This is a genomic window from Klebsiella sp. Sb-30, assembly GCF_057652795.1.
Genome location: NZ_CM172749.1, coordinates 4464585 through 4522255, shown reverse-complemented (window position 1 = coordinate 4522255; position 57671 = coordinate 4464585). Strand labels below are relative to the sequence as shown.

At 56.7% G+C, this 57671-nt stretch carries 48 protein-coding genes (2 of these 48 cut by a window edge); 25 read left to right on the top strand and 23 right to left on the bottom strand.

The genetic code is table 11. From position 1 onward, the window contains the following. The 5 genes from apaG to lptD all read right to left on the bottom strand — a co-directional run. Nucleotides 1-216 carry the 5' portion of a Co2+/Mg2+ efflux protein ApaG gene (apaG, locus tag AC236I_RS21125; RefSeq protein WP_004857782.1) on the bottom strand. 162 nt of this gene lie to the left of the window's left edge, so the window shows 216 of its 378 coding nt (coding positions 1-216); its start codon is at nucleotides 214-216; the stop codon falls past the left edge of the window. Nucleotides 217-218: 2 nt separating this feature from the next. Further along, entirely contained in the window at nucleotides 219-1040 is an 822-nt protein-coding gene (gene rsmA, locus AC236I_RS21120; protein WP_004857784.1) for a 16S rRNA (adenine(1518)-N(6)/adenine(1519)-N(6))-dimethyltransferase RsmA, read from the bottom strand. Further along, the gene (gene pdxA, locus AC236I_RS21115) at nucleotides 1037-2026 is read right to left on the bottom strand and encodes a 4-hydroxythreonine-4-phosphate dehydrogenase PdxA (RefSeq protein WP_015585173.1); all 990 of its coding nucleotides are present in this window, start codon (nucleotides 2024-2026) and stop codon (nucleotides 1037-1039) included. The genes rsmA and pdxA overlap by 4 nt, the downstream gene beginning before the upstream one ends. 119 nt (nucleotides 2027-2145) lie before the next feature. Continuing rightward, complete coding sequence (gene surA / locus AC236I_RS21110) at nucleotides 2146-3432, bottom strand: peptidylprolyl isomerase SurA (RefSeq protein WP_004857788.1); 1287 nt, start codon at nucleotides 3430-3432, stop codon at nucleotides 2146-2148. A 54-nt stretch (nucleotides 3433-3486) separates the two neighbouring features. Beyond that, the gene (gene lptD / locus AC236I_RS21105) at nucleotides 3487-5832 is read right to left on the bottom strand and encodes an LPS assembly protein LptD (protein ID WP_015585172.1); all 2346 of its coding nucleotides are present in this window, start codon (nucleotides 5830-5832) and stop codon (nucleotides 3487-3489) included. A 244-nt stretch (nucleotides 5833-6076) separates the two neighbouring features. On the opposite strand from lptD, the gene djlA reads away from it, so the two are divergent. Continuing rightward, the gene (gene djlA / locus AC236I_RS21100; RefSeq protein WP_004857791.1) at nucleotides 6077-6904 is read left to right on the top strand and encodes a co-chaperone DjlA; all 828 of its coding nucleotides are present in this window, start codon (nucleotides 6077-6079) and stop codon (nucleotides 6902-6904) included. Nucleotides 6905-6934: 30 nt separating this feature from the next. On the opposite strand, the gene AC236I_RS21095 is transcribed toward djlA, so the two are convergent. Continuing rightward, complete coding sequence (locus AC236I_RS21095; RefSeq protein WP_004857793.1) at nucleotides 6935-7633, bottom strand: response regulator; 699 nt, start codon at nucleotides 7631-7633, stop codon at nucleotides 6935-6937. After that, nucleotides 7623-9248 (bottom strand): ATP-binding protein, encoded by a 1626-nt coding sequence (locus tag AC236I_RS21090; RefSeq protein ID WP_032716555.1) that lies wholly within the window; start codon nucleotides 9246-9248, stop codon nucleotides 7623-7625. The genes AC236I_RS21095 and AC236I_RS21090 overlap by 11 nt, the downstream gene beginning before the upstream one ends. A gap of 447 nt (nucleotides 9249-9695) precedes the next feature. On the opposite strand from AC236I_RS21090, the gene AC236I_RS21085 reads away from it, so the two are divergent. Both AC236I_RS21085 and citX read left to right on the top strand, forming a co-directional pair. Beyond that, nucleotides 9696-11060, top strand: coding sequence for a 2-hydroxycarboxylate transporter family protein (locus AC236I_RS21085; RefSeq protein WP_004857797.1), 1365 nt, complete (start codon nucleotides 9696-9698; stop codon nucleotides 11058-11060). Nucleotides 11061-11230: 170 nt separating this feature from the next. Then, nucleotides 11231-11761 carry a citrate lyase holo-[acyl-carrier protein] synthase gene (gene citX, locus AC236I_RS21080; RefSeq protein ID WP_048024083.1) on the top strand — a complete coding sequence of 177 codons (531 nt, stop codon included), beginning with the start codon at nucleotides 11231-11233 and terminating at the stop codon, nucleotides 11759-11761. Nucleotides 11762-11879: 118 nt separating this feature from the next. On the opposite strand, the gene rluA is transcribed toward citX, so the two are convergent. The 6 genes from rluA to araB all read right to left on the bottom strand — a co-directional run bounded on the left by rluA (nucleotide 11880) and on the right by araB (nucleotide 22171). Then, complete coding sequence (gene rluA, locus AC236I_RS21075; RefSeq protein ID WP_004857802.1) at nucleotides 11880-12539, bottom strand: bifunctional tRNA pseudouridine(32) synthase/23S rRNA pseudouridine(746) synthase RluA; 660 nt, start codon at nucleotides 12537-12539, stop codon at nucleotides 11880-11882. A 12-nt stretch (nucleotides 12540-12551) separates the two neighbouring features. Next, a complete protein-coding gene (rapA, locus tag AC236I_RS21070; protein ID WP_004857803.1) occupies nucleotides 12552-15458 on the bottom strand; it encodes an RNA polymerase-associated protein RapA in 2907 nt (968 codons plus the stop codon). A 188-nt stretch (nucleotides 15459-15646) separates the two neighbouring features. After that, nucleotides 15647-18004, bottom strand: a complete 2358-nt coding sequence (gene polB / locus AC236I_RS21065) for a DNA polymerase II (RefSeq protein ID WP_032716559.1) — start codon at nucleotides 18002-18004, stop codon at nucleotides 15647-15649. A 149-nt stretch (nucleotides 18005-18153) separates the two neighbouring features. Continuing rightward, nucleotides 18154-18849, bottom strand: coding sequence for an L-ribulose-5-phosphate 4-epimerase (gene araD, locus AC236I_RS21060; protein ID WP_015585171.1), 696 nt, complete (start codon nucleotides 18847-18849; stop codon nucleotides 18154-18156). Between the two features lie 99 nt (nucleotides 18850-18948). Next, nucleotides 18949-20451, bottom strand: coding sequence for an L-arabinose isomerase (gene araA / locus AC236I_RS21055; RefSeq protein WP_004857809.1), 1503 nt, complete (start codon nucleotides 20449-20451; stop codon nucleotides 18949-18951). A 10-nt stretch (nucleotides 20452-20461) separates the two neighbouring features. Continuing rightward, nucleotides 20462-22171 (bottom strand): ribulokinase, encoded by a 1710-nt coding sequence (gene araB / locus AC236I_RS21050; protein WP_032716560.1) that lies wholly within the window; start codon nucleotides 22169-22171, stop codon nucleotides 20462-20464. A 337-nt stretch (nucleotides 22172-22508) separates the two neighbouring features. On the opposite strand from araB, the gene araC reads away from it, so the two are divergent. Both araC and AC236I_RS21040 read left to right on the top strand, forming a co-directional pair. Beyond that, complete coding sequence (araC, locus tag AC236I_RS21045; RefSeq protein ID WP_004857813.1) at nucleotides 22509-23354, top strand: arabinose operon transcriptional regulator AraC; 846 nt, start codon at nucleotides 22509-22511, stop codon at nucleotides 23352-23354. A gap of 253 nt (nucleotides 23355-23607) precedes the next feature. After that, complete coding sequence (locus AC236I_RS21040) at nucleotides 23608-24372, top strand: DedA family protein (protein ID WP_015585169.1); 765 nt, start codon at nucleotides 23608-23610, stop codon at nucleotides 24370-24372. On the opposite strand, the gene thiQ is transcribed toward AC236I_RS21040, so the two are convergent. From thiQ to sgrR, 4 genes are all read right to left on the bottom strand, one after another. After that, the gene (thiQ, locus tag AC236I_RS21035) at nucleotides 24359-25060 is read right to left on the bottom strand and encodes a thiamine ABC transporter ATP-binding protein ThiQ (RefSeq protein WP_032716561.1); all 702 of its coding nucleotides are present in this window, start codon (nucleotides 25058-25060) and stop codon (nucleotides 24359-24361) included. The two genes, AC236I_RS21040 and thiQ, sit on opposite strands and share 14 nt — an antisense overlap. Then, nucleotides 25044-26654, bottom strand: coding sequence for a thiamine/thiamine pyrophosphate ABC transporter permease ThiP (gene thiP / locus AC236I_RS21030; protein WP_487608630.1), 1611 nt, complete (start codon nucleotides 26652-26654; stop codon nucleotides 25044-25046). Before thiP ends, thiQ begins: the two co-directional genes overlap by 17 nt. Then, nucleotides 26630-27613: a thiamine ABC transporter substrate binding subunit gene (gene thiB, locus AC236I_RS21025; RefSeq protein ID WP_394945379.1), complete on the bottom strand. Its 984-nt coding sequence runs from the start codon at nucleotides 27611-27613 to the stop codon at nucleotides 26630-26632. Before thiB ends, thiP begins: the two co-directional genes overlap by 25 nt. Nucleotides 27614-28050: 437 nt before the next feature. Next, nucleotides 28051-29706 carry an HTH-type transcriptional regulator SgrR gene (gene sgrR / locus AC236I_RS21020; RefSeq protein ID WP_015585167.1) on the bottom strand — a complete coding sequence of 552 codons (1656 nt, stop codon included), beginning with the start codon at nucleotides 29704-29706 and terminating at the stop codon, nucleotides 28051-28053. 87 nt (nucleotides 29707-29793) lie between these two features. Here sgrR and sgrT point away from each other — a divergent pair, with 87 nt between their 5' ends. Then, complete coding sequence (sgrT, locus tag AC236I_RS21015; RefSeq protein ID WP_004857824.1) at nucleotides 29794-29946, top strand: glucose uptake inhibitor SgrT; 153 nt, start codon at nucleotides 29794-29796, stop codon at nucleotides 29944-29946. Between the two features lie 188 nt (nucleotides 29947-30134). Then, complete coding sequence (locus AC236I_RS21010; protein ID WP_004857826.1) at nucleotides 30135-31319, top strand: sugar efflux transporter; 1185 nt, start codon at nucleotides 30135-30137, stop codon at nucleotides 31317-31319. Between the two features lie 40 nt (nucleotides 31320-31359). On the opposite strand, the gene aroD is transcribed toward AC236I_RS21010, so the two are convergent. The 6 genes from aroD to leuL form a co-directional block, all read right to left on the bottom strand. Beyond that, complete coding sequence (gene aroD / locus AC236I_RS21005; protein ID WP_004857827.1) at nucleotides 31360-32115, bottom strand: type I 3-dehydroquinate dehydratase; 756 nt, start codon at nucleotides 32113-32115, stop codon at nucleotides 31360-31362. 106 nt (nucleotides 32116-32221) lie between these two features. Further along, nucleotides 32222-32827: a 3-isopropylmalate dehydratase small subunit gene (gene leuD, locus AC236I_RS21000; protein ID WP_004857830.1), complete on the bottom strand. Its 606-nt coding sequence runs from the start codon at nucleotides 32825-32827 to the stop codon at nucleotides 32222-32224. A gap of 10 nt (nucleotides 32828-32837) precedes the next feature. Beyond that, nucleotides 32838-34238, bottom strand: coding sequence for a 3-isopropylmalate dehydratase large subunit (leuC, locus tag AC236I_RS20995; protein WP_004857832.1), 1401 nt, complete (start codon nucleotides 34236-34238; stop codon nucleotides 32838-32840). Between the two features lie 2 nt (nucleotides 34239-34240). Continuing rightward, nucleotides 34241-35332, bottom strand: a complete 1092-nt coding sequence (leuB, locus tag AC236I_RS20990; protein WP_004857834.1) for a 3-isopropylmalate dehydrogenase — start codon at nucleotides 35330-35332, stop codon at nucleotides 34241-34243. Next, nucleotides 35332-36903 carry a 2-isopropylmalate synthase gene (gene leuA, locus AC236I_RS20985; protein ID WP_004857836.1) on the bottom strand — a complete coding sequence of 524 codons (1572 nt, stop codon included), beginning with the start codon at nucleotides 36901-36903 and terminating at the stop codon, nucleotides 35332-35334. Before leuA ends, leuB begins: the two co-directional genes overlap by 1 nt. Nucleotides 36904-36999: 96 nt before the next feature. After that, a complete protein-coding gene (leuL, locus tag AC236I_RS20980) occupies nucleotides 37000-37086 on the bottom strand; it encodes a leu operon leader peptide (protein ID WP_049267590.1) in 87 nt (28 codons plus the stop codon). A 607-nt stretch (nucleotides 37087-37693) separates the two neighbouring features. On the opposite strand from leuL, the gene leuO reads away from it, so the two are divergent. The 18 genes from leuO to ftsA form a co-directional block, all read left to right on the top strand. After that, a complete protein-coding gene (leuO, locus tag AC236I_RS20975; RefSeq protein WP_088884145.1) occupies nucleotides 37694-38662 on the top strand; it encodes a transcriptional regulator LeuO in 969 nt (322 codons plus the stop codon). A 394-nt stretch (nucleotides 38663-39056) separates the two neighbouring features. After that, entirely contained in the window at nucleotides 39057-40781 is a 1725-nt protein-coding gene (gene ilvI / locus AC236I_RS20970; RefSeq protein WP_004857841.1) for an acetolactate synthase 3 large subunit, read from the top strand. 2 nt (nucleotides 40782-40783) lie between these two features. Then, the gene (ilvN, locus tag AC236I_RS20965; protein ID WP_004857843.1) at nucleotides 40784-41275 is read left to right on the top strand and encodes an acetolactate synthase small subunit; all 492 of its coding nucleotides are present in this window, start codon (nucleotides 40784-40786) and stop codon (nucleotides 41273-41275) included. 180 nt (nucleotides 41276-41455) lie between these two features. After that, entirely contained in the window at nucleotides 41456-42460 is a 1005-nt protein-coding gene (gene cra / locus AC236I_RS20960; RefSeq protein ID WP_004857845.1) for a catabolite repressor/activator, read from the top strand. 662 nt (nucleotides 42461-43122) lie between these two features. Continuing rightward, nucleotides 43123-43581, top strand: a complete 459-nt coding sequence (gene mraZ / locus AC236I_RS20955) for a division/cell wall cluster transcriptional repressor MraZ (protein ID WP_004857850.1) — start codon at nucleotides 43123-43125, stop codon at nucleotides 43579-43581. 1 nt (nucleotide 43582) lies between these two features. Next, nucleotides 43583-44524 (top strand): 16S rRNA (cytosine(1402)-N(4))-methyltransferase RsmH, encoded by a 942-nt coding sequence (rsmH, locus tag AC236I_RS20950; RefSeq protein WP_004857852.1) that lies wholly within the window; start codon nucleotides 43583-43585, stop codon nucleotides 44522-44524. Beyond that, entirely contained in the window at nucleotides 44521-44886 is a 366-nt protein-coding gene (ftsL, locus tag AC236I_RS20945) for a cell division protein FtsL (protein ID WP_004857854.1), read from the top strand. Before rsmH ends, ftsL begins: the two co-directional genes overlap by 4 nt. A gap of 15 nt (nucleotides 44887-44901) precedes the next feature. After that, entirely contained in the window at nucleotides 44902-46668 is a 1767-nt protein-coding gene (locus AC236I_RS20940; protein WP_004857856.1) for a peptidoglycan glycosyltransferase FtsI, read from the top strand. After that, the gene (gene murE, locus AC236I_RS20935; protein ID WP_071984178.1) at nucleotides 46655-48142 is read left to right on the top strand and encodes a UDP-N-acetylmuramoyl-L-alanyl-D-glutamate--2,6-diaminopimelate ligase; all 1488 of its coding nucleotides are present in this window, start codon (nucleotides 46655-46657) and stop codon (nucleotides 48140-48142) included. Before AC236I_RS20940 ends, murE begins: the two co-directional genes overlap by 14 nt. Next, nucleotides 48139-49497, top strand: a complete 1359-nt coding sequence (gene murF / locus AC236I_RS20930; protein WP_103073082.1) for a UDP-N-acetylmuramoyl-tripeptide--D-alanyl-D-alanine ligase — start codon at nucleotides 48139-48141, stop codon at nucleotides 49495-49497. Before murE ends, murF begins: the two co-directional genes overlap by 4 nt. After that, nucleotides 49491-50573, top strand: coding sequence for a phospho-N-acetylmuramoyl-pentapeptide-transferase (mraY, locus tag AC236I_RS20925; RefSeq protein WP_004857865.1), 1083 nt, complete (start codon nucleotides 49491-49493; stop codon nucleotides 50571-50573). Before murF ends, mraY begins: the two co-directional genes overlap by 7 nt. A gap of 2 nt (nucleotides 50574-50575) precedes the next feature. Further along, complete coding sequence (murD, locus tag AC236I_RS20920) at nucleotides 50576-51892, top strand: UDP-N-acetylmuramoyl-L-alanine--D-glutamate ligase (RefSeq protein ID WP_004857868.1); 1317 nt, start codon at nucleotides 50576-50578, stop codon at nucleotides 51890-51892. Next, nucleotides 51892-53151 (top strand): cell division protein FtsW, encoded by a 1260-nt coding sequence (gene ftsW, locus AC236I_RS20915; RefSeq protein ID WP_004857870.1) that lies wholly within the window; start codon nucleotides 51892-51894, stop codon nucleotides 53149-53151. The genes murD and ftsW overlap by 1 nt, the downstream gene beginning before the upstream one ends. Beyond that, nucleotides 53148-54218 carry an undecaprenyldiphospho-muramoylpentapeptide beta-N-acetylglucosaminyltransferase gene (murG, locus tag AC236I_RS20910; protein ID WP_015585162.1) on the top strand — a complete coding sequence of 357 codons (1071 nt, stop codon included), beginning with the start codon at nucleotides 53148-53150 and terminating at the stop codon, nucleotides 54216-54218. Before ftsW ends, murG begins: the two co-directional genes overlap by 4 nt. Nucleotides 54219-54265: 47 nt before the next feature. Continuing rightward, nucleotides 54266-55741 (top strand): UDP-N-acetylmuramate--L-alanine ligase, encoded by a 1476-nt coding sequence (murC, locus tag AC236I_RS20905; RefSeq protein ID WP_004857874.1) that lies wholly within the window; start codon nucleotides 54266-54268, stop codon nucleotides 55739-55741. Further along, the gene (locus AC236I_RS20900; RefSeq protein WP_004857876.1) at nucleotides 55734-56654 is read left to right on the top strand and encodes a D-alanine--D-alanine ligase; all 921 of its coding nucleotides are present in this window, start codon (nucleotides 55734-55736) and stop codon (nucleotides 56652-56654) included. The genes murC and AC236I_RS20900 overlap by 8 nt, the downstream gene beginning before the upstream one ends. A 1-nt stretch (nucleotide 56655) precedes the next feature. Continuing rightward, nucleotides 56656-57489, top strand: a complete 834-nt coding sequence (gene ftsQ / locus AC236I_RS20895) for a cell division protein FtsQ (RefSeq protein ID WP_004857878.1) — start codon at nucleotides 56656-56658, stop codon at nucleotides 57487-57489. Continuing rightward, nucleotides 57486-57671, top strand: partial view of a cell division protein FtsA gene (gene ftsA / locus AC236I_RS20890; protein ID WP_004857881.1) — the 5' end (the start) only. 1077 nt of this gene lie beyond the right edge of the window; 186 of the gene's 1263 nt are visible here — the first part of the coding sequence; its start codon is at nucleotides 57486-57488; its stop codon lies off the right edge, out of view. Before ftsQ ends, ftsA begins: the two co-directional genes overlap by 4 nt.

Here is a 57671-nt window from a genome sequence, read left to right as displayed (position 1 = left end):
CGGCTGTTCGCCGACAACCCCTTCACCCTGCACTTCAGTCTCACGACCGTGGCCGTTGGTGATAAGCCAGTAGCGGCCAAGAAGCTGAACCTGAGTCCGCCCCAGATTGCGAATCGTGACGGTATAAGCGAAAACGTAGCGCTCTTCTTCCGGGGAAGACTGCGATTCGATATAGACGCTTTGCACCTGCACGCAAACTCGAGGCGAATTAATCATGGTTAGCTCTCCTTGGTGGGCGAGTTGTCAGATAGCCAGTTAGCCAGCTGACAGTATTGCGCCACGGAAATATTCTCTGCACGTTTTGCCGGGTCGATGCCCAGCTCGGTCAGTACCTCAACGCTGAACAGGTTGCCGAGGCTGTTACGAATCGTTTTACGACGCTGGTTGAAGGCCTCGGTAGTGATTCGGCTCAGCACGCGAACCTCTTTCACCGGATGCGGCAGCGTGCGGTAAGGCACCAGGCGCACAACGGCGGAATCCACTTTAGGCGGCGGCGTAAAGGCACCCGGCGGCACTTCGAGTACCGGGATAATCTGGCAGTAATACTGCGCCATAACGCTCAGTCGACCATACGCCTTGCTGTTCGGTCCGGCAACCAGACGATTGACGACCTCTTTTTGCAGCATAAAGTGCATGTCGGCGATGGCATCAGTATAGCTGAACAGATGGAACATCAGCGGCGTTGAGATGTTGTACGGCAGGTTGCCGAACACGCGCAGCGGCTGGCCCATGGTCTGCGACAGTTCGCCGAAGTTCATGGTCATGGCATCTTGCTGATAAATGGTCAGCTTCGGCCCGAGGAACGGATGCGTCTGCAGACGAGCGGCCAGATCGCGATCCAGCTCGATAACGGTAAGTGCGTCCAGGCGTTCACCGACCGGTTCGGTCAGCGCCGCCAGGCCCGGACCGATCTCGACAATTGCCTGCCCTTTCTGGGGGTTAATGGCCGAGACAATGCTGTCGATCACGAACTGATCGTTGAGGAAGTTTTGCCCGAAGCGTTTACGGGCTAAGTGGCCCTGATGGACTCGATTATTCATTGCGTATTAACAATCATTTTGATGGCGAGATTAAGCGCCGTTATAAAACTGCCGACATCCGCTTTTCCCTGGCCCGCCAGTTCAAGCGCGGTACCGTGGTCAACAGAGGTGCGAATAAAAGGTAAACCGAGCGTAATGTTCACGCCACGGCCAAAGCCCTGGTATTTTAGCACGGGAAGGCCCTGATCGTGGTACATCGCGAGTACCGCATCGGCATTGTCGAGATATTTGGGCTGGAAAAGGGTATCTGCCGGCAGCGGGCCGCTCAGATTCATCCCCCGGGCGCGCATCTCTTCCAGCACGGGAATAATCGTATCAATCTCTTCCGTCCCCATATGCCCACCTTCGCCGGCATGCGGGTTCAGACCGCAGACCAGCACGTGCGGCCGGGCGATGCCAAATTTATGGCGCAGATCGTGGTCCAGAATCGTTATCACTTCACGGAGCAAATCCGGCGTAATCGCGTCGCTGATCGCTTTCAGCGGCAGGTGCGTGGTTGCCAGGGCGACGCGCAGTTCTTCCGTCGCCAGCATCATGACCACTTTGCTGGCGTGGGCGCGCTCTTCAAAGAACTCGGTATGGCCGGTAAAGGCGATACCCGCGTCGTTGATATTGCCCTTATGGACCGGCCCGGTAATCAATGCCGCAAATTCGCCGCTCAGACAGCCGTCACAGGCGCGAGCCAACGTCTCAACCACATAGCTTCCGTTGCGCACGTTCAGCACGCCGGGTTCGACGGGGGCGTTCAGCGCGACCGGGAGGAGCGTCAGAGTGCCAGCGCGCTGGGCCGCTGCGGGAAGAGAAGGATCGTAGGGCAGAAGAGATAAAGGAAGACCGAGCTGTTGAGCTCGGTCAGATAACAGGGCGCCGTCGGCGCAAATCACCAGCTCTACCGGCCAGTCGCGCTGCGCAAGCTGTACAACAAGGTCGGGGCCGATTCCGGCAGGTTCACCGGGAGTGATAACAACTCGATTCATACACTTCATCCTTCAGGACGTCTTTCTGTTGGCAACGCCGTCGGGTCCGCTCACATCGTGAGTTATCCGGGCTCGACGGCTTGCCGCCTCAATACACCCCGAGTGCTGTTGTGTATGAGGCCGTGATATTAGTTGCTCAGAATTTTGACGTAAGCGCTGGCGCGTTGTTCCTGCATCCAGGTTGCCGCTTCTTCAGAGAACTTACGGTTCATCAGCATCCGGTACGCGCGGTCTTTCTGCGCGGCGTCGGTTCTGTCTACCTGACGGCTGTCCATCAGTTCAATCAGGTGCCAGCCGAAGGAGGAGTGCACCGGTGCGCTGGTCTGGCCTTTGTTCAGACGCATCAGCGCATCGCGGAACGCCGGATCGAAGATATCAGGCGTTGCCCAGCCTAAATCGCCGCCCTGGTTTGCGGAACCCGGATCTTCGGAGAACTCTTTTGCTGCTTTGGCGAAAGTGGTTTTTCCGCTCTTAATATCCGCGGCGATCTGCTCCAGCTTAGCCCGCGCCTGATCGTCATTCATGATCGGCGACGGCTTCAGCAGAATGTGACGCGCGTGAACTTCGGTGACGGAGATGTTCTTGCTGCCGCCGCGCATATCGTTCACTTTCAGGATATGGAAGCCGACGCCAGAGCGAATCGGGCCGACAATATCACCTTTCTTCGCGGTGCTCAGCGCCTGGGCGAAGATCCCCGGCAGTTCCTGAATACGACCCCAGCCCATCTGGCCGCCTTTCAGCGCCTGCTGGTCGGCAGAGTAGGTGATAGCCAGTTTGCCGAAGTCAGCGCCGCTGCGCGCCTGCTCAACGATCGCGTTAGCCTGTTCCTGCGCTTTCGCTACGTCGTCAGAGGTCGGGTTTTCTGTCAGCGGAATCAGGATGTGGCTGAGGTTCAGCTCGGTGCTGGCATCGTTCTGATCGCCAATCTGTTTCGCCAGCGATTCGACTTCCTGCGGCAGCACGGTGATGCGACGACGGACTTCGTTGTTACGCACTTCCGCAATCAGCATCTCTTTACGAATCTGATTACGGTAGGTGTTGTAGTTAAGACCGTCATAGGCCAGACGGCTGCGCATCTGATCCATGGTCATGTTGTTCTGTTTCGCGATGTTGGCAATCGCCTGATCGACCTGATCGTCAGTGATTTTCATGCCCATCTTCTGGCCCATCTGCAGAACGATCTGGTCCATGATCAGTCTTTCGAGGATCTGATGACGTAAGGTCGCGTCATCCGGCAGCTGTTGACCGGCCTGGCCAGCATTGAGCTTAACCGATTGCAATAAGCCATCGACGTCGCTTTCAAGAACAACGCCATTATTGACGACAGCCGCTACTTTATCGACAACCTGTGGGGCAGCGAAACTGGTATTCGCGATCATGGCGATACCGAGAAGCAGCGTTTTCCAGTTCTTCATACTTTTTCCATTTCAATTAACCGCAAATGCGGATTACGTTTTAAACCAGCCACATCACAGGGAGTTCTGGTACGGTAAAATGTTCGAACGCAGCATCTGCTGAGTGCCGAGACCGTAGTTGGAGCTCAGGCCACGTAGCTCAATGTTGATGCCAAAGGTATTATCGTATTTGCTCTCGCCGTTGCCGTTACTATCCCAGCCGTTGATCTTACGTTCATAGCCGAGGCGAATCGCGTAGCAGCAGGAGTTATACTGGACCCCTAACATCTGGTCGGCGCTCTTTCTGGTATTGGTATCAAAGTAGTATGCGCCCACCACCGACCAGCGATCGACAACCGGCCAGCTGGCGGTCATGCCCACCTGAGAAATACCATTTTTGTACTGCTCAGCGGTGGAGTACGACGGCAGCGTGGCCTGAATGTATTCCGGGCTGGCATAACGATAGTTAAGCTGTATTAAACGGTTTTCATCGCGACGGTATTCCACGGTGCCGTTACCGGTAGCGACGTTATCCAGACGCGTATCGTACTGAATTCCCCCGCGTAACCCCCAGTTATCAGCGATGCGCCAGTAAGTATCGCCGGCCCATACCAGTGAACCCGTTGTGTCGTTGTTCTCCCAGTTGATGTTGTCATCACCGGTCCGGGACTCGGTGAAATAATAGATTTGACCAACGGAAATATTAAAACGTTCAACGGCGGCGGAATCATATACGCGCGAAGTCACGCCGGTAGTGAGCTGGTTCGCGGAAGCAATACGGTCCAGGCCGCTGTAGGTACGGTCGCGGAACAGGCCGCTGTAGTCTGACTGCAGCAGCGTGGAGTCATAGGAACCGATTTGGCTCTGATCGCGATACGGGATATACAGATACTGCATGCGCGGCTCGAGGGTTTGGGTGAACCCCTCCTGCAGATCGCGCTCGAAGACCATTTTACCGTCGACTTTAAACTGCGGCATGACGCGGTTAACAGACTCTTTTAAGTCCGCATTATTGGTCGAATTGTAATTGTCGAGGTTGCTTTGCTGGTAGTGGGTCGCCAGCAGTTTGGCTTCGGTATTAATACTGCCCCAGCCGTTAGACAGCGGCAGGTTGATCGTCGGCTCGAAGTGAACACGCGTGGCTTCCGGCATGTTGCCGTTGGTGTTAACGAAGTGCACCGCCTGACCATAGAGATGGGTATCGAATGGACCGACATCGTTCTGGTAATAGTTCACGTCCAGCTGCGGTTGAGCGGCGTAGGAGTTGCTCGACTCACGGTTGAAGACCTGGAACTGTTTGGTTGATACGGTGGCGTCGAAGTTCTGGTTAACGTAGCCCGCGCTGAATTTCTGCGTGGCGTAGCCGTCGGTACTGGAGCCGTATTTCGAGCTGAAATCGTTAAAGTAGTCCGGATCGCTGACTTTGGTGTAGTCGGCGTTAAGACGCCATACCTGGTCAATGACACCCGAATGATTCCAGTAGAACAACCAGCGGCGGCTGTTGCTGTCGCTGGAGTGATCGTCCTGGTAGACTTTATCGGACGGCAGGTAGTCAAACTCGAACAGCCCCGCCCCCGCTTTGGTCAGATAGCGGAATTCGTTTTCCCACATCACGCCGCCACGCTTGCTCATGTAGTGCGGCGTCAGGGTGGCGTCGAAGTTCGGCGCGATATTCCAGTAGTACGGCAGCGAAAACTCTACGCCATTTTTGGTGCTGTATTTGGCGTTAGGAATCAGGAAGCCTGAACGACGTTTGTCGCCTACCGGCAGCTGCAGGTAAGGACTATAGAAAACAGGGACCGAACCGAGTTTGAAACGGGCGTTCCAGATTTCGGCGACCTGTTCTTCGCGGTCGTGGATCACTTCGCTACCGACGACGCTCCAGGTGTCAGAACCCGGCAGACAGGAGGTAAAGCTGCCGTTTTCCAGAATGGTATAGCGGTTTTCGCCGCGCTGTTTCATCAGGTCGGCGGTACCGCGGCCCTGGCGACCAACCATCTGGTAATCGCCCTGCCAGATATTGGTATCTTTGGTGTTCAGGTTTGACCAGCCTTTCGGGCCTTTCAGGATAACCTGATTATCGTCATAGTGAACGTTGCCGAGCGCATCAACCGTGCGAACGGGCTGCGGCTGGCCAGCAGCCTGCTGCTGATGAAGCTGGACCTCATCCGCCTGGAGACGGCTATTACCCTGGTTAATGTCAACATTACCGGTAAATACGGCGTTATCAGGATAATTGCCCTTCGCATGATCGGCGTTGATCGTCACCGGCAGCTCGTTAGTTTGACCTTCAACGAGGGGACGATTATAGCTTGGTACGCCAAGCATACATTGCGTGGCGAGATCGGCGGCGAGGCCTTGTTGGCTATACAAGGCGCTGGCGATCATGGTGGCCAGGAGGCTGGGAATACGTTTTTTCATACGTTGTATTTGTTGTTCCGTCATCTTGTGGCAGCGGCTTGCAAACGGTCAGAGCCTAACGTACTCATCTTCATCGCGCTAGTGTTAATCCTGCCGGTTTGGATCCCGAGCGTTAGGCACCGTGTAGAATGACGAGTATGATAAAGCAAAATATAGGCTATGTCCCACAATTGACCTAAGCGTCAGTGCTTTGTAACGTGCGGTCATATATAGCTTAACTGGCGGCGGAAAGATTGGGGAGTCTATGCAGTATTTGGGAAAAATAATTGGGGTTGCGGTCGCGCTGATGATGGGCGCAGGCTTTTGGGGACTGGTGCTGGGCCTGCTGGTCGGCCATATATTTGACCGGGCGCGAAGCCGCCGTATCAATGTGTTTGCCAATCAGCAGGAGCGGCAGGCGCTGTTTTTCTCCACCACCTTTGAGGTCATGGGCCATTTAACCAAATCCAAAGGTCGCGTCACCGAAGCCGATATTCATGTCGCCAGCATCCTGATGGATCGCATGAATTTGCATGGCGAGTCGCGTACGGCGGCACAGCAGGCTTTTCGCGTAGGGAAATCCGATGATTATCCGCTGCGTGAAAAAATGCGCCAGCTGCGCAGCGTCTGTTTCGGGCGCTTCGATTTGATTCGGATGTTTCTGGAAATTCAGCTGCAGACGGCCTTCGCCGATGGCGAATTACATCCTAATGAACGTGAAGTTCTGTTTGTGATTGCCGATGAGCTGGGGATTTCCCGCGCGCAGTTCGAGCAGTTCCTGCGAATGATGCAGGGCGGCGCTCAGTTTGGCGGCGGTTCTCAGCAGAGCTCTTACGGGCAGGGCGGCGGAAATGCCGGCTGGCAGCAGGCGCAGCGTGGACCAACGCTGGAGGATGCGTGCAACGTGCTGGGGGTGAAGCCTACCGATGATGCCGCGACCGTGAAACGCGCCTATCGCAAGCTGATGAGTGAGCACCATCCGGATAAGCTGGTGGCAAAAGGGTTACCGCCGGAAATGATGGAGATGGCGAAGCAGAAAGCACAGGATATTCAGAAAGCCTGGGAGCTGATCAAAGAGCAGCGCGGGTTCTGAGCCGCAGGCCTCTCCCTGGCGGGAGAGGCCTCATGATGCGCCTTGCGCGCGTCGGTACATCCGTCGCGGGTGACCAATCTTTCCGTACAACATTTCGACTTCCAGATAACCGATTTCCACACAGTGTTCCAGGTAACGGCGGGCGGTGGTTTTACTTAACCCGGCATCATTCACCACCTCATCCACGGAAAAACTGTGCTCCTCCCGGCCGTTGAACAGATTCTGCACCAGCGCCAGCGTCTTCTCCTCGATCCCTTTACTGCCGCTATCGGCGCGATAGTTCTTCGCCTGCAGCTGGTACAGCGAATCAACGTTTTGCTGATCGACGATTTTCCATTCTCGCTGCTGATCGTAAAACTGAACAAAACGCTCCAGCGACTGGCTCAGGCGCTTCCAGGAGACGGGCTTAAGAATGTAGTCGAAAGCGCCGTTGCGAATCGCCTGGCTACAGGTTTCCATATCGCTGGCGGCGGTAATAAAAATCACCGAACAGTTGGCCTCTGCCAGAATCGGGTCGGTCATCAATGTGACCCCTTTACCGTCAGGTAAATAGTTATCGAGTAGTATCAGCTGCGGCGGTTGGCTATTGAGCATCTGCCGCGCCTGGGAGAGGGAGGCGGCCATGCCCGTCAGCCGCATACGCGGATGCTTCTGAATCAGCTCGGCATGCAGCCTCGCCAGTTCGCTTTCATCTTCGATGATCAACACATCGACCAGATCATGATGCATAGTTCGCCTCGTGTCGGGAATGAACAGGGCCGTCGGCGGGGATAAACAGAGTAAAGATCGCGCCGCGCGGTGAGTTATCGGCGACTTCAATGGTGCCGCCCGCCTGTGTCACATAATGTTCAATAAGATACAGGCCGATACCATGATCGCCACGGGTTTTGGTGGTAATGCCGCGTTCAAAGATATGATCGCGGATAGCCGGGTCAATACCGATGCCGCGGTCGGCAACTTCAATCATCAGCTCGCGGGCATTCAGCTGAATCAGCACTTCCACCGGTTCGTGCGGCAGTTCGGCGCGCTGCGTGGCTTCAATCGCATTATCCAGCAGGTTGCCGATAATCGAAATTAGCTCCGATTCAATTAATGAAGGCAGCGGCCGGTCGAGCTGACAGGCGGGGTCAAAGCTGAGCGCCACCCCTTTTTCGCGGGCGCGGGCAGCCTTACCCAGCAGCAGGCCGCAGAGCGTTGGCGAGCTGAAGCGGGAAGAGATAAAGTCCAGCAGCTCCTGCGCATGTTCCGACTGAGCCTGAATATAGCGAATCGCTTCGTCATAGTGACCCATATGCAGCAGACCCGAGAGCGTGGTCATTCGGTTCAGCTGTTCATGGCGCATGATGCGCAGGTTATCAACATAGCGTTTAACCTGGCTTAGCTGGGCGCTGAGGGAGTTGATTTCGTCACGATCGCGGAAAGTAATTACCCAGCCCTGCAGCGACTCCTCCAGCATGATACGCACCCGGCTGGCGAGTACGGTTAGCTGGTTGAAGCGACACAGCTCATCGTGAGTGTCGTTTTCCAGCATTTCACCGCTGGCGAAAAAGGGTTGCGGGGCGATGACGCTGTCGATCGATTGGCCGCGTAGCAGCCGCGCGGGCTGGCTCAGTCCCAGCAGGCTGCGCGCTGCGTGGTTGATCACCTCGATACGTCGGTGGCGATCGATAACGATAACCCCTTCATAGATTGATTCCATCATCGCCTTTTGTTGACGCACCAGCAGGCCGATTTCTCGTGGTTCCAGCGAAAAAATCTGTTTTTTAATGCTGCGGGTAAAATACCAGGAAAAAATAAACAGCGCGATCAGCAGCAGTACGGCGGCGATGAAGATATTAATCACCTTTGTCAGCGTGATGCTATCGAGATAACTGGTCAGGTAGCCCACGGAGACGATGCCCACAACCCGGCCGGAGGTGTCGAAGATTGGCGCTTTGCTGCGCAGCGATACCCCGAGCCCTCCTTTACGGATGGTGGTGATACTTTTCCCTTCCAGCACCGCCTGGTTATCCCCGCCCACCAGCCGGGTACCGACCCACTCCGGGTGGACGGAATGAAACAGATGTACGCCCTGCGCATCGCCAATGACAATAAAGCTCGCGTCGCTGCGGGCGGCGATTTTTTGCATAAATGACGTTAGCGACTGCGGATCTTCCTGGATAACCTGCCGGCGTAAATCGGGCATCAGCGCGATCTCTTCAGCCTGTATTTTGGCGCGGGTACTCATTTCCTGATAAAGCTGATGGCTGGCATCGATGTAGTAATAGACGCCCAGCAGCGCGAATAATACGGAGAAAAAGGCGACCAGCGAAATAAACAGCTTAAATTGAAAGGAAACCTTCATAAGTCGTGCGCAGCGTCTCTACGATACCGGCACGGTAATATTTCCTGGTGCCGGCATGGGTTAGGCGGCAACGGGGTGAGCGTTACCGCAGCGATGAGAAACCAGCATCATCTACCGGCGATGATTTATCAAGATGCCACTGCGGGCCGCCCATCCGCCAGATCGCCCGTGGACGAGCGCGCCGGAGGTCACTCAATCCGCCGGAGCCCGCTGTGGTCGGTGATGACGAGGCATCGCCGATCCGCCCTTCGGTCGATTGCGCACTGGCTCGGCGATAAAAACCATAAAAACCACGCTAATAAATCAGAGAGATATCACGCCCCGGAATAGAAACCATAAAAACCATAATGACCATTAAAACTTCATTTCTAATTCGTCACGCCTCACATTAAGTCTGCATCAGGCCCCCTAATCTCAAAAATGAATAATAACGAAAGGGCCAAACCTATGAGCACCACTGACAATGCATTCTCTGCGACCCTCGATCCCATCGACACCCCGAAAGCCACCCTGAAACAACGCTGGTGGCACGTGATGGATAATATGAAAGTCGGGATTATCCCGCTGCCTTTGTTCCTGCTGGCCGGCGGCTTAATCGCCCTCGACTGTCTGGGCGGAAAGTTGCCGAGCGATATCGTGGTCATGGTCGCGACGCTGGCCTTTTTTGGTTTTGCCTGCGGTGAGTTTGGCAAGCGTCTGCCGATCCTCGGTAAACTGGGGGCGGCCGCGATCTGCGCCACCTTTATCCCTTCCGCGCTGGTGCACTACGGCCTGCTGCCGGAGGTGGTGGTGGAATCCACGACCAAATTCTATAAATCGACCAATATTCTTTATCTCTATATCTGCTGCATTATCGTCGGCAGCATTATGAGCATGAACCGCACGACTCTGATTCAGGGCTTTCTGCGCATCTTCTTCCCGATGTTGTGCGGTGAAATCGTTGGCATGCTGGTGGGCATCGGCGTCGGTACCGCCCTGGGGATGGAGCCGTTTCAGGTGTTCTTCTTTATCGTGCTGCCGATTATGGCCGGTGGCGTAGGAGAGGGGGCGATTCCACTGTCAATCGGCTATGCCGCCCTGATGCATATGGATCAGGGCGTGGCATTAGGCCGCGTGTTGCCGATGGTGATGCTGGGCAGCCTGACGGCGATAGTGATTGCTGGTTGCCTGAACCAACTGGGCAAGCGTTTCCCGCATCTGACCGGTGAAGGCCAGCTGATGCCGAACCGCAGCAACGAAACGCATCGTGCAGACGAAGTTGAGACTTCCACCGGCAAAACCGACGTAACGACGCTGGCATCCGGCGCTCTGCTGGCCGTGCTGCTGTATATGCTGGGGATGCTGGGACAGAAAATGACCGGTTTACCGGCGCCGGTAGGCATGCTGTTTCTGGCGGTACTGCTCAAGCTGGTTAACGGCGTCTCGCCGCGCCTGCAGGAAGGGTCGCAGATGGTCTACAAATTCTTCCGCACCGCGGTGACCTATCCGATTCTGTTTGCCGTAGGCGTCGCCATTACGCCGTGGCAGGAGCTGGTGAACGCTTTTACGATAACGAATCTGCTGGTGATCGTCAGCACCGTCTCGGCGTTGGTGGCGACCGGGTTCCTGGTCGGTAAAAAGATAGGGATGCACCCGATTGATGTGGCAATTGTCTCCTGCTGCCAGAGTGGTCAGGGAGGCACCGGCGATGTGGCGATTCTGACGTCCGGCAACCGCATGAGCCTGATGCCGTTCGCCCAAATCGCGACCCGCATTGGCGGCGCGATTAATGTTTCATTGGGTCTGCTATTCCTCAGTCATTTCCTTGCATGATTTAGCTCTGTGCTAACAGGAAAATCTGCAATTTTCCTCCACAGGACGAAGAAAATTTCTTTGTCCTGTGTCCTAAATTCTGTTCGTTTAGCGATACAATCAGCAGCGTAATCCGCTATCGCGGCGGCGGCTTTGCCGTCGTCATTTTATCAAGTGAAGGAGAGGAATTAATGTCTGTGGATACTCCCGCCCGTGCGGGCGCCAGCGTAGAAACCGAGCTGGCGACGAAAGCGCAGCGTGCAGCCCGCCAGGCCGAGTGGCTTGGCCATTATCAACAACCGGTCATTGCGCTGACGCTGGTGACACCGGGCGCGGTAAAAGACAGCATCCGCTATCGCAATATGATGGGCGTGGCGCTGCAGGCCTGCGACCAGCTGCTGTGGAAACGCCGCTGGAAAACGCTGGACCGTCAGGTGCTGTGGTTGCCAACCGGGCCGGAGGCGCTGTGGTGCGTTGAGCATTCTGCCAGCGAAATCAATGCGCTATGCACGGAGCTGCTACAGACTCATCCGCTTGGCCGCTTATGGAATATCGAGGTGATTTGTCCGCAGCAAGGACGGCAGGCGCAGGATGACCGCACCCGTCGTTGCCTGCTGTGCGATGATGCCGCGCAGACCTGCGAGAGCCTGCATCGCCATGATGGCGAAGAGGTTGTCGCCCGCGTTGAGCAGATGATCGATGCGTGGTTTGCCCGCGATTAACGGATGATATCGTGAATATGTCGCCCGGATAGGCCGCTAAGGCATCATCCGGGGCCATATCCCGGTCGCACGTGGCTTCCGGGGCTTACGGGTTATGCTGTGCCGGGAATACCGGCATTCAGAAATCGACGGGCGCGCGAAAGGTCATCGCGTTGCCGAAGGCCGGATGGGTAATGGTCAGCGTTTCGGCGTGCAGCAGCAGCCGCGGCGCCATCGCCAGCGCCTCTGGCGTCGCATAAAAGCGATCGCCAAGAATCGGATGACCCAGCGCCAGCATATGCACGCGCAGCTGATGTGAACGTCCGGTAATCGGCTTCAGGCGCACGCGGGCGCTGTTATCATCCGCGTACTCCAGCACTTCATACTCAGTTTGCGCCGCTTTGCCCGTTTCGTAACACACCTTCTGCTTTGGCCGGTTCGGCCAGTCGCAGATCAGCGGTAAATCTACCAGCCCTTCCGCTTTTTCCGGATGTCCCCACACGCGGGCGACGTACTGCTTCTTCGGCTCACGCTCGCGAAACTGACGCTTCAGCTCGCGTTCCGCCGCTTTGGTCAGCGCCACCACAATCACGCCGCTGGTAGCCATGTCGAGGCGGTGCACCGACTCAGCCTGCGGGAAGTCGCGCTGTACGCGCGTCATCACGCTGTCTTTATGCTCCTCCAGTCTCCCCGGGACGGACAACAAGCCGCTCGGCTTGTTGACCACCATGATGTGCTCATCCTGATAGAGGATAACCAGCCAGGGATCCTGTGGCGGATTGTAGTTTTCCATCGCCATATTCGCGTTCCGTTACTGGTGGGTGACCACGATTAAGCGCAGCGCGTCGAGACGCCAGCCTGCCTGCGCCAGCGCGTCCATCACCTGCTGACGGTTGCTCTCGATAGCGGAAAGCTCGTCGTCACGGATGTTCGGGTTAACCGCTTTTAATGCTTCCAGACGAGAGAGTTCCGCCGACAGCTTGTCGTTGGCTTCATCGCGGGCCGCGTCGATCAGCGCCTGAGCGGCTTTGGCAACCTGCGCCTCACCGAGCTGGAGGATCGCATGCACGTCCTGCTGCACCGCGTTGACCAGTTTGCTGCCGGTATGGCGGTTGACGGCGCTCAGCTGGCGGTTGAAGCTTTCAAACTCCACCTGACCGGCGAGGTTATTGCCGTTTTTATCCAGCAGCATGCGCACCGGTGTCGCCGGCAGGAAGCGGTTAAGCTGCAGCTGCTTCGGCGCCTGCGCTTCCACCACGTAAATCAGCTCCAGCAGCAGCGTACCGACTGGCAGCGCTTTGTTCTTCAGCAGGGAGAGGGTGCTGCTGCCGGTATCGCCGGAGAGGATAAGATCCAGACCGTTGATAATCAGCGGATGCTCCCAGGTGACGAACTGAGCGTCTTCGCGGGACAGCGCGACATCACGTTCAAAGGTGATGGTGCAGCCGTCTTCCGGCAGGCCCGGGAAGTCCGGAACCAGCATATGATCGGACGGCGTGAGCACGATCAGGTTTTCACCGCGATCGTCCTGATTGATGCCGACAATATCGAACAGGTTCATGGCAAAGGCGATCAGGTTGGTATCGTCATCCTGCTCTTCAATGCTTTCGGCCAGCTTCTGCGCCTGTTCGCCGCCGTTGGAGTGAATCTCCAGCAGGCGATCGCGACCCTGTTCCAGCTGCGCTTTCAGCGCATCGTGCTGCTGACGGCAGGCTTTGATCAGCTCATCGAAGCCTTCGGTGGTTTCCGGGGCGGCAAGATAATTAATCAGTTCGTTATGCACGCTGTCATACACGGTGCGACCGGTCGGGCAGGTATGTTCAAACGCATCAAGCCCTTCGTGGTACCAGCGAACCAGCACGGACTGCGCGGTTCTTTCCAGATACGGAACGTGGATCTGGATATCGTGCGCCTGACCGATACGGTCGAGACGGCCAATACGCTGCTCCAGCAGATCCGGGTTGAACGGCAGATCGAACATTACCAGGTTGCTGGCAAACTGGAAGTTACGGCCTTCGGAGCCAATTTCAGAACACAGCAGCACCTGGGCGCCGGTGTCTTCTTCGGCGAACCATGCGGCGGCACGGTCGCGCTCAATGATGGACATACCTTCATGGAAGACCGCGGCGCGGATCCCTTCGCGCTCGCGCAGAACCTGCTCCAGCTGAAGGGCGGTGGCCGCTTTTGCACAGATCACCAGCACTTTCTGCGAACGGTGGCTGGTGAGATAGCCCATCAGCCACTCGACGCGCGGGTCGAAGTTCCACCATGTACCGGTATCGCCTTCAAATTCCTGATAAATCTGTTCCGGGTAGAGCATATCGCGCGCGCGCTCTTCTGCGGTTTTACGCGCACCCATAATGCCGGAGACTTTAATCGCCGTCTGATATTGGGTGGGCAGCGGCAGACGAATGGTGTGCAGCTCGCGTTTCGGGAAGCCTTTAACGCCGTTACGGGTATTACGGAACAGCACGCGGCTGGTGCCGTGGCGATCCATCAGCATTGAGACCAGCTCCTGGCGGGCGGCCTGGGCGTCGTCGCGATCGCTGTTAGCGGCCTGCAGCAGCGGTTCGATATCCTGTTCGCCGATCAGATCGCCGAGGGTGTTCAGCTCGGTATCGCTCAGCTTGTTGCCGGCCAGCAGCAGCGCGACAGCATCGGCCACCGGACGATAATTCTGTTGTTCTTCAACGAACTGCTCGAAGTCGTGGAAGCGGTTGGGATCCAGCAGGCGCAGACGGGCGAAGTGGCTTTCCATGCCCAGCTGTTCCGGCGTAGCGGTCAGCAGCAGCACGCCCGGCACACGTTCTGCCAGCTGCTCGATTGCCTGATATTCGCGGCTCGGCGCCTCTTCGCTCCACACCAGGTGGTGCGCTTCATCGACGATCATCAGATCCCATTCGGCGTCGCACAGATGTTCCAGACGCTGTTTGCTGCGGCGCACGAAATCCAGCGAGCAGATCACCAGCTGTTCGGTCTCGAACGGGTTGTAGGCATCGTGCTGGGCTTCGGCATAACGCTCATCGTCAAACAGCGAGAAGCGCAGGTTGAAGCGGCGCAGCATCTCGACCAGCCACTGATGCTGCAGGGTTTCCGGAACGACGATCAGCACGCGTTCGGCGGCGCCAGCAAGCAGCTGCTGATGCAGAATCATCCCGGCTTCGATGGTTTTACCCAGACCGACTTCATCGGCCAGCAGAACGCGCGGCGCGTGGCGGCGGCCGACGTCATGGGCGATATGCAGCTGGTGGGGAATCAGGCTGGTGCGCTGTCCGCGCAGGCCGCTCCACGGCATCCGGTACTGCTCGCTCTGGTATTTGCGGGCGCGGTAGCGCAGCGCAAAACGGTCCATTCTGTCGATCTGGCCGGCGAACAGGCGGTCCTGCGGTTTGCTGAACACCAGTTTGCTGTCGAGCAGCACTTCGCGCAGCGTGACGTTGGCTTCTTCGGTATCAAGACGGGTACCGGTGTAAGCCAGCAGGCCGTTTTCTTCATTAACTTCGTCAACCTGGAGCTGCCAGCCTTCGTGGCTGGTGATGGTATCACCCGGGTTAAACATCACGCGGGTGATCGGGGAATCATTGCGTGCGTACAGACGGTTTTCGCCGATGGCGGGGAAAAGCAGGGTCACCATGCGCGCATCCAGCGCAACTACCGTCCCTAATCCCAGTTCGCTCTCTGTGTCGCTAATCCAGCGTTGACCAAGTGTAAAAGGCATATATGTTCAGCTCTTGTGTTCTTAAATTGCAGGCAATAGTTAATCTTCTCCAGGCAAGCCAGAGAGAGATCAAGATTGGGTCCAGGAATGGAAAGGGCGCTATATTACTGGATGGCAGCTCGTTCGTCACGTCCTCCTCGTCCTTCAATTTGCAGATATGTTGGCTGGAAATTGCAATGGCGAGGAAATCAAAATAGCCCCAGTTGCCCTGTTACTATTGTAGCAAAATCATCGTCGACAAAGGGAAGTATTCCTTCCGCGACCGGCTGAAGTTGCTTTGACAAATAGTGCTCATAATCGAGCGGCGACAGTTGATAATCCACCGGTTCCGGGCCGCTGGTGGTCCAGACATACTGGATGCTGCCGCGCTGCTGGTACTGCTGCGGCCTGCCCAGCCTGACGTTTTGCTCATCGGCCAGCCGTGCGGCGCGCACGTGCGGCGGCACGTTGCGCTGGTATTCGGCCAGCGGGCGGCGCAGGCGCTTACGGTAGATCAAGCGATCGTCGAGCTCACCGCTCATCAGCTTAGCAATGGTTTCCAGAATATAGTCGCGATAGGGCTGGTGGCGGAAAATGCGCAGATACAGCTCCTGCTGGAACTGCTGGGCCAGCGGCGTCCAGTCGGTGCGCACCGTCTCCAGTCCTTTGAAGACCATCCGCTGCGCCTCTCCCTCCTGAATCATCCCGGCGTAGCGTTTTTTGCTGCCGGTGTCGGCTCCGCGAATGGTCGGCATTAAAAAGCGGCTGAAGTGGGTTTCAAACTCCAGCTCGAGGGTGCTGGTGAGCTGGTCTTTACTCAGCTCAGCGGCCCACCAGTCGTTGACGAAAGCGACCAGCGAGCGCCCGATTTGCGTCGCCTCTTCTTCGCAATGAGGTCGCTTAAGCCAGACGAAGGTAGAGTCGGTATCGCCGTAGATAACGTCATAGCCCTGCGACTCAATCAGCGCTTTGGTCTGGCGCATAATCGCATGCCCGCGCATGGTGATAGAAGAGGCCAGACGGGGATCGAAAAAACGACAGGCGCTGGTGCCGAGCACGCCATAGAAGGCGTTCATGATAATCTTCAGCGCCTGAGACAGGGGTTTGTTCTTGTGCCGTTTGGCATCATCGCGGCCGTGCCAGATTTGGCCGACAATCCCCGGCAAACAGTGGTTCTGACGCGAGAAACGGGCGCCGAGAAAACCCTCGGTGCTGTGCGCATTGTCCGGCTGCGCCATCCCTTCGATAAGCCCGACCGGGTCGATCAAAAAAGTGCGGATAATCGAAGGGTAAAGGCTTTTATAATCCAGAACCAGCACCGAATCATAGAGACCGGGGCGCGAGTCCATGACGTAACCGCCGGGACTGGCCTGCGGCGGCACTTCGCCCAGGTTAGGGGCGACGTAACCCAGCCGGTGCATGCGTGGAAAATAGAGATGGCTGAAGGCGGCGACGGAACCACCGTGGCGGTCGGCGGGCAGACCGTTGACCGTGGCTCGTTCGAGCAGAAACGGCATGATCTCCGTTTTATGGAAGATACGCGTGACCAGCTCGCAGTCCTGCAGATTATAGGTCGCCAGCGCCGGTTTATCTTCGTTGAAACGGCGGTCGATTTCGTCCATCCGATCCCAGGGATTATCAATCGCTTTCCCCTCGCCGAGCAGCTCACGCGCCACCGCTTCAAGGGAAAAAGAGGAGAAGTTCCAGAAGGCGGATTTCAGCGCCTCGATACCGTCAATAATCAGCCGGCCGTTGGCCTGGGCAAAGAAGACGCCCTGCTTAAACCCGTGCTCGCGCCACTCCAGTTCCGTATTCCCACGGCCGAGCATCAGCGGAATGCGATAGCGTTCGGCATGCTTTTGCAGGACCCGCAGGTCGAACTGGATAACGTTCCAGCCGATCAGGACATCCGGATCGTGCAAGGCAAACCAGGCATTGAGTTTTTCCAGTAGCTGCGGACGGCTGGAGACGTACTCCAGCTGGAAATCGACGGCGGGAGAGGTCGCCGGTTGCGGCCCAAGCATGTAGACCACCCGCTGCCCGCAGCCTTCCAGCCCGATGCAGTACAGCTCACCGTGGCGGCTGGTTTCAATATCCAGCGACACCCACTTCAGCGGCGGCCGGTAGTGCGGGTTGGGCTTCATGCGGGCGTTGATCAGCCGCCCGCCGCGCGCGTCACCTTCGACCCAAACCGGAGCGGTAATGAAGCGCTCCATCAGATAGCGCTCCGGTGGGCGGATATCGGCTTCGTAAACGGTGATGCCGTTTTCACGCAGCTTCTTTTCCAGGCGCATCAGTTGGCGATGAGCGCGACAATAGAGGCCAAAGACCGGCTGGCGATGAAAGTCTTTTAAGGTGAGCGGAGCGAGACGCAGGCCGTTTTCGCCCTGCAACAGACGTTCGACCTGGGCGCGCTGTGCTTCAGGAATGAAGGCGACCGACTCCTGCGGCGGCAGGGTGATCTCAAGCGGGCCGTCGTCGGTGGCAAGCCAGAAGGACAGCTCGGTGCCTTGCGGGGTATCCCGCCAGTGACGGGTCAGGAGGAAACCTTCTCGTGGCTGGGTCACGCCGTGCTCTCATCAAATAAAACCAGGCCTGATTATAGCCTGGTTCAATCAATGATGCTGGGGTTTTATACAGGTATGGGCTTGTCGTGCCGACGCCGCTATCCGGGCTGGCGGTTCGCTAACGGCTGTCGACGGGGAAAGCCGCGGCGCTACTGCCCGTAGTAGGCTTTTGCCCCGTGTTTGCGCAGGTAGTGCTTGTCCAGCAGCGTTTGCTGCATCGCGGGCAGCTGCGGCGCTAGCTGGCGGCAGAAAATCCCCATATAGGCGATCTCTTCCAGCACGATTGCATTATGTACCGCATCTTCGGCGTTTTTCCCCCAGGCGAACGGGCCGTGCGAATGCACCAGCACGCCGGGCATTTGCGCCGGATCGATACCCTGTTCGCGGAACGTTTCGACGATAACGCGCCCGGTTTCCCACTCATATTCGCCGTTGATTTCCTCATCGGTCATCAGGCGGGTGCAGGGCACCGGGCCATAGAAATAATCGGCATGGGTGGTACCGGTCGCCGGAATAGCTTGCCCGGCCTGCGCCCAGATGGTGGCGTGGCGCGAATGGGTATGGACAATCCCGCCCAATGACGGGAAGGCCTGGTAGAGCAGGCGATGGGTTGCTGTATCCGAAGAGGGTTTCTTTTTCCCTTCGACCACTTCGCCGCTTTCAAGACTCACCACCACCATATCGTCGGCGCCCATTGCGCTGTAGTCGACGCCCGACGGCTTAATCACCAGCACACCGCGTTCGCGATCGACGGCGCTGACGTTGCCCCAGGTGAGGGTGACGAGATTGTTTTTCGGCAGGGCCAGGTTAGCTTCTAGCACCTGCTGTTTTAATGCTTCGAGCATTGGGTTCTCCTTGCCGGCGGCGCTTCGTTGACCTGGCCTACAAAACCGCAGTGTGTAGGCCGGGCAAACCACGTGTCGCCGGGCAATTGGCTGCCGTGGTTAACGTTTTGAAGCGTAATAGACTTCGTTCCAGCGCAGCGCGTCTTTAAAGGACGGCAGACGGGTTTCGTTATCGATTACCGCCAGTTCGATATCCTGTAGCTCGGCAAATTGACGCATATCATCGAGCGTCAGCGCGTGGCTGAAGACGGTGTGGTGTGCGCCGCCGGCGATGATCCAGGCTTCAGACGCGGTGCACAGATCCGGCTGGGCTTTCCACAATGCATTGGCAACCGGCAGCTTCGGCAGATCGTGCGGCGTCGGGACTGTTTCCACGGTGTTAACCAGCAGGCGGAAACGATCGCCAAGATCGATCAGGCTGGCGACGAGGGCCGGACCGGTCTGCGTATTGAAGATCAGGCGGGCCGGATCGGCTTTACCGCCGATGCCCAACGGCTGAACGTCGAGGATCGGTTTGTCTGCCGTGGCGATAGTCGGGCAGACTTCCAGCATATGCGAGCCCAGAACCAGATCGTCTCCGTTATCGAAGTGGTAGGTGTAGTCCTCCATAAAGGAGGTGCCGCCCTGCAGACCGGTTGACATCACCTTCATGATGCGAAGCAGGGCGGCGGTTTTCCAGTCGCCTTCGCCGGCAAAGCCATAGCCCTGCTGCATCAGACGCTGTACGGCGAGGCCCGGGAGCTGCTTCAGGCCGTGCAAATCTTCAAAGGTAGTGGTGAAAGCATGGAAGCCGCCCTGCTCAAGGAAACGTTTCATCCCCAGCTCAATGCGCGCGGCGTCGAGCACATTCTGCCGCTTATCACCGTGGATCTGCGCCGCCGGGGTCAGACGATAGCTGCTTTCATACTCATCAACCAGCGCGCTGATATCCCCCTCGCTGATGCTGTTGACCACCTGAACCAGATCGCCCACCGCCCAGGTATTGACCGAAAAGCCGAATTTGATCTGGGCGGCAACTTTATCGCCATCGGTGACCGCGACTTCACGCATGTTGTCGCCGAAACGGCAGACTTTCAGATGACGGGTATCCTGCTTAGAAACCGCCTGGCGCATCCAGGAGCCGATGCGCTGATGGGCGCTCTGATCCTGCCAGTGGCCGGTAACCACGCTGTGCTGCTGGCGCATGCGCGCGCCGATAAAGCCGAACTCGCGGCCGCCGTGCGCGGTCTGATTCAGGTTCATAAAGTCCATATCGATACTGTCCCACGGCAGCGACGCGTTGTATTGCGTGTGGAACTGCAGCAGCGGCTTATTGAGGATAGTCAGGCCGTTAATCCACATTTTGGCCGGAGAGAAGGTGTGCAGCCACACCATCATGCCGGCACATTTATCATCATAGTTAGCGTCGCGGCAGATATGGGTAATCTCATCCGGCGTGGTGCCCAGCGGCTTTAACACCAGCTTGCACGGCAGCTTTGCTTCCGCATTCAGGCTGTTCACCACATGTTCGGCATGCTTCGTGACCTGACGCAGCGCTTCTGGGCCATACAGATGCTGGCTGCCAATCACGAACCATACTTCGTAGTTATCAAAAATCGTCATTTTCGTGTCCTTAATGGGTGAGAGCTGCCTGAGAAAGCGGGGCTTTTTCCGCCTTCGCAGCCGAAGGGAGATACTGTTGTTCTGCGCTGACCGACCACTGCTGGTAGCGCTGATAAAGTTGTTCAAAGCGTTGAGCCTGGGCAGGACGCGGCTGCAGGGTGCTTTCGACCTCACTTGCCATGCTGCGCTGGGCGGTGGGGATATCCTGATGCACGCCTGCGGCGACGGCGGCGAAGATCGCCGCGCCGAGCGCGCAGCACTGATCGGAGGCGACGATTTGCAGCGGCCGGTTCAGCACGTCACAGCAGGCCTGCATAATGACCGGGTTTTTACGGGCAATACCGCCCAGGGCCATCACGTTGTTGACCGGGATTCCTTGGTCGGTGAAGCACTCCATAATGGCGCGCGCGCCGAAGGCGGTGGCCGCCACCAGGCCGCCAAAGAGCGCCGGCGCATCGGTGGCGAGATTCAGATCGGTAATGACCCCCTTCAGTCGCTGGTTGGCATTGGGGGTGCGACGGCCGTTAAACCAGTCCAGAACCACCGGCAGATGTTCCAGCGACGGATTTTTGGCCCAGGCTTCGGTCAACGATGGCAGCAGCTGTTTTTGCTGGGCAGCAATCTGCGTTTTCAGCTCCGGATGCTGCTGCGCCAGCTGTTCCAGCGGCCAGCCGAGAATACGGCCAAACCAGGCGTAAATATCGCCGAAGGCAGATTGTCCGGCCTCCATACCAATAAAGTCAGGGACCACGCTGCCATCGACCTGGCCGCAGATCCCCTTGACCGTGCGATTGCCCACGCTCTGTTTATCGGCGATCAGAATGTCGCAGGTGGAGGTGCCAATGACTTTGACCAGGGCGTTAGGCTGCGCGCCGGCGCCGACTGCACCCATATGGCAGTCGAAGGCGCCGCCGGACAGAATGACGGTTTCCGGCAGGCCCAGGCGCTGCGCCCATTCGGCACAGAGCGTGCCGACAGGGACATCGGCGGTCCAGGTGTCGCTAAACAGCGGCCAGCTCAGGTGCCGGTTGATAATCGGATCGAGCTCATCGAAGAAGCTGGCCGGCGGCAGTCCGCCCCAGCTTTCGTGCCACAATGATTTATGCCCGGCGCTGCAGCGTCCGCGACGAATATCCTGCGGGCGGGTGGTGCCGGAAAGCAGGGCGGGCACCCAGTCGCACAGCTCAATCCACGAAGCGGCTGCCTCGGCGACGGCGCGGTCCTGACGGGTGACGTGGAGTATTTTGGCCCAGAACCACTCGCTGGAGTAGATGCCGCCAATGTAGCGGGAGTAGTCCTCTTTGCCCGGCTGATGGCACAGGCGAGTAATGGCTTCCGCCTCTTCGACCGCCGTGTGGTCCTTCCACAGCACGAACATGGCATTGGGGTTATCGGCAAACTCTTCGCGCAGCGCCAGCACGTTGCCGTCGGCATCGATCGGCGCCGGCGTTGAGCCGGTGCTATCGACGCCGATGCCCGCCACCCCGGCGCGCTGTTCGGGGCTTAACAATGCCAACACACTTTTCAGTGCGGCTTCCATCGATTCAATGTAGTCGCGCGGATGGTGGCGAAACCGGTTATTCGGGCCATCGCAAAACAGCCCCTCCTGCCAGCGCGGATACCACTCTACGCTGGTGGCCAGCTCCTCGCCGGTGGCGCATTCCACTGCCAGTGCGCGTACGGAATCACTACCAAAATCGAGGCCAATCGCAATTGCCATGCTGTTACTCCATGCAGAAAACCATTCATGGTGAAACAGTAGATATTCACGCCAAAAACCGTCAGGCCGTATTCGCTAATCTTATGGACTATGTTGCTATTGCATCGCAAAGTGTGACGCCGTGCAAATATTCAATGTGGACATTTCTACCGTATTTATAGACACTTCTGTTATGCGGAAAAAGTGCTTTAATTGTGCGCTGTCATCGATTTTTGCTGTGACGAGGCGGGTTTTGATCGAAATTTCAACCGGCGTCCCAGTACGGCGAGCTGCGTTAGCAGTACAATGTTGAATATGGACAATTGGTTTCCATAATATATCCAGGAGAGCTGAGCCTATGGCTGAAACACAAAACGATCCGCTGCTGCCGGGCTACTCGTTTAATGCCCATCTGGTGACGGGGCTGACGCCGATTGATGCCGATGGCTATCTGGATTTCTTTATTGATCGTCCGCTCGGTATGAAGGGATATATTCTGAACCTGACGGTGCGCGGTGAAGGGGTGATTAACAATCACGATGAGCAGTTTATCTGCCGGCCGGGAGATATTTTGCTTTTTCCGCCGGGAGAAATTCATCACTATGGCCGCCATCCCGATGCCCGTGAATGGTATCACCAGTGGGTCTACTTCCGGCCGCGTGCCTACTGGCATGAATGGCTGAACTGGCCGACGATCTTCGCCCAGACCGGCTTTTTCCGTCCTGATGAGCAGTGGCAGGCGCGTTTTTGCGAGCTGTTTGGGCAGATCGTTGAGGCTGGTCAGGGGGCCGGACGCTATTCGGAGCTGCTGGCGATCAATTTGCTCGAGCAGCTGCTGTTACGGCGCATGGAGGCGATTAATGAGTCTCTGCATCCGCCGCTGGACAATCGCGTGCGCGATGCCTGCCAGTACATCAGCGATCACCTCGCGGATAGCCATTTCGATATCGCCAGCGTCGCCCAGCATGTCTGTCTGTCTCCTTCGCGCCTGTCCCATCTGTTCCGCCAGCAGCTGGGTATCAGCGTGCTGGGGTGGCGGGAAGACCAGCGCATCAGCCAGGCGAAGCTGCTGCTCAGTACCACGCGTATGCCCATCGCCACGGTAGGGCGCAACGTCGGGTTCGAAGACCAGCTCTACTTTTCGCGGGTATTTAAGAAATGCACCGGCGCCAGCCCCAGTGAATTCCGTGCGGGGTGTGAATAAAACGTAAAGAAAATGAAATGTTGCGCCGGATAATTGTCACAACCAGTAAACTAAACCCTAAATAATTCGAGTTGCAGGAAGGCGGCAACGCAGGGAATCCCCAGGAGCTTACTCAAGTAAGTGACTGGGGTGAGCGAGGAAAGCCAACGCTCATGCAACTTGAAGTATGACGGGTTTATTCTGACAATTGATGACTTGACGAAGGCGCGACGGCTCCGGAGAATCCGTGCTTCGTTTTGATACCGGGCACATTATGCAAGCATTGCTGGAACATTTTATCACCCAGTCTACGGTCTATTCCCTGATAGCCGTGATGCTGGTCGCCTTCCTTGAATCATTGGCGCTGGTGGGGCTGATATTACCGGGAACGGTGATGATGGCCGGGCTGGGGGCGCTGATTGGCAGCGGAGACGTGAATTTCTGGCAGGCGTGGCTGGCGGGGATTATCGGGTGTTTACTCGGCGACTGGATCTCTTTCTGGCTCGGCTGGCGGTTTAAAAAACCGCTCCATCGCTGGTCTTTTATGAAGAAAAACAAGGCGCTGTTGGATAAAACCGAGCATGCGCTGCATCAGCACAGCATGATCACGATTCTTATCGGCCGCTTTGTTGGTCCGACGCGGCCGCTGGTGCCGATGGTCGCCGGCATGCTCGATCTCCCGGTGGCGAAGTTTATTCTGCCCAATATTATTGGTTGCCTGCTGTGGCCGCCGCTGTACTTCTTGCCAGGTATTCTGGCCGGCGCGGCGATTGATATCCCCACCAATGAGCACAGCGCCAGCTTCAAGTGGCTGCTGCTGGCTGCCGCGCTGCTGGTTTGGCTGGCGGGCTGGCTGTGCTGGCGCTTGTGGCGCAGCGCAAAAATGCGCGATCGCCTGACGCGACTCTTACCCCGCGCGCGTCTGCTGTGGCTGACGCCGGTGACGGTGGTGCTGGCCGGCGCAGCGCTAACCCTGGTGATTCGCCATCCTCTGATGCCCGTCTATCTCGATATTCTGCACAAGGTTATCGCGCGCTAATGCCTAACAGGTGAGAGGCGCTGCTGTTGCCGCTGAGCAACGTTTCGGTCGCGCCGTCCCAGGCGATCCGCCCGTCGGCCACCACCAGCGAGCGCGGCGCGATACGGGCGGCATCTTCCACGCTATGCGACACCATCAGCAGCGTCAGATGTTGACGCTGGCAGACATCGCTTACCAGCGTCAGCATCTCCTGGCGCAGTGCGGGGTCGAGTGCGGAAAAAGGTTCGTCCAGCAGCAGGACCGGCTGTTCCCGGACCAGACAGCGCGCCAGCGCCACGCGTTGGCGCTGGCCGCCTGAGAGCTCGCCCGGCAATCTGTCCAGCAGTGAATCGATGCTCATTTGCCCGGCTATCGTCTGCAGGCTGGCGGTCTGCGTCGGGTTAAGCTTCAGCCCCGGATGCATCCCGAGCGCGATATTCTGGCGGACGGTAAGATGATGAAAGAGATTGTTTTCCTGAAACAGCATTGATACCGGGCGCCGGGCCGGCGGCGTCGTGGTATGCGGCTGGCCGTTAATCAAAATCGTGCCGCTCACCGGCGGCAGAAAGCCGGCGATCAGATTGAGCAGCGTGCTTTTGCCCGCGCCGCTCGGGCCGAGCACGGCGAGGCGTTCACCCTGCTCGACGGAGAGCGTGAAGCGCATCGGCAGATGCTGGTAAAGCCAGGTCACATCATTCAGTTTTAACATCACGTCCCGGAAGTTTCTCAATCACGGTAAAGAGTAAAAAGCACAGCAGCAGTAGCAGCAGGGCAGTGACGGCACCGTCCTGGCTACGATAAGAGCCTATTTGCTGGTACAGATAGAACGGCAGCGTACGGAATTGTTCATTACCGAACAGCGTGACGGCGCCGAAATCGCCGATGGACAGGACGCAGGCAAACGCCAGCGCCTGGGCCAGCGGACGCTTTAATGCGCGCAGCTCCACGACCCTCAGGCGGGTAAAACCGCTCATGCCCAAAGAGTGGCAGAGCATACCGTAGCGTACGGCAATATCGCGCATCGGGTTTTCCAGCACCTTCAGGGCATAGGGGATAGCCATCAGCGCGTTGGTGAAGATCACAATACCGTCGGCGGAAGCCGGCAGTCCAATACTGTTATTGAGCAGTAAAAAGAAGCCGGTCGCCAGCACGATTCCCGGCATCGCCAGAATCAGCATACCGCTGAGTTCCAGCGTCTGGCCCGCCAGCAGTCGGTTGCGAAGGCGCAGTTCACGGCTGCTCCACAGCAGCATCATCGTTAACATCACGCTGAGCAGACCGGCGGAAAGCGCGATGCGTAACGAAGTGCAGAATGCCTGCCACAGCGCGGGCTGCGCCAGGACGCTGAGCAGATTGTTATTCAGACCGTCGACCACCACCGCCAGCAGCGGAGGCAGCAGTAACAGTAGCGTGAAAACGATCAGCGCGGTATCGCTCAGGCGGCTGTGCAGGCGATCGTCCGGATCGCGCCAGCCGTGAACTTGCGTGGTGCCGATAGCAACGGCCTTGCTCAGACGCTGGGCGAGGAGCACCAGCCCGAGGCAGCAGACCATCTGGATCAGCGCCAGCATCGCCGCACGGGCCGGGTCATAATCAAAGTTCAGCGCCTGGTAGATCGCCAGCTCAATCGTTGTGGCCCGTGGGCCGCCGCCCAGCGACAGCACGGTGGCAAAGCTGGCGAAGCAGAGCATAAAGATCAGCGCCGCAACCGGGGGAATTTGCCGCCGTAGCCAGGGCCACTCCACCAGACGGAAAAAAGGGTAGCCGCGCATGCCCAGCTGGGCAGCGATCTGCCGCTGCTCTCCGGGGATATTCTCCAGCGCCTGCAGCAGCAGCCGGGTTGCCATCGGCATATTGAAAAAAACGTGCGCCAACAGAATGCCTTGCAGCCCATACGGCGAGAAATCCCACTGCCAGCCGATGGCGTTAAACAGTGTCGCCAGCCAGCCCTGACGGCCATAGACGCTGAGAATGCCAAAGACGGCCACTAATACCGGCAGAATCAGCGTCATGGCGCACAGGCGCAGCAGCAGCGTACGCCCCGGGAAGCGGCGACGATACAGCGCGCGGGCGAGAAAAATCGCCGGTACAACGGAGAAGAGCGCGGAGAGAAACGCTTGCCAGAAAGAGAAACGGATAACGTGCCACAGATAGCTGTCGCTGAAAACCGAGCGCCACGCCGCCTCCGGCGCACTGCTCCAGAGCGCCAGGAATGCGGCCAGTGCGACGGCGACCAGCAGCGCGGCGGCCGTCAGACCCGGCGCCAGCCAGCCGATATTTAGCGGCTGACGGCGCGTTGCCATGCATTAATCCAGTTTTGACGTTCTGCGGCGACCTGCTGCGGAGTATATTCCAGCGTGGTTTGAGGTTTCGGCAACGTCTCAAAGCCCGCGGGAAGCGCAACCTGGGTGACCGGATACATCCAGTTGCCGGTCGGGATGGCATTCTGGAAGGCGGGAGACACCATAAACTTGAGGAATTTCTCCGCCAGCTCCGGTTGTTTGCTGGCGGCGGTACGCGCGGCGACTTCAACCTGCAAATAGTGGCCTTCGGCGAAACTGGCGGCCGCGTACTGGTCTTTTTTCTCTTCAATGATGTGGTAGGCCGGCGATGTGGTGTAGCTGAGAACCAGATCGCTTTCCCCTTTCAGGAACAGACCGTAAGCCTCGCTCCAGCCTTTGGTGACGGTGACGGTTTTCGCCGCCAGTTTTTGCCAGGCTTCCGGCGACTTCTCGCCATACACTTTTTGCATCCACAGCAGCAGCCCCAGGCCCGGGGTACTGGTGCGGGGATCTTCGTAGATCACGCGCCATTTTTGATCGCTTTCCACCAGTTCTTTCAGGCTTTTCGGCGGGTTTTTCAGCTTGTTTTTATCGTAGACAAAGGCGAAATAGCCGTAATCAAACGGCACAAACGTGTCGTTATCCCAGCCGCCCGGTACCGTGACTACGCTGGCCGGTACCTGGCTTTTGGCGAACAATTTGCTCTGCGTAGCCGCTTCCAGCAGGTTGTTGTCCAGCCCGAGCACCACATCGGCTTTGCTATTCTTGCCTTCCATCCGCAGACGATTAAGCAGCGAAACGCCATCTTCCAGCGCCACGAACTTCAGTTCACAGTTGCAGTCGGCTTCAAAGGCTTTTTTCACGACCGGTCCAGGACCCCAGTCTGCCGAAAAGGAGTCATAGGTGTAGACGGTGAGTACAGGTTTAGCAAACGCGGGAACGGCGACCAGCGCCAGCAGCGGGAGTAATTTTTTCAACACTTTGCACCTCATAAACAAGGGGGGGCAAAGGATTTTGAGTAGGCCTCAAATCCCTTCGCCGGCGTTATCCGGATCAGGTTCGACGGGTATTTTCTCAGCCAATACACTTCATCCTTCGCGCTGCCTCTGCGTTAGCATCGCGTGTTCACCCCGGTCACATAGTTATCTATGCTCCCGGGGATTCACCCGCTTGCCGCCTTGATGCAACCCGAATGATTTTGTGTATACACGCTTCATCCTTCGCGCTGCCTCTGCGTTAGCATCGCGTGTTCACCCCGGTCACATAGTTATCTATGCTCCTGGGGATTCACCCGCTTGCCGCCTTGATGCAACCCGAATGATTTTGTGTACGTATATCAGCACCCCGTTGAGAACGGCGATAGTGTAATGATTTTGTGAACTGACGGAAAGCGCTTCAGCGCCTGCCGGGAGTGCTATCAGGGATCCGGCGGCGCGAACCATGCGGATTTGAAATCAAACCAGCCGAGCGTATTCATTCTTACGCCACGCATACTGCGCTGCCCCTGGATCATCAGCCAGTGGTGGATCAGCGGCACGATGGTTTGATTGGCCAGCAGCTGCTGGCTCCAGGTGGCCGGGTTTAGCTCGCCTGCGTGCCAGCGACGGGCATCCTGCTCCCAGTCGACAGGAATACAATGCCGTATCAGCGGGACCTCATACAGCAAGGCAAACAGAGAAAAATCAATCGGCAGGGTAAAGTTGGCGCTGTTCAACCAGACATCGCTGACCACCTCGCCGCGGTGCCACTCTTCGTAGTCCAGCTCCTGAATCTCCAGCTTGACCTGATGCTCCGCCAGCAGTGTTGCCATGATCCCGCCCATCACGCGGTGTTCGACGTGATCCCGGTAGTAGGTGAGGGTGACAGACTCCAGTCCCGGCGGTTTTTCACAGGCATGACTGCGGGCATGGTGCCAGCGGGGCAGCAGACCGTAGGCCGGGAACCAGTTGCCCTGATACTGTTCACCGGCGTGATAAAGCAGATTGGCGGGCTGTAACAGATAGCTGAGCCACTGACGAACCGCGAGGTTGCTGCCGAGGGGGCTGCGGGCATCAAACAGCAGATAGTAGCACCCTTCTTCCAGCCGGCTCTCAACCGCTTTCTCACTTTGCGTAGTCCCCTGTAGCGTCAGGCCGCCGTTGGGCTCTTCGCTAATCTCTGGCAGGACCCAGACGTTAACTTCATCAATTAACGCCCGGTAGCCGAAATAATCGTCAAAAGCATGGATCTTCAGCTGGTTTTGATTGTTGCGAACCACCGCATAAGGCCCGGTACCTACCGGCATTGCAGAGAAATTCTCCATCGACTGCCATTCACGCGGCAATACGACAGCCGACACCTGGCCGAGCAGCCACGGTAGCCAGCGATCGGGTTGCGTCAGATGTACATCCAGCGTCCAGGCGGTGGGGGAGGCAATACGTTCAATATGTGAGTAGAGCGGCAGACTGTTGCTGCGCTGCAACGAAGCAATGACATCCTCCATCTCCAGCTCTCTCCCGTGGTGAAAATGAATGCCGGGGCGGAGAAAAAATCGCCAGTGGGTGGGCGAAAGCTGCTGCCAGTGGTGCGCAATGTCGGCTTCCAGTTCCCCGTTTTCCTCATTTACCCGCGTTAATGCGCTGAAGATCTGCCTGGCGATATGATTTTCCGAGCGGCGCAGCGCGCTGCCGGGGAGCAGGTTTTTCATCGGTCGGTAGTAGAGTACGCGCAGAATATGCCGCCCCTGACGGAAGCTGCGGCCCAGATGCGAGACCAGCATCTGACGCACCGCGGCCTTGTCGCCCACCAGCTGGACCAGTTGATCGATACGATCCTGTTCCAGCAGATCCTCGGCCCGCTGCTGCTGCAGCGCCAGGCCGGTATAGAGGAAAGCCAGCTTTGAACGCTTGCCGCGCCCGGCCTCCGCTTCCCAGGTTAACCAGCCGCGTTCTTCCATCATATTCAGCAACGTACGCATATGGCGGCGCGAGCAGCAGAGCATTTCCGCCAGTTCGTTAAGGGTTGTCTCCTGCGATTTACCTTCGCAGCACTGCCATAAGCGGATGAACTGTTGTTGCAGACGAGCAGAAGACATAAAAGGGGAACTCCTGATGAAAACTCAGCAATTTATTAATCCCTATATTAGGCCAATAATGCATTCCGATGAAGCGAGGAGGTGAATATGATGAGGTCTACCGCGAAACAGTTCTACCAACGCTACTTTTCTGCGACGCAGGACGCGTCATGGCTGGCCCGCCTGATGGCAGGGAGACAGCAGAAGATTCTTGGCGAGCTGATGCAGTGGGGAGTTACGTCACAGACCTCTGATCATTGACTTGCCCACATCATGTGTGACTGAGTATTGGTGTGTACTTATCCTCTTTCAGACCCAGGCCAGTTGACTGAACCATAACGTTTCGGTCGCCGGCCTGTCACTTGAAACAGATAGAGTATAAAATCACCCGCCAGCAGATGACTTCTGCTGGCTTTTTTCGTTTTCTTCGCGTGCTTTAAGGACATGACATGCTCTGGTTGATGACGATGGGACGGCGGCTTAACGGTGTATACGCGGCGTTTATGCTGGTCGCTTTTATGATGGGTATTGCGGGCGCGCTGCAGGCGCCAACCCTCAGCTTGTTCCTCAGCCGCGAAGTGGGCGCACAGCCTTTCTGGGTCGGCCTGTTTTATACCGTTAACGCGATCGCCGGTATTCTGGTGAGCCTGGCGCTGGCGAAACGTTCCGATAGCCAGGGGGATCGCCGCCGGCTGATCATGTTCTGCTGTCTGATGGCGGTGGGCAACGCGCTACTGTTTGCTTTTAACCGTCACTACTTAACATTGATCACCTGCGGTGTGATGCTGGCGTCGATTGCCAATGCCGCGATGCCCCAGCTGTTCGCCCTGGCGCGGGAATATGCCGATAGTTCGGCGCGGGAAGTGGTGATGTTCAGCTCGGTGATGCGTGCGCAGCTGTCGCTGGCGTGGGTGATCGGACCGCCGCTGGCTTTCATGCTGGCGCTGAACTATGGCTTTACCACCATGTTCTCGATTGCGGCCGGTATTTTCGTCATTAGCCTGGCGTTAATTGCCGTTAAGCTGCCGTCGGTTGCCCGAGTGGAGCAGCCTGCGGAAGCGGCGGGCGTCGTAGTGCAGGCCGGCGGCTGGCAAGATAAAAACGTACGTATGTTGTTTATCGCGTCGACGCTGATGTGGACCTGCAACACCATGTATATCATCGATATGCCGCTGTGGATCAGTAGCGATCTTGGCTTGCCGGATAGCCTGGCCGGGATCCTGATGGGGACGGCGGCCGGGCTGGAAATCCCGGCGATGATCCTGGCGGGGTATTACGTCAAGCGCTGGGGCAAACGTAAAATGATGGTCGCCGCGGTGGCTGCCGGCGTGCTGTTCTATCTTGGCCTGATTGTGTTCCACGAACGTACCGCGCTGCTGGCGCTGCAGCTGTTCAACGCCATTTTTATCGGTATTGTCGCCGGGATTGGCATGCTGTGGTTCCAGGACCTGATGCCTGGACGGGCCGGGGCCGCCACCACGCTGTTTACCAACAGTATTTCCACCGGAGTGATTCTCGCCGGCGTGCTGCAGGGAGCGCTGTCGCAAAACTATGGCCACGCCAGCGTGTACTGGGTCATTGCCGCCATCTCGCTGCTGACGCTGTTTCTGACCAGCAAAGTCAAAGATATTTAGCCAGGCGCCGCACCGCAGATTGCTGCGATGCGGCGTGCTTTCAGGACAGAATATTCATCATTTCCCGCAGCTGACGCACGGCAATTTGTCCGGGTGCCGATGCCTGGCCCACGCTGCCAAACGTCATCGCTGAGCCGAACAGGCGTCCGGTGACCCGGCTGACGCCGCCCAGTTTGCCCATCGACATCGTGATTAACGGGCGGGTGGCGTACCGTTCTTTCATGACCAGAGTGGCAGACAGTAATGTCAGCACGTCTTGCGGCGACTGAGGCATGACCGCGATTTTCGGCAGATCGGCGCCCAGCTCCTGCATGCGGCGTAGCCGGGCGATAATCTCTTCCTGCGCCGGTGTTGTTTGGAAATCATGATTGCTCATAATCACTTTTACCCCGGCGGCATGAGCTTCATCGATCAGCGCCCGGATCGGCATTTCGTCATTGAAGAGCTCAATATCAATGATGTCCACCAGCCCGCTGGCAACGGCCAGACGGTTGAGTGCGAAGTACGCGTCATCGCCGATCTCCGTTTCACCTCCCTCTTTATGGCTGCGGAAGGTGAACAGCAGCGGTATATCGGCGAGCAGCCGGCGAATCTCCGTCAGCGCCAGCAGGACCTGATCCCGATCGCCGACAGCGGTAAAATGGTCGACACGCCATTCGATAAGATCGGCTCCGGCCTCCGCCAGCGTGCGGGCATGGGCTTTCAGCTCGTCGAGCGTCTGGCCGATTAGCGGCACGCAAATTAACGTTGTGCCTTCCTGGAAGGTGATATTTTTAATGGTAACAGCGGTCGTCATGTGCGGGTCCATCGGTCAGGGCGGGCTCTTTTCTTGCCGTAAGCCGCGCGAAAAACCTAAAAAAATGCCCGGTCACAAGGACCGGGCTCGGGGATCAACGGCGTGGTTAGTTCATAAAGGCCGGCAGTTTGTTTTCATAGGCTGAAATCGCCTCTTCGTGCTGCAGCGTCAGACCGATGCTATCAAGTCCGTTGAGCATACAGTGGCGACGGAAGGCATCAATTTTAAAGCTGTAGGTTTTGTCGCCCGCTTTCACCACTTCGGATTCCAGATCCACTTCGAACGTCATACCGGGGTTCGCCTGAACCAGCTTGAACATCTCGTCGACCTGTTCATCGCTCAGCGTCACCGGCAGCAGCTGGTTGTTAAAGCTGTTACCGTAAAAGATATCGGCGAAGCTGGGGGCGATAACCACTTTAAAACCGTAATCGGTCAATGCCCACGGCGCGTGCTCACGGGAGGAGCCGCAGCCGAAGTTTTCCCGCGCCAGCAGGATCGATGCGCCTTTATACTCCGGGAAGTTAAGGACGAATTCCGGGTTTGGCTGTTGTCCACGATCGTCAAGAAAACGCCAGTCGTTGAACAGATGCGCGCCAAAACCGGTGCGCGTCACTTTCTGCAGGAACTGCTTAGGAATGATCGCATCGGTATCGACGTTTGCGGCATCCAGCGGAACCACCAGGCCCGTATGTTGGGTAAATTTCTCTGCCATGATGGTCTCCTTATTTGATGTCGCGAATATCGGCGAAATGGCCGGTCACGGCTGCCGCTGCGGCCATCGCCGGGCTGACTAAGTGGGTACGTCCGCCGCGGCCCTGACGGCCTTCAAAGTTACGGTTGCTGGTTGATGCGCAGCGCTCGCCAGGATTCAGGCGATCGTTGTTCATGGCGAGGCACATGGAGCAGCCCGGCAGACGCCATTCAAAACCGGCTTCGATAAAGATCTTATCCAGACCTTCGGCTTCCGCCTGAGCTTTCACCGGGCCAGAACCCGGGACCACCAATGCCTGCACGCCCGGCGCGACTTTGCGGCCTTTAGCGACTTCGGCCGCGGCGCGCAAATCTTCAATACGCGAGTTGGTACAGGAGCCGATGAACACTTTATCGATAGCCACGTCGGTTAACGGGATACCTGGTTTCAGGCCCATATAGGCCAGCGCTTTTTCCGCGCTCGCCCGCTCGACCGGATCGGCGAAAGAGGCCGGGTCGGGAATCATCTCGTTAACGGAAATGACCTGACCTGGGTTTGTACCCCAGGTAACCTGCGGGGCAATCTCTTCTGCCTGCAGGGTCACGACGGTGTCAAAGGTGGCGTCAGCGTCTGTTTTCAGGGTTTTCCAGTATTCAACAGCCGCGTCGAAGTCCTGGCCTTTTGGCGCGTGCAAACGACCCTTCACATAGTTAAAGGTGGTTTCATCCGGCGCGACCAGACCTGCTTTCGCACCCATTTCGATGGCCATATTGCACAGCGTCATACGACCTTCCATGCTCAGATCGCGAATGGCTTCACCGCAGAACTCCACCACGTGGCCGGTGCCGCCGGCGCTACCGGTTTTGCCAATGATGGCCAGCACGATATCTTTAGCGGTGATGCCCGGCGCTGCTTTGCCATTCACTTCAATCTTCATGGTCCTGGCACGGCCCTGCTTCAGGGTCTGAGTCGCCAGGACGTGCTCAACTTCGGAGGTGCCGATACCAAAAGCCAGCGCGCCAAATGCGCCGTGAGTGGCGGTGTGGGAATCGCCGCAGACGATGGTCATCCCCGGCAGGGTCACGCCCTGTTCCGGCCCCATCACGTGGACGATACCCTGATACGGGTGGTTCAGATCGTACAGCTCAACGCCGAACTCCTGGCAGTTTTTGATCAGCTCCTGCATCTGAATGCGCGCCATTTCGCCGGACGCGTTGATATCTTTCGTCTGGGTAGAAACGTTATGGTCCATGGTGGCGAAGGTTTTACCCGGCTGACGAACCTGACGGTTGTGCGCGCGCAGGCCGTCAAAGGCCTGTGGTGAGGTCACTTCATGCACCAGATGACGGTCGATATACAGCAGCGGGGTTTCGTTCTGCGCTTCATAAACGACATGCGCATCAAACAACTTTTCGTATAAGGTCTTCGCCATGATTACACCCCTTCAGCGACATAGCGGGCAATGATATCGCCCATTTCATCGGTACTGACCGCCGCCGTGCCGCGCGCTAAATCGCCGGTACGCACGCCTTCTTCTAATGCACGGTTGATCGCACTCTCAATCGCTGTTGCCGCGTTATCGGCATCCAGGCTGTAGCGCAGCAAAAGCGCCAGAGAGAGGATCTGCGCGATAGGGTTGGCGATATTTTTGCCAGCGATATCCGGAGCTGAGCCGCCTGCTGGTTCATACAGACCAAAACCTTGTTCATTGAGGCTGGCCGACGGCAGCATGCCCATTGAGCCGGTGATCATGGCGCATTCGTCAGACAGGATGTCGCCGAACAGGTTGGAACACAGCAGAACGTCAAACTGGGACGGGTCTTTAATCAGCTGCATGGTGGCGTTGTCGATGTACATATGCGCCAGCTCAACGTCCGGGTATTCTTTGGCGATCTCGCTGACCACTTCGCGCCACAGAATAGATGACTGCAGAACGTTCGCTTTATCGATAGAAGTCACTTTATTACGCCGTTTGCGTGCGGACTGAAACGCGATATGCGCGATGCGCTCGATTTCAAAGCGATGATAGACCTCGGTATCAAATGCTTTTTCGTGTTGACCGCTGCCCTCGCGGCCTTTCGGCTGGCCGAAGTAGATCCCGCCGGTTAATTCGCGGACGCACAGAATGTCGAAGCCGTTTGCCGCGATATCCGCACGCAGCGGGCAAAACTCTTCCAGCCCCTGGTACAGCTTCGCCGGACGCAGGTTGCTGAACAGTTTGAAATGTTTACGCAGCGGCAGCAGCGCGCCGCGCTCCGGCTGACCGGCCGGCGGCAGATGTTCCCATTTCGGGCCGCCTACGGAGCCGAACAGAATCGCATCGGCCTGCTCACAGCCTTCTACCGTCGCCTGCGGCAGCGGGGTGCCCTGACGGTCGATAGCGATGCCGCCGACGTCATACTGACTGGTGGTAATGCGCATATCAAAACGGTGACGAACGGCTTCCAGTACTTTCATCGCCTGGTTCATGACTTCCGGGCCAATGCCATCACCTGGCAAAACAGCAATATGGTAATTCTTCGACATTACACGGTTTCCTTCTTGTTCTCGTTATTTTGAGCTTTGCGTTGCAACTCTTTTTCGACTTCTGCTGCGCGCCAGATATTGTTCAGCACGTGGACCATGGCTTTCGCGGAGGATTCAACGATATCCGTCGCCAGACCGACGCCGTGGAAGCGGCGACCGTTGTAGGTTACGACGATATCTACCTGACCCAGCGCGTCTTTGCCCTGACCTTTGGCGTTCAGGTCATATTTGACCAGCTCCACGTCATAGCCGGTGATACGGTTGATAGCCTGATAAATAGCGTCGACCGGGCCGTTGCCGTTAGCGGCTTCTGCTTTGGTCTCTTCACCGCAGACCAGTTTTACGGAGGCCGTGGCGATATCGCTGGAGCCTGACTGCACGCTGAAGTAATCCAGGCGGAAATGCTCCGGCTCTTCCTGCTGTTTGTTGATGAACGCCAGCGCTTCCAGATCGTAATCAAAGACCTGGCCTTTTTTGTCTGCCAGCTTCAGGAAGGCGTCGTAGAGGTGATCCATGTTGTAGTCGGTATCTTTGTAGCCCATCTCTTCCATACGGTGTTTCACTGCCGCACGGCCGGAGCGGGAAGTCAGGTTCAGCTGCACCTGATTCAGACCGATCGATTCCGGGGTCATGATTTCGTAGTTTTCGCGGTTCTTCAGCACGCCGTCCTGGTGGATGCCGGAGGAGTGGGCGAAGGCGCCGGTACCGACGATGGCTTTGTTGGCCGGAATGGGCATATTGCAAATCTGGCTGACGGTCTGGCTGGTACGCCAGATTTCGTTGTGATTAATGCCGGTGCGGACATCCATAATGTCTTTGCGCACCTTGATGGCCATAATCACTTCTTCCAGCGAACAGTTGCCCGCGCGCTCGCCGATACCGTTCATGGCGCCTTCAACCTGGCGAGCACCGGCGTGGACCGCGGCAATCGCGTTACCGACGGCCAGGCCTAAATCGTCATGGGTGTGCACGGAGATGATGGCTTTGTCGATATTCGGGACGCGATCGTACAGGCCGGTAATGATACTGGAGAACTCAAACGGCATGGTATAGCCGACGGTGTCCGGGATATTAATCGTGGTGGCGCCGGCGTTGATGGCGGCTTCGACCACGCGCGCCAGATCGGCGATCGGCGTACGGCCCGCATCTTCACAGGAGAATTCGACGTCGTCGGTATAGTTGCGTGCGCGTTTGATCATATAGATTGCGCGCTCAATGACCTCATCCAGGGTGCTACGCAGCTTGGTGGCGATGTGCATCGGCGAGGTGGCGATAAAGGTATGAATTCGGAACGCTTCGGCGACTTTTAAGGATTCTGCCGCCACATCAATGTCTTTCTCGACGCAACGAGCCAGGGCGCAGACGCGGCTGTTTTTGATGGTGCGTGCGATGGTTTGTACGGACTCGAAGTCGCCAGGAGATGAGACCGGGAAGCCGACTTCCATCACATCAACGCCCATCCGCTCCAGGGCCATCGCAATCTGCAGCTTCTCTTTCACGCTCAGGCTGGCCTGTAACGCTTGCTCCCCGTCACGTAAGGTCGTATCGAAAATAATGACTTGCTGGCTCATGGTTTAGATCCTTAATCGGTGTCCTGGGCGCCTTGCTTACGAGCATAAAAAAACCCGCGCAACGGCGCGGGTTTTATAGTCTTGCTGGAAGATGACTTAACGCTGAACGTCGCCCAACAGCCTACCGCGCATAGTGGATGCGTTTAGTAGTAGTAGGCCGGTGAAACGAGTGGTGCGAATCATTGCGTCATGCTCCAGATGAAATCGATATGCTTTTAGAGTTACTGGATACGCGTTTTGATGTCAACCCCTGGGCAACAAAAACCGCTTTTTACCTCACAATGGAATTAGTGTATTGTTCTGAGAAATGGCCTTATTTGCCGATAATTATTTTTCAATTCACTCTGGCAGACTCTCAGTTAACGCTGCCGCTGCGATTGACTTTTCCCTTCTTGCCGCGTCACCGCCCGACATGGGTTGGAATTATCTTAATTACAGCCATTGGTTTATCGGTCTTATGAATATATTGATTTAAGTATTGTGAGAACGTCAATGATAATAAGCAGATAGTGCAGGTTGACGCTGAGTCAATGCATTGAAAAACGCTTAAATTAACGTTGGCGATGGGGAGTGTAGTGTTTTTTCTGCCAGTTATGTATTCATTTAACGCTATCCACTCATCAATGGGCTTTCAGGCCTTTAGGATTTTTTCTGATAATTTAACGGAGGTCCGTGCAACTAATGGTTTTGATATATTCCTAAAATGCATTCTTGCTCTTTTGTATGTGACATATGTATGGTAAATGATATTTCCTTTGCCCATTGCCGCATTTTAATAAAGGGAATTTATCTGATGGTGGAGTTAGATATGATAATTGAAACCTCTGAACCTGAACCCGCCCTCGAAAGAGGAATGATTAAACCTCAGCTTAGAACGGTCGATCTTAATCTGCTTACCGTTTTTGATGCGGTCATGCAGGAACAAAATATTACGCGGGCGGCGCATTCGCTGGGGATGTCTCAGCCTGCGGTGAGTAATGCCGTAGCGCGACTAAAAGTAATGTTTAACGATGAGCTGTTTGTACGGTATGGGCGGGGTATTCAGCCGACGGCTCGTGCATTTCAGCTATTTGGCTCAATACGCCAGGCGCTGCAGCTGGTGCAAAATGAGTTGCCGGGTTCCGATTTTGAGCCGATAAGCAGTGAGCGCGTATTTAATCTCTGCATTTGCAGCCCGTTAGATAACTATCTTACTTCGATTATATTTAACAAAGTTAACGAAGTTGCACCAAATATTCATTTGATTTTTAAAGCATCACTTAATCAAAACACCGAGCATCAATTACGCTATCAGGAAATAGAGTTTGTGGTTGGCTATGAGGAGTTTCGCCGCCCCGAGTTTGCCTGTGTGCCCTTGTTTAAAGATGAAATGATATTAGTAGCCAGCTGTAAACACCCGCGTATTTCCGGACCGGTGACGGAAGCGGATATTTATCGCGAAGAACATGCGGTTGTGGCTTTGGATCGCTATGCTTCGTTTAGCCTTCCCTGGTATAGCTCTGTCAATAAACAGACGCAAATTGCATATCAAGGGAATGCTATGGTCAGCGTGCTTAATGTGGTATCACAAACCCACATGGTGGCCATTGCCCCGAGCTGGCTGGCGAGGGAGTATGCAGAAAAGCTGAACCTGCAATTATTGCCGTTACCGCTAAAAGTGAATAGCCGCACCTGTTTTCTTTCCTGGCATGAGGCCGCCGGTAGAGATAAAGGTCATCAGTGGATGCAGGATCTGCTGGTGCGAATTTGCCAGCGCTAAATATAGCTGTGCCTGAGCGGGAGCGCTCGCTCTCGCTTTATGTGATCAAAACCACAAAATATAGAATTTTATCCTGTTTGCCGCTCTTTGCCAGGGCGTGCAGCAAGTGAAAAATGGATGAATTTCTGTCATCAGACAATTTGTCCGAGTAATTTCAGCGCTCGTTTCTTATTTATGAAGCTTTCAACCACATTTCATATCAAATTCTTATCTTTTATTCTTTTGGCGGCTGACATGCGCCTGAGGTCGCTAATTGCCTGCCCGTTGGCGAGCAGTTATGGTAAGAGCACGCAGTCCATTCACCTCAATGGCCAGGAGCCGATTCCTGGCATTGTGCGAACGCGCGGAAATTGAATTCTGCTGTCGTTAGAAACAATAAGCCTGGAGGCAAACCATGGAGATGTTGTCAGGAGCCGAGATGGTCGTCCAATCGCTTGTCGATCAGGGCGTCAAGCAAGTATTCGGCTACCCCGGAGGCGCGGTCCTCGATATCTATGATGCATTACATACCCTGGGGGGTATTGACCATATTCTGGTACGCCACGAGCAGGCGGCAGTGCATATGGCGGATGGCCTTGCCCGAGCGACCGGTGAAGTAGGGGTTGTGCTGGTGACTTCGGGCCCGGGCGCGACGAATGCCATTACCGGTATTGCCACGGCATACATGGATTCTGTTCCGCTGGTGATTCTCTCCGGGCAGGTCGCGACTTCCTTGATTGGTTATGATGCCTTCCAGGAGTGCGATATGGTCGGCATCTCCCGACCGGTGGTGAAACACAGCTTTCTGGTCAAGCAGACGGAAGATATTCCCGGCGTGCTGAAAAAAGCGTTCTGGCTGGCTGCCAGCGGGCGTCCTGGTCCGGTGGTCGTTGATTTACCAAAAGATATCCTCAATCCGGCGAACAAGCTACCGTACGCGTGGCCGGATAGCGTCAGCATGCGTTCTTACAACCCGACGACCAGCGGTCATAAAGGGCAAATTAAACGCGCTCTGCAGACGCTGGTGGCGGCAAAACATCCGGTTGTCTATGTCGGCGGCGGGGCGATTAACGCCGGATGTGAAGAACAGCTGCGTACCCTGGTAGAAAAACTGAATCTGCCGGTTGCTTCATCGCTGATGGGACTCGGTGCCTTTCCGGCCAGCCATTCCCAGGCGTTAGGTATGCTGGGGATGCATGGAACGTATGAAGCCAACATGACGATGCATCACTCCGATGTCATCTTTGCCGTCGGCGTGCGTTTTGACGATCGCACGACCAACAATCTGGCGAAGTACTGCCCGAATGCGACGGTGCTGCATATTGATATCGATCCGACGTCCATTTCGAAGACGGTTCCGGCAGATGTGCCGATCGTTGGCGATGCGCGTCAGGTCCTGGAGCAGATGCTTGAGCTACTTGAGCAGGAAGAAGCGCAGCAGCCGCTGGATGAGATCCGCGACTGGTGGCAGCAGATAGCGCAGTGGCGCGCGCGCCATTGTCTGCAATACGACACCCAAAGCGGCAAGATCAAACCGCAGGCCGTCATCGAGACCATCTGGCGCCTGACCAACGGCGATGCCTACGTGACCTCCGATGTTGGTCAGCACCAGATGTTTGCCGCCCTTTACTATCCTTTCGACAAGCCAAGACGTTGGATTAACTCAGGTGGTCTCGGCACGATGGGCTTCGGTTTGCCCGCTGCACTCGGCGTGAAGATGGCCTTACCGGAAGAAACGGTCGTTTGCGTGACCGGCGATGGCAGTATTCAGATGAATATTCAGGAGCTTTCCACCGCGCTGCAGTATGAGCTGCCGGTGCTGGTGTTGAATCTGAACAACCGCTACCTCGGAATGGTGAAGCAGTGGCAGGATATGATCTATTCCGGTCGCCATTCACAATCTTATATGGAGTCGCTCCCGGATTTCGTCCGGCTTGCGGAAGCCTACGGGCACGTAGGGATTCGCATCAGCGAGCCGCAGGAGCTGGAGTCTAAGCTGGCCGAAGCGCTGGAACAGGTGCGTAATCATCGTCTGGTGTTCGTTGATGTGACGGTGGACGGCAGCGAGCATGTGTATCCCATGCAGATCCGCGGCGGCGGCATGGATGAGATGTGGTTGAGCAAAACGGAGAGAACCTGATTATGCGCCGGATATTATCTGTCTTACTGGAAAACGAATCAGGCGCCTTATCACGCGTCATCGGCCTTTTCGCACAGCGCGGGTATAACATTGAAAGCCTGACGGTGGCCCCCACCGACGATCCGACGCTTTCGAGAATGACTATCCAGACCGTTGGCGATGAGAAAGCGATCGAGCAAATTGAAAAACAGCTGCATAAGCTGGTGGATGTACTGCGTGTCAGCGAGCTGGGGCAGAATTCGCACGTTGAGCGTGAAATTATGCTGGTGAAAGTCCAGGCGAGCGGTTTTGGCCGTGAAGAGGTGAAGCGCAACACGGAGATTTTCCGCGGGCAAATCATCGATGTCACGCCGTCACTGTATACCGTCCAGCTGGTAGGGACCAGCGATAAACTGGATGCCTTTATTGCTTCGTTACGCGACGTTGCGCGGATTGTTGAAGTGGCACGCTCCGGTGTGGTAGGACTCTCGCGCGGCGACAAAATCATGCGCTGAGTCCCTGAAACTGACGTAAAAATAGCCCGACACAATCTGTCGGGTTATTTTTTTGCGAAATCGGTGGGAACTGTAGACAAAACCGGTTGCTGCGCTAACTATTCTGCGTTTAGATGTTATGAAAATGAATCCATAGCTGAAGAAAGGTTATGTTCTGTACTCATTACCCAAGGGGCAATTGTGAAACTGGATGAAATCGCCCGGCTGGCCGGTGTCTCGCGTACCACCGCTAGCTATGTGATTAACGGTAAAGCGAAACAGTACCGCGTCAGCGACAAAACGGTCGAAAAGGTGATGGCCGTCGTTCGTGAGCACAACTACCATCCGAATGCGGTCGCTGCTGGCTTGCGTGCAGGACGCACGCGTTCTATTGGTCTGGTGATTCCCGATCTGGAAAATACCAGCTATACCCGTATTGCTAACTATCTTGAACGTCAGGCGCGCCAGCGCGGCTATCAGCTGCTGATCGCCTGTTCGGAAGATCAGCCTGACAACGAGATGCGCTGCATTGAGCATCTGCTACAGCGCCAGGTGGATGCCATTATCGTCTCGACGTCATTACCGCCTGAGCACCCGTTCTATCAACGCTGGGCCAACGATCCTTTCCCGATTGTCGCCCTGGATCGCGCGCTCGATCGCGAGCATTTCACCAGCGTTGTTGGCGCCGATCAGGATGACGCCGAAATGCTGGCCGCTGAACTGCGCAAATTCCCGGGGGAAAACGTCCTGTATCTTGGTGCGCTACCGGAGCTGTCGGTCAGTTTCCTGCGTGAACAGGGCTTCCGTACCGCGTGGAATGACGATCCGCGTGAAGTGCAGTATCTGTACGCCAACAGCTTTGAACGCGAAGCGGCAGGGCAGTTGTTTGAGAAATGGCTGGAAACGCATCCCATGCCGCAGGCGCTGTTCACCACCTCATTTCCGCTGTTGCAGGGGGTGATGGATGTGACGCTGCGTCGGGAAGGGAAGCTGCCGTCCGAACTGGCTATTGCGACCTTCGGCGACAATGAGCTGCTCGACTTCCTGCAGTGTCCGGTACTGGCCGTGGCCCAGCGCCACCGCGATGTGGCGGAACGCGTGCTGGAAATTGTCCTCGCCAGCCTTGATGAGCCGCGTAAGCCAAAACCAGGATTAAGCCGTATCCGTCGTAATTTGTATCGCCGGGGAAGTTTGAACCGTCGCTGATGCGCCAGGCTTTCGATCGCCGGCCTCTGCGTGTGTCAAAAAACCGGAAAAGAGTGGCGTGACTCGCCAGACGAAAGTCGTCTGGCGATAATCCGTACAAATTACCATAAAAAAGTAAATTTGAATCGCTTTCAGACAAATCCCTAAACTTCTTTACGCATTATTTTGTTTTATTCTGGAGTTACCGCTTTCCGGCCCCCGTTAGCGATAAAAAAAAGTTAAATCAGTCTTTATTTGTATTATTTTGTTACATTCATTAAGTTAATCGCTGAATTAACACTCATTTTACGGCTCATCACCCGCTCATCTCCCCGCAACCCGCGACAAGAGTGCTTCTCTGACGGTAACAGGCACTGTTAACGGACATCATAATCGCCTAAAATGCCGCTCGCGTCGCAAACTGACACTTTATATTTTCCCACCGAAGATATTTTGTTGCTTTTAACTGTTACGAATTTGTTGGTTGTTTTCTTACACGTATTCATAGCGTTAATTTGCCTCGTTTGTTGATGATTATTTCATCAGGCCTAATATCGGCTGCAAATAATGGGTTTTTGAGCTTCGTTGGTATTCGTGCTGGCTTGACAAGCTTTTCCTCCGCTCCGTAAACTCCTTCTGGTGGGAATTTGTGGGTTAAAGTGGCGAAAAGGGGTGAGGCTGGCATGTTCCGTGGGGCAACGTTAGTCAATCTCGACAGCAAAGGCCGTCTGGCCGTACCGACGCGTTACCGCGACGGGCTGATCGAAGACGCTTCCGGTCAACTGGTTTGTACCATTGACATTCATCACCCGTGCCTGCTGCTTTACCCCTTGCCTGAATGGGAAATCATCGAGCAAAAATTGTCGCGTTTATCGAGCATGAATCCCGTTGAGCGGCGCGTCCAGCGCCTGCTTTTGGGTCATGCCAGCGAATGTCAGATGGATAATGCCGGGCGTCTCCTGATTGCGCCGGTGTTACGGCAGCATGCCGGGCTGACAAAAGAAGTGATGCTGGTCGGACAGTTCAATAAGTTTGAACTGTGGGATGAAACGACCTGGTATCAACGGGTCAAGGAAGATATCGACGCTGAGCAGTCGTCGACCGACGCGTTGTCGGAGCGTCTGCAGGATTTGTCTCTATAACATGATGGAAAATTTTAAACACACTACGGTACTTCTGGATGAAGCGGTTAACGGCCTGAATATTCGTCCGGATGGTATCTACATTGATGGGACCTTTGGTCGCGGTGGACACTCGCGCCTGATCCTTTCCCAACTGGGAGCGGAAGGACGCTTGCTGGCTATCGATCGCGATCCGCAGGCTATCGCCGTGGCGAAGACCATCGATGACCCTCGCTTTTCCATCGTACATGGACCTTTCTCTGCGCTGGCTGATTATGTGAGTGAGCGCGGACTAACTGGCAAGATCGACGGTATTCTTCTCGATCTTGGTGTCTCTTCACCTCAGCTTGATGATGCCGAGCGTGGCTTCTCGTTTATGCGCGATGGTCCGCTGGATATGCGTATGGACCCCACTCGCGGCCAGTCTGCCGCCGAGTGGTTGCAGACGGCGGACGAAGCGGATATCGCCTGGGTGATTAAAACCTTTGGCGAAGAGCGCTTCGGTAAGCGCATCGCGCGCGCCATCGTTGAGCGTAACCGTATCGAGCCCATGACCCGTACGAAAGAGCTGGCGGAAGTGGTGACGGCGGCGACGCCGGTGAAGGACAAATTCAAACATCCCGCGACCCGTACCTTCCAGGCGGTGCGCATCTGGGTGAACAGTGAACTGGAGGAGATAGAGCAGGCGCTAAAAAGCTCGCTCAGCGTGCTGGCCCCGGGCGGGCGGCTTTCGATCATCAGTTTCCACTCGCTGGAAGACCGTATTGTGAAGCGCTTCATGCGTGAGCAAAGCCGCGGTCCGCAGGTTCCGGCCGGGTTACCAATGACCGAAGAGCAGCTCAAAAAACTGGGTGGCCGTGAGTTGCGAGCACTAGGCAAGTTGATGCCGGGCGAAGAAGAGGTGGCAGAGAATCCACGGGCCCGTAGTTCAGTTCTGCGCATTGCAGAGAGGACGAACGCATGATCGGCAGAGTGACAGAAGCCTTAAGCAAAGTTAAAGGATCGTTAGGAAGCAACGAGCGCCATGCCTTGCCTGGCGTTATCGGGGACGATCTTCTGCGGTTTGGGAAGCTGCCACTCTGCCTGTTCATTTGCATCATCATTACGGCGATTACCGTGGTGACGACGGCTCACCATACCCGTCTGCTAACCGCGCAGCGTGAACAACTGGTTCTGGAACGTGACGCGCTGGATATTGAATGGCGAAACCTGATCCTCGAAGAGAACGCGCTCGGCGATCATAGTCGGGTTGAGCGGATCGCGACCGAGAAGTTGCAGATGCAACACGTTGATCCATCACAAGAAAATATCGTTGTACAAAAATAAGGATTATTGCGACGCATGAAAGCAGCGCCGAAAACGCTAAAACCAAAACGTCAGGAAGAACAGGCCAGCTTTATTAGCTGGCGTTTTGCGTTGCTGTGCGGGTGTATTTTAATCGCGCTGGGTTTCCTGCTGGGTCGCGTGGCCTGGCTACAGGTGATCAGCCCGGACATGCTGGTTCGTCAGGGTGATATGCGTTCTTTACGCGTGCAGGAAGTCTCCACCGCCCGCGGAATGATTACCGACCGCTCCGGCCGCCCGCTGGCGGTGAGCGTGCCGGTGAAGGCTATCTGGGCGGATCCGAAAGAGCTGCACGATGCCGGCGGTGTCACTCTCGATAACCGCTGGAAGGCGTTGGCCGATGCGTTAAACATGCCGCTGGATCAGCTGGCATCGCGCATCAACACCAATCCGAGAATGCGTTTTATCTATCTGGCGCGTCAGGTTAATCCTGATATGGCGGATTACATCAAGAAGCTGAAGCTGCCAGGGATTCACATGCGCGAAGAGTCGCGCCGTTACTACCCGTCAGGTGAAGTTACCGCTCACCTCATTGGCTTCACCAACGTGGATAGCCAGGGGATTGAAGGCGTCGAGAAGAGCTTTGATAAATGGCTGACCGGTCAACCCGGGGAACGCATCGTGCGTAAAGACCGCTACGGCCGCGTTATTGAAGATATCTCCTCTACCGACAGCCAGGCCGCGCACAATCTGGCGTTGAGTATCGATGAGCGTCTGCAGGCGTTAGTTTATCGTGAACTGAATAATGCCGTGGCGTTTAACAAAGCCGAATCGGGGAGTGCGGTTCTGGTCGATGTCAGCACTGGCGAAGTGCTGGCGATGGCGAACAGCCCCTCTTATAACCCGAATAATTTCTCCGGTACGGCGAAGGACATCATGCGTAACCGCGCCATCACCGACGTGTTTGAACCGGGTTCGACGGTCAAGCCAATGGTGGTGATGACGGCGCTACAGCGCGGCATTGTGAACGAAAATACCGTGCTGAATACCATTCCTTACCGGATTAACGGCCACGAGATCAAAGACGTGGCGCGCTATAGCGAATTGACCCTGACCGGGGTATTACAGAAGTCGAGTAACGTCGGTGTCTCCAAACTGGCGTTAGCGATGCCGTCCTCAGCGTTAGTAGATACTTACTCACGTTTTGGACTCGGAAAAGCGACCAATTTGGGGTTGGTCGGAGAACGCAGTGGCTTATATCCTCAAAAACAACGGTGGTCTGACATAGAGAGGGCCACCTTTTCTTTCGGCTACGGGCTAATGGTAACGCCGTTACAGTTAGCGCGAGTCTATGCAACGATCGGCAGCTATGGCATCTATCGCCCGCTGTCGATTACCAAAGTTGATCCACCGGTTCCCGGTGAGCGCGTGTTCCCGGAACCTCTCGTTCGTACCGTCGTGCATATGATGGAAAGCGTGGCGCTGCCCGGTGGCGGCGGCGTGAAGGCGGCAATTAAAGGCTACCGCATTGCGATCAAAACCGGTACGGCGAAGAAAGTGGGGCCAGATGGCCGCTACATCAACAAATATATTGCTTACACCGCAGGCGTTGCGCCCGCCAGCCACCCGCGTTTTGCGCTGGTGGTGGTGATCAACGACCCGCAGGCGGGTAAATACTACGGCGGCGCCGTTTCCGCGCCGGTCTTCGGTGCCATCATGGGCGGCGTACTGCGCACCATGAACATCGAGCCGGATGCGTTGGCAACGGGCGAAAAAAGTGAATTTGTGATTAATCAAGGCGAGGGAACAGGTGGCAGATCGTAATTTGCGCGACCTTCTCGCTCCGTGGGTGCCAAATGCGCCGGAGCGAATTCTGCGAGAGATGACGCTGGACAGCCGGGTGGCTGCTTCCGGCGATCTCTTTGTCGCGGTATTAGGTCATCAGGCGGACGGGCGTCGTTATATCCCGCAGGCGATAGCGCAAGGTGTTGCTGCCATTATTGCAGAGGCCAAAGATGAGGCTGCTGACGGCGAAATCCGTGAAATGCACGGCGTGCCGGTCATTTATCTCAGCCAGCTCAACGAGCGCTTATCCGCGCTGGCAGGGCGTTTTTACCATCAGCCTTCAGAGCAACTGCGCCTGATTGGCGTCACCGGTACCAACGGTAAAACCACCACCACGCAGCTGCTGGCGCAGTGGGCCAGCTTGCTTGGCGAAACCAGTGCGGTGATGGGAACAGTTGGCAACGGTCTGCTGGACAAGGTCATTCCGACGGAAAATACCACCGGTTCAGCAGTCGATGTTCAGCACGTGCTTTCAGGTCTGGCAGGGCAGGGCGCGACCCTGGCGGCCATGGAAGTCTCTTCCCACGGTCTGGTTCAGCACCGCGTGGCGGCGCTGCAGTTTGCCGCATCGGTCTTTACAAACCTGAGCCGCGATCACCTGGATTATCACGGTGATATGGAACATTACGAAGCGGCAAAATGGCTGCTTTATTCCACCCATCATTGCGGACAGGCGATCGTCAACGCCGATGATGAAGTGGGCCGCCGCTGGCTGGCTAAGCTGCCGGACGCGGTTGCCGTATCGATGGAAGATCGTATTAACCCGGACTGTCACGGCCGCTGGCTGAAGGCTACGGCGGTGAACTATCACGATAGCGGGGCCACCATCCAGTTTGATTCCAGCTGGGGCAAGGGCGAAGTTGAAAGCCGCCTGATGGGCGCCTTTAACGTCAGCAACCTACTGCTGGCGCTGGCCACGCTGCTGGCCCTGGGCTATCCGCTGGCTGAGCTGCTGAAAACCGCGGCTCGTCTGCAGCCGGTCTGTGGCCGTATGGAAGTGTTCAGCGCGCCGGGTAAACCGACCGTGGTGGTGGATTATGCCCATACCCCGGATGCGCTGGAAAAAGCGCTCCAGGCGGCGCGTCTGCATTGTAACGGCAAGCTGTGGTGCGTCTTCGGCTGCGGCGGCGATCGCGATAAGGGCAAACGTCCGCTGATGGGCGCCATCGCCGAAGAGTTTGCCGATATTGTTGTGGTGACCGATGACAACCCGCGCACCGAAGAGCCTCGCGCCATCATCAACGATATCCTCGCTGGTATGGTTGACGCCGGACACGCGAAGGTGAAAGAAGGCCGGGCTGAAGCGGTGACAAACGCCGTGATGCAGGCTGCCGAGGGGGATGTCGTACTGGTCGCTGGCAAAGGTCATGAGGATTACCAGATTGTTGGCAACCGTCGTCTTGACTACTCCGATCGCGTCACCGTAGCCCGTCTGCTGGGAGCGGTAGCATGATTCGCTTGATGTTAAGCCAGCTCGCCGACGTGACGCGCGGTGAACTGCATGGTTGCGATCTGGCCGTCGATGAGGTCACGTCGGATACCCGTAAGATTACGGCAGGCTGCCTGTTCGTTGCCTTAAAGGGCGAGCGTTTTGATGCTCACGATTTCGCGGAGCAGGCGAAACAAGCCGGCGCTGGCGCGCTGTTGGTCAGCCGTCAGCTGGAGTGTGATTTACCTCAGGTGGTGGTGAAAGATACCCGCCTGGCCTTTGGCGAGCTGGCGGCGTGGGTTCGTCAGCAGGTGCCGGCCCGCGTTGTGGCGCTGACCGGCTCTTCCGGGAAAACGTCGGTGAAAGAGATGACGGCGGCGATTCTCGGTCAGTGCGGCAATACGCTCTATACCGCCGGCAACCTGAATAATGACATTGGCGTCCCGATGACGCTGCTGCGCCTGACTCCAGAGCATCGCTATGCGGTAATCGAATTAGGCGCTAACCATCAGGGCGAAATTGCCTGGACCGTCAGTCTGACGCGCCCGGAAGCTGCCCTGGTCAACAATCTGGCCGCCGCTCACCTTGAAGGCTTCGGCTCCCTGGCGGGCGTGGCGAAAGCGAAGGGCGAAATATTTACCGGTCTGCCGGAAAATGGCATTGCCATCCTGAATGCTGACAATAACGACTGGCTGAACTGGCAAAGCGTGATTGGCGCACGCAAGGTATGGCGTTTCTCGCCGAATGCGGCCAACAGCGATTTTGCGGCTAGCCAGATTCATATTACCAGCCACGGGACAGAATTTACGCTGCAAACCCCGATGGGAAGCGTGGATGTTCTGCTGCCGCTGCCGGGTCGCCACAATATCGCCAACGCGCTGGCTGCTGCCTCGCTGGCGATGGCGGTGGGCGCCGACTTAAATGCGGTGAAAGCCGGTCTGGCGCAGCTGAAAGCGGTGCCGGGACGGCTGTTTCCCATTACGCTCGCCGAAAACCAGCTGCTGCTTGATGATTCCTACAATGCCAACGTCGGTTCAATGACTGCCGCAGTGCAGGTGCTGTCTGAGATGCCGGGCTACCGGGTGCTGGTCGTGGGTGATATGGCCGAGCTGGGTACGGAAAGCGAGGCATGCCATCGTCAGGTTGGCGAAGCGGCAAAAGCGGCAGGGCTTGATCGGGTACTCAGCACCGGCGTGCTGAGCGCAGAAATTAGCCGCGCCAGCGGCGTGGGCGAGCATCTCAGCGATAAAGCATCGCTGGTGGCCCGACTACGCGAGCTGACGGCAGAACACAAGAACATCACCATTTTAGTGAAGGGTTCACGTAGTGCCGCCATGGAAGAGGTAGTACGCGCATTACAGGAGAATGGAACATGTTAGTATGGCTGGCCGAACATCTGGTCAAATATTATTCCGGCTTTAACGTCTTTTCCTATCTGACGTTTCGCGCCATCGTCAGCCTGCTGACCGCGCTGTTCATCTCTTTGTGGATGGGCCCGCGCATGATCGCCCGTCTGCAAAAACTCTCCTTCGGTCAGGTCGTACGTAGCGACGGCCCGGAATCGCATTTCAGCAAGAAAGGCACCCCAACCATGGGCGGGATTATGATCCTGACCGCCATTGTGGTCTCTGTCCTGCTGTGGGCCTATCCGTCCAACCCGTACGTATGGTGTGTGCTGACCGTGCTGATAGGCTACGGCATCATCGGTTTCGTCGATGACTACCGTAAGGTCGTGCGTAAAGACACCAAAGGGTTGATCGCCCGCTGGAAGTACTTCTGGATGTCGGTGATTGCGCTGGGCGTTGCGTTTGCGCTGTATATGGCCGGTAAAGATACGCCAGCGACTCAGCTGGTTGTACCGTTCTTTAAAGACATCATGCCTCAGCTGGGGCTCTTGTACATTCTGCTGGCCTACTTCGTGATTGTCGGTACCGGCAATGCGGTCAACCTGACCGATGGTCTTGATGGCCTGGCGATTATGCCGACCGTATTTGTGGCGGCGGGCTTCGCGCTGGTGGCATGGGCAACGGGCAACATGAACTTTGCCAACTATCTGCATATCCCTTATCTGCGCCACGCCGGGGAACTGGTCATCGTCTGTACGGCGATCGTGGGCGCGGGTCTCGGTTTTCTGTGGTTCAACACCTATCCGGCGCAGGTCTTTATGGGCGATGTCGGTTCCCTGGCTCTCGGCGGCGCGCTGGGCATCATTGCTGTGCTGCTGCGTCAGGAGTTCCTGCTGGTGATTATGGGTGGCGTATTCGTGGTGGAGACTCTGTCGGTTATTTTGCAGGTCGGTTCCTTCAAGCTGCGCGGTCAGCGCATCTTCCGTATGGCGCCGATTCACCACCACTATGAACTGAAGGGCTGGCCGGAGCCGCGCGTTATCGTGCGCTTCTGGATTATTTCGCTGATGCTGGTGCTGATTGGCCTGGCGACGCTGAAGGTACGTTAATCATGGCAGATTATCAGGGTAAAAAAGTCGTCATTATTGGCCTGGGAATGACCGGGCTGTCTTGCGTGGACTTTTTCATGGCGCGCGGCGTGACGCCGCGCGTGATGGATACCCGCGTCGCGCCTTCCGGGCTGGAGAAGCTGCCGGAAGAAGTGGAACGCTACGTGGGGGGCCTGAATGAAGACTGGCTGCTGGCAGCGGATCTGATTGTGGCAAGCCCTGGTATCGCGCTGGCACACCCTGCGCTGAGCGCGGCAGCGGATGCCGGCGTGGAAATCGTCGGTGACATTGAGCTGTTCTGCCGCGAAGCGCAGGCGCCGGTTATCGCTATTACCGGTTCTAACGGGAAAAGCACCGTGACGACGCTGGTAGGCGAGATGGCAAAAGCGGCCGGCATGAATGTTGGCGTCGGCGGCAATATCGGCCTGCCGGCCCTGATGTTACTCGATGCGGACCGCGAACTGTACGTTCTGGAGCTCTCCAGCTTCCAGCTGGAAACTACCTCCAGTCTGCGGGCGGTGGCCGCGACGATCCTCAATGTGACCGAGGATCATATGGACCGCTATCCGCTGGGCCTGCAGCAGTATCGTGCGGCCAAACTGCGGGTGTATGAAAATGCGAAAACCTGCATCGTGAATGCCGATGATGGGCTGACGATGCCGGTACGCGGCGCCGATGAGCGCTGCATCAGCTTCGGCGTTGATGTCGGCGACTATCACCTTAACCGCCAGCAGGGAGAAACCTGGCTGCGGGTGAAAGGTGAGAAGATCCTGAACGTCAAAGAGATGCACATCACCGGGCAGCACAACTACAGCAACGCTCTGGCGGCATTGGCGCTGGCTGATGCCGCCGGTCTGCCGCGGGCCAGCAGTCTCAAGGCGCTGACCACCTTTACCGGCCTGGCACATCGTTTTCAGCTGGTGCTGGATCATAACGGCGTGCGTTGGATCAACGATTCCAAAGCCACCAACGTCGGCAGTACCGAAGCGGCGCTGAACGGGCTGCATCTGGACGGTACTCTGTATCTGCTGCTGGGTGGCGATGGGAAATCCGCTGATTTCACGCCGCTGAAGCGTTATCTGGCGGGCGACAATATCCGCCTGTACTGCTTCGGTCGCGATGGCGAGCAGCTGGCGGCACTGCGTCCGGAAGTGGCGACGCAAACCGGGACGATGGAAGAGGCGATGCGCCAGATTGCCCCGCTGCTGAAGTCGGGCGATATGGTGCTGTTATCGCCAGCTTGTGCCAGCCTCGATCAGTTTAAGAGTTTCGAACAACGGGGCGATGTCTTTGCCCGCCTGGCGAAGGAGTTAGGTTGATGCGTTTATCCCTCCCGCGCCTGAAAATGCCTCAGTGGAGACTGCCGCGCCTGCCGGGGATGTTTATCTTCGCCTGGCTGTTTGCGGCGCTGAAAGGCTGGGTGATGGGCTCGCGGCAGAAAGATAACGATAGCCTGGTGATGTATGACCGGATGCTGTTGTGGTTGACGCTTGGCCTGGCCGCCGTGGGTTTCATTATGGTGACCTCGGCTTCTATGCCGGTAGGGCAGCGCCTGGCTAACGATCCTTTCTTGTTCGCCAAGCGCGACGGGTTATACATTCTTCTGGCGCTGGGCCTGGCTCTCGTGACGCTGCGTCTGCCGATGGAGTTCTGGCAGCGGCACAGTACGGCGATGTTGATTGCTTCGATCGTTATGTTGCTGATCGTCCTGGTCGTCGGTAGCTCGGTAAACGGGGCATCGCGCTGGATTGCATTGGGTCCGCTGCGTATTCAGCCTGCGGAGTTTACCAAGCTGTCGCTGTTCTGCTACATCGCCAACTACCTGGTGCGTAAAGGCGATGAGGTGCGGAATAACCTGCGCGGCTTCTTAAAGCCGATGGGCGTCATTTTCGTGCTGGCGATTCTGCTGCTGGCGCAGCCGGACCTCGGTACGGTAGTGGTGTTGTTCGTCACCACCCTGGCGATGCTGTTTCTCGGCGGCGCCAAGCTGTGGCAGTTCATCGCCATTATCGGCATGGGGATTTCGGCGGTGGTGCTGCTGATCCTTGCCGAACCGTATCGTATTCGCCGCGTAACCTCTTTCTGGAACCCGTGGGAAGACCCGTTTGGCAGTGGTTACCAGCTGACTCAGTCGCTGATGGCTTTCGGCCGCGGTGAAATGTGGGGGCAGGGCTTAGGCAACTCGGTACAGAAACTGGAGTATTTACCGGAAGCGCATACCGATTTCATCTTCGCCATTATCGGCGAAGAACTCGGTTATATCGGTGTGGTACTGGCCCTATTAATGGTATTCTTCGTCGCCTTTCGCGCCATGTCGATTGGGCGTAAGGCGCTGGAGATTGATCATCGCTTTTCCGGCTTCCTGGCCTGCGCCATTGGAATCTGGTTTAGCTTCCAGGCGCTGGTTAACGTCGGGGCGGCGGCAGGCATGCTGCCCACTAAAGGCCTGACGCTGCCGCTTATCAGTTACGGCGGTTCCAGTTTGCTGATTATGTCGACGGCCATCATGTTGCTGTTGCGAATTGATTATGAAACGCGTCTGGAAAAAGCCCAGGCGTTTACACGGGGTGTTCGATGAGCGGTCAGGAAAAGCGGTTAATGGTGATGGCGGGCGGTACCGGTGGGCATGTGTTCCCTGGGCTGGCGGTCGCGCACCATTTAATGGACCAGGGCTGGCAGGTTCGCTGGCTCGGCACCGCCGATCGTATGGAAGCGGATTTAGTGCCGAAACACGGCATTGAGATTGATTTTATCCGTATATCCGGCCTGCGCGGTAAAGGGCTGAAAGCGCTGCTGTTAGCGCCGGTACGTATCTTCAACGCCTGGCGTCAGGCGCGGGAGATCATGAAGCGTTTCCAGCCGGACGTCGTGCTGGGGATGGGCGGTTACGTTTCCGGCCCTGGCGGCCTGGCGGCCTGGTCGCTGGGTATCCCGGTGGTGCTGCATGAGCAAAACGGCATTGCTGGCCTGACAAACAAATGGCTGGCAAAGATCGCGAAGAAGGTGCTGCAGGCGTTCCCAGGTGCGTTTCCGCATGCTGACGTGGTGGGCAACCCGGTGCGTACTGATGTGCTGGCGCTGCCGTTACCGGAACAGCGTCTGGTCGGGCGCCAGGGAGCGATTCGCGTGCTAGTGGTGGGGGGCTCGCAGGGCGCTCGCGTGCTGAACCAGACGATGCCGCAGGTGGCGGGGAAACTGGGCCCGGCGGTCACTATCTGGCATCAAAGCGGGAAAGGCGGCCAGCAGACGGTCCAGCAGGCCTATGCGGATGCCGGGCAGCCGCAGCATAAAGTGACTGAATTTATTGATGACATGGCGGCGGCGTATGCCTGGGCCGATGTTGTTGTGTGTCGTTCCGGTGCGCTGACGGTGAGTGAAATTGCCGCAGCAGGTTTACCGGCGCTATTTGTGCCGTTTCAGCACAAGGATCGTCAGCAGTACTGGAATGCACTGCCGCTGGAGAAAGCGGGCGCAGCGAAAATTCTCGAACAACCTCAGTTCACCGTTGATGCCGTCGTGCAGACGCTGGCTGGCTGGGATCGGGAAACGCTGCTGGATATGGCGGAACGAGCGCGCAGAGCCTCGATTCCGGATGCTACCGAACGGGTAGCAGAAGAAGTGAGCGCTGCAGCACTGGCGCGCTAATCGCGGTGAATCTCACCGCCCGTATAAAGAAGTTGATGGCGTAAAGAATGAATACACAAGATCTGGCGAAACTGCGTTCCATAGTGCCCGAGATGCGTCGCGTCCGGCATATTCACTTTGTTGGCATCGGTGGTGCCGGTATGGGCGGTATTGCCGAAGTTCTGGCTAACGAAGGCTACCAGATTAGCGGTTCCGACCTGGCGCCGAATCCGGTTACGCAACAGCTGTCGCAACTTGGCGCCACGATCTATTTCAACCATCGCCCGGAAAACGTTCGCGATGCGAGCGTGGTTGTCGTTTCCAGCGCAATCTCTGCGGAAAACCCGGAGATTGTTGCCGCGCATGAAGCGCGTATTCCGGTCATTCGCCGCGCGGAAATGCTGGCAGAGCTGATGCGTTTTCGTCATGGCATTGCGATTGCCGGCACTCACGGTAAAACCACGACCACGGCAATGGTTTCCAGTATTTACGCGGAAGCAGGTCTTGACCCCACCTTTGTCAACGGTGGACTGGTTAAAGCAGCAGGCGTTCACGCCCGCCTCGGCCATAGCCGCTATCTGATTGCGGAAGCGGATGAGAGCGATGCGTCGTTCCTGCATCTGCAGCCGATGGTCGCGATTGTGACCAATATCGAAGCCGATCACATGGATACCTATCATGGCGACTTTGAAAATCTGAAGCAGACCTTTATTAACTTTCTGCACAACCTGCCGTTCTATGGTCGCGCGGTGATGTGTGTCGATGATCCGGTGATTCGTGAACTGCTGCCGCGCGTTGGCCGTCAGATCACCACCTACGGTTTTAGCGAAGATGCCGACGTGCGCGTAGAAGATTATCGTCAGGTCGGCGCCCAGGGCCACTTCCGCCTGGTTCGTCAGGATAAAGAAGTGCTTCAGGTGACGCTGAATGCGCCCGGTCGCCATAACGCGCTGAACGCGGCGGCGGCGGTTGCGGTCGCGACGGAAGAGGGAATTGATGACAGCGCGATCCTGCGGGCGCTGGAAAGTTTCCAGGGAACCGGCCGTCGCTTTGATTTTCTCGGTGAATATCCGTTGGCTGAGGTCAATGGCAAAAGCGGCAGCGCGATGCTGATCGATGACTATGGTCATCACCCGACTGAAGTGGATGCCACGATCAAAGCGGCGCGCGCCGGCTGGCCGGATAAAAATCTGGTGATGTTATTCCAGCCGCACCGTTTTACGCGTACGCGCGATCTGTATGACGATTTCGCTAACGTGCTGACTCAGGTTGATGCCCTGCTGATGCTGGACGTTTATTCCGCCGGTGAAGCGCCGATTCCTGGCGCCGACAGCCGTTCGCTGTGCCGTACGATTCGCGGTCGCGGCAAGGTGGATCCGATTCTGCTTTCCGATCCGGCCCAGGCGGCACAGATGCTGGCATCGGTGCTGACCGGGAATGACCTGATCCTGGTGCAGGGCGCGGGAAACATAGGAAAAATCGCACGCCACCTGGCTGAAATCAAACTCGTGCCGCAAAAAGCGGAGGAGGAGCGCCATGGCTGATAAAATCGCGGTTCTTTTCGGCGGTACCTCTGCTGAGCGCGAAGTGTCGCTCAATTCAGGGACTGCGGTACTGGCGGGCCTGCGTGAAGCTGGCGTGGATGCGCACCCTGTCGATCCGCGCGACGTGGATGTTACCCGGTTGAAAGCGCTGGGCTTTAAGAAAGCGTTTATTGCGTTGCATGGTCGCGGTGGCGAAGATGGGACGTTGCAGGGGCTGCTGGAGCTGATTCAGCTGCCTTACACCGGCAGCGGCGTGATGGCGTCGGCGATTTCCATGGACAAAGTTCGCAGCAAATTGTTGTGGCAGGGCGCGGGATTACCGGTCGCTCCATGGGTCGCGCTGACGCGTGCGCAGTTCAATGCTGGCCTGTCTGCTGAAGTTGAACAGCAGATTGCCGCACTGGGTCTGCCGCTGATTGTTAAACCGGCTTGCGAAGGCTCGAGCGTCGGCATGTCGAAAGTCAGCGAAAGTTGTGCATTACATAATGCATTGGCGCTGGCTTTTCAGCATGATGAAGATGTTCTGATTGAGAAATGGCTTAGTGGGCCTGAATTCACCGTCGCTATCGTCGGTGAAGAAATTTTACCGTCAATTCGTATCCAGGTGGCTGGAACCTTCTATGATTATGAGGCGAAGTATCTCTCTGATGAGACGCAATATTTCTGCCCAGGTTGTGAAGATCCTGCCCGCGAGTCAGAAATTCAGGCCCTGGTAGTTAAAGCCTGGAATGTTCTCGGTTGTAAAGGTTGGGGGCGTATTGATGTGATGCTGGACAGCGATGGCCAGTTTTATTTGCTGGAAGCAAATACTTCCCCTGGCATGACCAGCCACAGCCTGGTGCCGATGGCGGCGCGTCAGGCCGGGATGAGCTTCTCGCAGCTTGTTGTTCGAATTCTGGACCTGGCGGGGTGATATGTCGCAGGCTGCGCTGAATACGCGGAACCACGAAGAAGAGGAAGCCTCTTCTTCGCGTCGGAGTAATGGAACTCGTCTGGCCGGGATTGTCTTCCTGCTGACGGTGCTATGTACCGTGTTGGTCAGCGGGTGGATGGTTCTGGGCTGGATGGAGGATGCACAGCGTTTGCCTCTGTCCAGGATGGTTGTTACCGGTGAGCGTCACTACACGCGTAACGATGATATCCGCCAGGCAATTCTGGCGCTGGGTTCCCCGGGGACCTTCATGACGCAGGATGTCAACATCATCCAGAGTCAGATTGAGCGCCTGCCGTGGATTAAGCAGGCGAGCGTCAGAAAGCAGTGGCCGGACGAATTGAAGATTCATCTGGTTGAATATGTGCCGATTGCGCGTTGGAATGATCAACATATGGTCGACGTAGAAGGGAATTCCTTCAGCGTCCCGGCGGATCGGACCAATAAGCAGAATTTACCGATGTTGTATGGCCCGGAAGGCAGTGAGAACGAAGTGTTGCAGGGGTATCGCGACATGGGGCAGGTGCTGGCAAAGGATAAGTTCACGTTGAAAGTGGCGGCGATGACCGCTCGTCGTTCCTGGCAGTTGACGCTGAATAACGATATTAAGCTCAACCTTGGCCGAGGCGATACCATGAAACGGCTTCAGCGCTTTATGGAACTCTACCCGGTTCTACAGCAGCAAGCGCAGACCGACGGCAAACGGATAAGCTACGTTGATTTGCGTTATGACTCGGGCGCGGCGGTAGGTTGGGTACCTGCTCCCGCAGAGGAAACTAATCAACAACAGAATCAGGCACAGGCAGAACAACAATGATCAAGGCGACGGACAGAAAACTGGTAGTTGGACTGGAGATTGGCACCGCGAAGGTTGCCGCTTTAGTAGGGGAAGTTCTGCCCGACGGCGTGGTCAATATCATTGGCGTGGGCAGCTGCCCATCGCGTGGTATGGATAAAGGCGGGGTTAACGACCTGGAATCCGTGGTGAAATGCGTTCAG

Bases quoted from the DNA above. Each gene is read 5' to 3' on its own strand.
- surA (WP_004857788.1), bottom strand. From the start codon at position 3,432: ATGAAGAACTGGAAAACGCTGCTTCTCGGTATCGCCATGATCGCGAAT.
- leuD (WP_004857830.1), bottom strand. From the start codon at position 32,827: ATGGCAGAGAAATTTACCCAACATACGGGCCTGGTGGTTCCGCTGGAT.
- AC236I_RS21040 (WP_015585169.1), top strand. From the start codon at position 23,608: ATGCAAGCATTGCTGGAACATTTTATCACCCAGTCTACGGTCTATTCC.
- murD (WP_004857868.1), top strand. From the start codon at position 50,576: ATGGCAGATTATCAGGGTAAAAAAGTCGTCATTATTGGCCTGGGAATG.
- leuA (WP_004857836.1), bottom strand. From the start codon at position 36,903: ATGAGCCAGCAAGTCATTATTTTCGATACGACCTTACGTGACGGGGAG.
- murG (WP_015585162.1), top strand. From the start codon at position 53,148: ATGAGCGGTCAGGAAAAGCGGTTAATGGTGATGGCGGGCGGTACCGGT.
- leuL (WP_049267590.1), bottom strand. From the start codon at position 37,086: ATGATTCGCACCACTCGTTTCACCGGCCTACTACTACTAAACGCATCC.
- ilvI (WP_004857841.1), top strand. From the start codon at position 39,057: ATGGAGATGTTGTCAGGAGCCGAGATGGTCGTCCAATCGCTTGTCGAT.
- AC236I_RS21010 (WP_004857826.1), top strand. From the start codon at position 30,135: ATGCTCTGGTTGATGACGATGGGACGGCGGCTTAACGGTGTATACGCG.
- rsmA (WP_004857784.1), bottom strand. From the start codon at position 1,040: ATGAATAATCGAGTCCATCAGGGCCACTTAGCCCGTAAACGCTTCGGG.
- AC236I_RS20940 (WP_004857856.1), top strand. From the start codon at position 44,902: ATGAAAGCAGCGCCGAAAACGCTAAAACCAAAACGTCAGGAAGAACAG.
- mraZ (WP_004857850.1), top strand. From the start codon at position 43,123: ATGTTCCGTGGGGCAACGTTAGTCAATCTCGACAGCAAAGGCCGTCTG.
- sgrT (WP_004857824.1), top strand. From the start codon at position 29,794: ATGATGAGGTCTACCGCGAAACAGTTCTACCAACGCTACTTTTCTGCG.
- lptD (WP_015585172.1), bottom strand. From the start codon at position 5,832: ATGAAAAAACGTATTCCCAGCCTCCTGGCCACCATGATCGCCAGCGCC.
- AC236I_RS21085 (WP_004857797.1), top strand. From the start codon at position 9,696: ATGAGCACCACTGACAATGCATTCTCTGCGACCCTCGATCCCATCGAC.
- murF (WP_103073082.1), top strand. From the start codon at position 48,139: ATGATTCGCTTGATGTTAAGCCAGCTCGCCGACGTGACGCGCGGTGAA.
- araD (WP_015585171.1), bottom strand. From the start codon at position 18,849: ATGCTCGAAGCATTAAAACAGCAGGTGCTAGAAGCTAACCTGGCCCTG.
- djlA (WP_004857791.1), top strand. From the start codon at position 6,077: ATGCAGTATTTGGGAAAAATAATTGGGGTTGCGGTCGCGCTGATGATG.
- leuB (WP_004857834.1), bottom strand. From the start codon at position 35,332: ATGTCGAAGAATTACCATATTGCTGTTTTGCCAGGTGATGGCATTGGC.
- rluA (WP_004857802.1), bottom strand. From the start codon at position 12,539: ATGGCGATGGAAAACTACAATCCGCCACAGGATCCCTGGCTGGTTATC.
- araB (WP_032716560.1), bottom strand. From the start codon at position 22,171: ATGGCAATTGCGATTGGCCTCGATTTTGGTAGTGATTCCGTACGCGCA.
- sgrR (WP_015585167.1), bottom strand. From the start codon at position 29,706: ATGTCTTCTGCTCGTCTGCAACAACAGTTCATCCGCTTATGGCAGTGC.
- ilvN (WP_004857843.1), top strand. From the start codon at position 40,784: ATGCGCCGGATATTATCTGTCTTACTGGAAAACGAATCAGGCGCCTTA.
- thiQ (WP_032716561.1), bottom strand. From the start codon at position 25,060: ATGTTAAAACTGAATGATGTGACCTGGCTTTACCAGCATCTGCCGATG.
- leuC (WP_004857832.1), bottom strand. From the start codon at position 34,238: ATGGCGAAGACCTTATACGAAAAGTTGTTTGATGCGCATGTCGTTTAT.
- ftsW (WP_004857870.1), top strand. From the start codon at position 51,892: ATGCGTTTATCCCTCCCGCGCCTGAAAATGCCTCAGTGGAGACTGCCG.
- pdxA (WP_015585173.1), bottom strand. From the start codon at position 2,026: ATGAAGTGTATGAATCGAGTTGTTATCACTCCCGGTGAACCTGCCGGA.
- rapA (WP_004857803.1), bottom strand. From the start codon at position 15,458: ATGCCTTTTACACTTGGTCAACGCTGGATTAGCGACACAGAGAGCGAA.
- aroD (WP_004857827.1), bottom strand. From the start codon at position 32,115: ATGACGACCGCTGTTACCATTAAAAATATCACCTTCCAGGAAGGCACA.
- AC236I_RS21090 (WP_032716555.1), bottom strand. From the start codon at position 9,248: ATGAAGGTTTCCTTTCAATTTAAGCTGTTTATTTCGCTGGTCGCCTTT.
- murC (WP_004857874.1), top strand. From the start codon at position 54,266: ATGAATACACAAGATCTGGCGAAACTGCGTTCCATAGTGCCCGAGATG.
- thiP (WP_487608630.1), bottom strand. From the start codon at position 26,654: ATGGCAACGCGCCGTCAGCCGCTAAATATCGGCTGGCTGGCGCCGGGT.
- araC (WP_004857813.1), top strand. From the start codon at position 22,509: ATGGCTGAAACACAAAACGATCCGCTGCTGCCGGGCTACTCGTTTAAT.
- mraY (WP_004857865.1), top strand. From the start codon at position 49,491: ATGTTAGTATGGCTGGCCGAACATCTGGTCAAATATTATTCCGGCTTT.
- araA (WP_004857809.1), bottom strand. From the start codon at position 20,451: ATGACGATTTTTGATAACTACGAAGTATGGTTCGTGATTGGCAGCCAG.
- rsmH (WP_004857852.1), top strand. From the start codon at position 43,583: ATGATGGAAAATTTTAAACACACTACGGTACTTCTGGATGAAGCGGTT.
- AC236I_RS20900 (WP_004857876.1), top strand. From the start codon at position 55,734: ATGGCTGATAAAATCGCGGTTCTTTTCGGCGGTACCTCTGCTGAGCGC.
- citX (WP_048024083.1), top strand. From the start codon at position 11,231: ATGTCTGTGGATACTCCCGCCCGTGCGGGCGCCAGCGTAGAAACCGAG.
- ftsQ (WP_004857878.1), top strand. From the start codon at position 56,656: ATGTCGCAGGCTGCGCTGAATACGCGGAACCACGAAGAAGAGGAAGCC.
- ftsL (WP_004857854.1), top strand. From the start codon at position 44,521: ATGATCGGCAGAGTGACAGAAGCCTTAAGCAAAGTTAAAGGATCGTTA.
- AC236I_RS21095 (WP_004857793.1), bottom strand. From the start codon at position 7,633: ATGCATCATGATCTGGTCGATGTGTTGATCATCGAAGATGAAAGCGAA.